This is a genomic window from Pseudoalteromonas sp. NSLLW218 (assembly GCF_015864775.1).
GTDB lineage: Bacteria > Pseudomonadota > Gammaproteobacteria > Enterobacterales > Alteromonadaceae > Pseudoalteromonas.
This window is the reverse complement of record NZ_JADYWO010000001.1, coordinates 345,087-402,757: the sequence shown is the minus strand read 5'-3', so window position 1 is coordinate 402,757 and position 57,671 is coordinate 345,087. Positions and strand designations below refer to the sequence as shown.

General features: G+C 38.6%; 53 protein-coding genes and 1 tRNA gene (2 of these 54 cut by a window edge). 24 read left to right on the top strand and 30 right to left on the bottom strand.

Annotation, left to right across the window (positions count from 1 at the left end):
• Together I6E80_RS01815 and I6E80_RS01810 are read right to left on the bottom strand one after the other, a co-directional pair.
• Positions 1-128: the start of a hypothetical protein gene (locus I6E80_RS01815; RefSeq protein WP_197101207.1), read on the bottom strand. 235 nt of this gene lie to the left of the window's left edge; the window shows 128 of its 363 coding nt (coding positions 1-128); the start codon lies at positions 126-128; the stop codon falls past the left edge of the window.
• Between the two features lie 140 nt (positions 129-268).
• Positions 269-353: transfer RNA gene (locus I6E80_RS01810), tRNA-Leu, on the bottom strand.
• A gap of 415 nt (positions 354-768) precedes the next feature.
• On the opposite strand from I6E80_RS01810, the gene I6E80_RS01805 reads away from it, so the two are divergent.
• On the top strand, positions 769-1,779 hold the full coding sequence (locus tag I6E80_RS01805; RefSeq protein WP_197184635.1) for an SMI1/KNR4 family protein: 1,011 nt from the start codon (positions 769-771) through the stop codon (positions 1,777-1,779).
• 102 nt (positions 1,780-1,881) lie between these two features.
• Here the strand turns inward: I6E80_RS01805 and I6E80_RS01800 are convergent, their stop codons facing one another.
• Positions 1,882-2,580, bottom strand: coding sequence for an NUDIX domain-containing protein (locus I6E80_RS01800; RefSeq protein WP_197101211.1), 699 nt, complete (start codon positions 2,578-2,580; stop codon positions 1,882-1,884).
• Between the two features lie 186 nt (positions 2,581-2,766).
• Here I6E80_RS01800 and prs point away from each other — a divergent pair, with 186 nt between their 5' ends.
• Together prs and I6E80_RS01790 are read left to right on the top strand one after the other, a co-directional pair.
• Positions 2,767-3,621 (top strand): ribose-phosphate diphosphokinase, encoded by an 855-nt coding sequence (gene prs, locus I6E80_RS01795; RefSeq protein ID WP_197101214.1) that lies wholly within the window; start codon positions 2,767-2,769, stop codon positions 3,619-3,621.
• 10 nt (positions 3,622-3,631) lie between these two features.
• The gene (locus I6E80_RS01790) at positions 3,632-5,227 is read left to right on the top strand and encodes a nicotinate phosphoribosyltransferase (protein ID WP_197101215.1); all 1,596 of its coding nucleotides are present in this window, start codon (positions 3,632-3,634) and stop codon (positions 5,225-5,227) included.
• A gap of 209 nt (positions 5,228-5,436) precedes the next feature.
• Here I6E80_RS01790 and I6E80_RS01785 read toward each other — a convergent pair whose 3' ends face one another.
• From I6E80_RS01785 to I6E80_RS01770, 4 genes are all read right to left on the bottom strand, one after another.
• Positions 5,437-5,910, bottom strand: coding sequence for a VOC family protein (locus I6E80_RS01785; protein WP_024598852.1), 474 nt, complete (start codon positions 5,908-5,910; stop codon positions 5,437-5,439).
• Positions 5,911-6,011: 101 nt separating this feature from the next.
• Entirely contained in the window at positions 6,012-6,482 is a 471-nt protein-coding gene (locus I6E80_RS01780) for a GFA family protein (RefSeq protein WP_197184634.1), read from the bottom strand.
• A 101-nt stretch (positions 6,483-6,583) separates the two neighbouring features.
• A complete protein-coding gene (locus I6E80_RS01775; protein WP_197184633.1) occupies positions 6,584-8,656 on the bottom strand; it encodes a catalase in 2,073 nt (690 codons plus the stop codon).
• Between the two features lie 242 nt (positions 8,657-8,898).
• Positions 8,899-9,732: a mechanosensitive ion channel family protein gene (locus I6E80_RS01770; protein WP_076923657.1), complete on the bottom strand. Its 834-nt coding sequence runs from the start codon at positions 9,730-9,732 to the stop codon at positions 8,899-8,901.
• 372 nt (positions 9,733-10,104) lie between these two features.
• Between I6E80_RS01770 and I6E80_RS01765 the strand changes: the two genes are divergently transcribed.
• From I6E80_RS01765 to I6E80_RS01735, 7 genes are all read left to right on the top strand, one after another.
• Positions 10,105-10,491, top strand: a complete 387-nt coding sequence (locus tag I6E80_RS01765) for a hypothetical protein (RefSeq protein ID WP_024598848.1) — start codon at positions 10,105-10,107, stop codon at positions 10,489-10,491.
• Positions 10,492-10,822: 331 nt separating this feature from the next.
• Positions 10,823-12,691, top strand: a complete 1,869-nt coding sequence (gss, locus tag I6E80_RS01760) for a bifunctional glutathionylspermidine amidase/synthase (protein ID WP_197184632.1) — start codon at positions 10,823-10,825, stop codon at positions 12,689-12,691.
• A 135-nt stretch (positions 12,692-12,826) separates the two neighbouring features.
• Positions 12,827-13,195 carry a DUF2237 family protein gene (locus I6E80_RS01755; protein WP_197184631.1) on the top strand — a complete coding sequence of 123 codons (369 nt, stop codon included), beginning with the start codon at positions 12,827-12,829 and terminating at the stop codon, positions 13,193-13,195.
• Positions 13,196-13,429: 234 nt separating this feature from the next.
• A complete protein-coding gene (gene dps, locus I6E80_RS01750; RefSeq protein ID WP_076923661.1) occupies positions 13,430-13,954 on the top strand; it encodes a DNA starvation/stationary phase protection protein Dps in 525 nt (174 codons plus the stop codon).
• A 624-nt stretch (positions 13,955-14,578) separates the two neighbouring features.
• Positions 14,579-17,518: a TonB-dependent receptor gene (locus tag I6E80_RS01745; RefSeq protein ID WP_197184630.1), complete on the top strand. Its 2,940-nt coding sequence runs from the start codon at positions 14,579-14,581 to the stop codon at positions 17,516-17,518.
• Between the two features lie 302 nt (positions 17,519-17,820).
• On the top strand, positions 17,821-18,612 hold the full coding sequence (locus I6E80_RS01740) for a hypothetical protein (protein WP_024598843.1): 792 nt from the start codon (positions 17,821-17,823) through the stop codon (positions 18,610-18,612).
• A gap of 266 nt (positions 18,613-18,878) precedes the next feature.
• Entirely contained in the window at positions 18,879-20,618 is a 1,740-nt protein-coding gene (locus tag I6E80_RS01735; RefSeq protein ID WP_197184629.1) for a SulP family inorganic anion transporter, read from the top strand.
• A 53-nt stretch (positions 20,619-20,671) separates the two neighbouring features.
• Here I6E80_RS01735 and I6E80_RS01730 read toward each other — a convergent pair whose 3' ends face one another.
• Positions 20,672-21,349, bottom strand: a complete 678-nt coding sequence (locus tag I6E80_RS01730; RefSeq protein WP_197184628.1) for a glutathione S-transferase family protein — start codon at positions 21,347-21,349, stop codon at positions 20,672-20,674.
• A gap of 177 nt (positions 21,350-21,526) precedes the next feature.
• Between I6E80_RS01730 and I6E80_RS01725 the strand changes: the two genes are divergently transcribed.
• The gene (locus I6E80_RS01725) at positions 21,527-22,297 is read left to right on the top strand and encodes a DUF1223 domain-containing protein (protein ID WP_197184627.1); all 771 of its coding nucleotides are present in this window, start codon (positions 21,527-21,529) and stop codon (positions 22,295-22,297) included.
• Between the two features lie 24 nt (positions 22,298-22,321).
• Here I6E80_RS01725 and I6E80_RS01720 read toward each other — a convergent pair whose 3' ends face one another.
• Positions 22,322-22,975, bottom strand: coding sequence for a hypothetical protein (locus tag I6E80_RS01720; protein WP_197184626.1), 654 nt, complete (start codon positions 22,973-22,975; stop codon positions 22,322-22,324).
• A gap of 184 nt (positions 22,976-23,159) precedes the next feature.
• Here I6E80_RS01720 and I6E80_RS01715 point away from each other — a divergent pair, with 184 nt between their 5' ends.
• Together I6E80_RS01715 and I6E80_RS01710 are read left to right on the top strand one after the other, a co-directional pair.
• Positions 23,160-24,518, top strand: coding sequence for a serine hydrolase (locus I6E80_RS01715; RefSeq protein WP_197184625.1), 1,359 nt, complete (start codon positions 23,160-23,162; stop codon positions 24,516-24,518).
• A 205-nt stretch (positions 24,519-24,723) separates the two neighbouring features.
• Positions 24,724-26,016: an alpha/beta hydrolase gene (locus tag I6E80_RS01710; protein ID WP_024599508.1), complete on the top strand. Its 1,293-nt coding sequence runs from the start codon at positions 24,724-24,726 to the stop codon at positions 26,014-26,016.
• Between the two features lie 4 nt (positions 26,017-26,020).
• Here the strand turns inward: I6E80_RS01710 and I6E80_RS01705 are convergent, their stop codons facing one another.
• Complete coding sequence (locus tag I6E80_RS01705) at positions 26,021-26,842, bottom strand: AraC family transcriptional regulator (RefSeq protein WP_197184624.1); 822 nt, start codon at positions 26,840-26,842, stop codon at positions 26,021-26,023.
• Positions 26,843-26,967: 125 nt separating this feature from the next.
• Between I6E80_RS01705 and I6E80_RS01700 the strand changes: the two genes are divergently transcribed.
• Together I6E80_RS01700 and I6E80_RS01695 are read left to right on the top strand one after the other, a co-directional pair.
• Positions 26,968-27,438, top strand: coding sequence for a YHS domain-containing (seleno)protein (locus I6E80_RS01700; protein ID WP_197184623.1), 471 nt, complete (start codon positions 26,968-26,970; stop codon positions 27,436-27,438).
• A 101-nt stretch (positions 27,439-27,539) separates the two neighbouring features.
• Complete coding sequence (locus I6E80_RS01695; RefSeq protein ID WP_197184622.1) at positions 27,540-27,974, top strand: nuclear transport factor 2 family protein; 435 nt, start codon at positions 27,540-27,542, stop codon at positions 27,972-27,974.
• 68 nt (positions 27,975-28,042) lie between these two features.
• Here the strand turns inward: I6E80_RS01695 and I6E80_RS01690 are convergent, their stop codons facing one another.
• The 7 genes from I6E80_RS01690 to I6E80_RS01660 form a co-directional block, all read right to left on the bottom strand.
• A complete protein-coding gene (locus I6E80_RS01690) occupies positions 28,043-28,384 on the bottom strand; it encodes a YajD family HNH nuclease (protein ID WP_024599512.1) in 342 nt (113 codons plus the stop codon).
• 37 nt (positions 28,385-28,421) lie between these two features.
• Positions 28,422-29,357, bottom strand: a complete 936-nt coding sequence (locus I6E80_RS01685) for a hypothetical protein (RefSeq protein WP_197184621.1) — start codon at positions 29,355-29,357, stop codon at positions 28,422-28,424.
• Between the two features lie 84 nt (positions 29,358-29,441).
• Positions 29,442-30,056: an ACP phosphodiesterase gene (locus I6E80_RS01680; protein WP_197184717.1), complete on the bottom strand. Its 615-nt coding sequence runs from the start codon at positions 30,054-30,056 to the stop codon at positions 29,442-29,444.
• Between the two features lie 233 nt (positions 30,057-30,289).
• Positions 30,290-30,523: a ChaB family protein gene (locus tag I6E80_RS01675; RefSeq protein ID WP_039485228.1), complete on the bottom strand. Its 234-nt coding sequence runs from the start codon at positions 30,521-30,523 to the stop codon at positions 30,290-30,292.
• Between the two features lie 16 nt (positions 30,524-30,539).
• Positions 30,540-31,109 (bottom strand): superoxide dismutase family protein, encoded by a 570-nt coding sequence (gene sodC, locus I6E80_RS01670; protein WP_197184620.1) that lies wholly within the window; start codon positions 31,107-31,109, stop codon positions 30,540-30,542.
• Between the two features lie 640 nt (positions 31,110-31,749).
• Complete coding sequence (locus I6E80_RS01665; RefSeq protein ID WP_024590238.1) at positions 31,750-32,244, bottom strand: hypothetical protein; 495 nt, start codon at positions 32,242-32,244, stop codon at positions 31,750-31,752.
• Positions 32,245-32,469: 225 nt separating this feature from the next.
• On the bottom strand, positions 32,470-33,702 hold the full coding sequence (locus I6E80_RS01660; RefSeq protein ID WP_197184619.1) for a cytochrome C: 1,233 nt from the start codon (positions 33,700-33,702) through the stop codon (positions 32,470-32,472).
• A 330-nt stretch (positions 33,703-34,032) separates the two neighbouring features.
• Here I6E80_RS01660 and I6E80_RS01655 point away from each other — a divergent pair, with 330 nt between their 5' ends.
• The 3 genes from I6E80_RS01655 to I6E80_RS01645 all read left to right on the top strand — a co-directional run bounded on the left by I6E80_RS01655 (position 34,033) and on the right by I6E80_RS01645 (position 36,300).
• A complete protein-coding gene (locus tag I6E80_RS01655) occupies positions 34,033-34,278 on the top strand; it encodes a DUF4235 domain-containing protein (protein ID WP_002958040.1) in 246 nt (81 codons plus the stop codon).
• A 259-nt stretch (positions 34,279-34,537) separates the two neighbouring features.
• Positions 34,538-34,846 (top strand): hypothetical protein, encoded by a 309-nt coding sequence (locus I6E80_RS01650; protein WP_024599517.1) that lies wholly within the window; start codon positions 34,538-34,540, stop codon positions 34,844-34,846.
• A 305-nt stretch (positions 34,847-35,151) separates the two neighbouring features.
• Complete coding sequence (locus I6E80_RS01645) at positions 35,152-36,300, top strand: hypothetical protein (protein WP_197184618.1); 1,149 nt, start codon at positions 35,152-35,154, stop codon at positions 36,298-36,300.
• Positions 36,301-36,432: 132 nt separating this feature from the next.
• On the opposite strand, the gene I6E80_RS01640 is transcribed toward I6E80_RS01645, so the two are convergent.
• From I6E80_RS01640 to I6E80_RS01630, 3 genes are read right to left on the bottom strand one after another with little or no spacing between them, the layout of a single operon-like run.
• A complete protein-coding gene (locus I6E80_RS01640) occupies positions 36,433-37,098 on the bottom strand; it encodes a hypothetical protein (protein ID WP_197184617.1) in 666 nt (221 codons plus the stop codon).
• 54 nt (positions 37,099-37,152) lie between these two features.
• The gene (locus I6E80_RS01635; protein ID WP_197184616.1) at positions 37,153-37,566 is read right to left on the bottom strand and encodes a hypothetical protein; all 414 of its coding nucleotides are present in this window, start codon (positions 37,564-37,566) and stop codon (positions 37,153-37,155) included.
• Positions 37,559-38,206, bottom strand: coding sequence for a hypothetical protein (locus I6E80_RS01630; RefSeq protein ID WP_197184615.1), 648 nt, complete (start codon positions 38,204-38,206; stop codon positions 37,559-37,561). The genes I6E80_RS01635 and I6E80_RS01630 overlap by 8 nt, the downstream gene beginning before the upstream one ends.
• A 447-nt stretch (positions 38,207-38,653) precedes the next feature.
• Here I6E80_RS01630 and I6E80_RS01625 point away from each other — a divergent pair, with 447 nt between their 5' ends.
• Together I6E80_RS01625 and I6E80_RS01620 are read left to right on the top strand one after the other, a co-directional pair.
• Positions 38,654-39,379 carry a hypothetical protein gene (locus tag I6E80_RS01625; RefSeq protein WP_197184614.1) on the top strand — a complete coding sequence of 242 codons (726 nt, stop codon included), beginning with the start codon at positions 38,654-38,656 and terminating at the stop codon, positions 39,377-39,379.
• Between the two features lie 2 nt (positions 39,380-39,381).
• Positions 39,382-39,927, top strand: coding sequence for an AAA family ATPase (locus I6E80_RS01620; protein ID WP_197184613.1), 546 nt, complete (start codon positions 39,382-39,384; stop codon positions 39,925-39,927).
• A 455-nt stretch (positions 39,928-40,382) separates the two neighbouring features.
• Here I6E80_RS01620 and I6E80_RS01615 read toward each other — a convergent pair whose 3' ends face one another.
• The 5 genes from I6E80_RS01615 to I6E80_RS01595 form a co-directional block, all read right to left on the bottom strand.
• Positions 40,383-40,667, bottom strand: a complete 285-nt coding sequence (locus I6E80_RS01615) for an addiction module antidote protein (protein ID WP_007579952.1) — start codon at positions 40,665-40,667, stop codon at positions 40,383-40,385.
• A gap of 337 nt (positions 40,668-41,004) precedes the next feature.
• A complete protein-coding gene (gcvP, locus tag I6E80_RS01610) occupies positions 41,005-43,896 on the bottom strand; it encodes an aminomethyl-transferring glycine dehydrogenase (protein ID WP_197184612.1) in 2,892 nt (963 codons plus the stop codon).
• A gap of 161 nt (positions 43,897-44,057) precedes the next feature.
• A complete protein-coding gene (gene gcvH / locus I6E80_RS01605) occupies positions 44,058-44,447 on the bottom strand; it encodes a glycine cleavage system protein GcvH (RefSeq protein WP_002958029.1) in 390 nt (129 codons plus the stop codon).
• Between the two features lie 73 nt (positions 44,448-44,520).
• Positions 44,521-45,603 (bottom strand): glycine cleavage system aminomethyltransferase GcvT, encoded by a 1,083-nt coding sequence (gene gcvT / locus I6E80_RS01600; RefSeq protein WP_197184611.1) that lies wholly within the window; start codon positions 45,601-45,603, stop codon positions 44,521-44,523.
• A 117-nt stretch (positions 45,604-45,720) separates the two neighbouring features.
• Positions 45,721-46,320, bottom strand: a complete 600-nt coding sequence (locus I6E80_RS01595; protein WP_024599315.1) for a hypothetical protein — start codon at positions 46,318-46,320, stop codon at positions 45,721-45,723.
• 126 nt (positions 46,321-46,446) lie between these two features.
• On the opposite strand from I6E80_RS01595, the gene I6E80_RS01590 reads away from it, so the two are divergent.
• Positions 46,447-47,298, top strand: a complete 852-nt coding sequence (locus I6E80_RS01590) for a LysR family transcriptional regulator (protein WP_024599314.1) — start codon at positions 46,447-46,449, stop codon at positions 47,296-47,298.
• A 188-nt stretch (positions 47,299-47,486) separates the two neighbouring features.
• A complete protein-coding gene (locus I6E80_RS01585) occupies positions 47,487-49,643 on the top strand; it encodes a TonB-dependent receptor (protein ID WP_170071708.1) in 2,157 nt (718 codons plus the stop codon).
• A 408-nt stretch (positions 49,644-50,051) separates the two neighbouring features.
• Here I6E80_RS01585 and rlmB read toward each other — a convergent pair whose 3' ends face one another.
• From rlmB to I6E80_RS01560, 5 genes are all read right to left on the bottom strand, one after another.
• Entirely contained in the window at positions 50,052-50,795 is a 744-nt protein-coding gene (gene rlmB / locus I6E80_RS01580) for a 23S rRNA (guanosine(2251)-2'-O)-methyltransferase RlmB (RefSeq protein ID WP_007378377.1), read from the bottom strand.
• The gene (rnr, locus tag I6E80_RS01575) at positions 50,792-53,287 is read right to left on the bottom strand and encodes a ribonuclease R (protein ID WP_121955115.1); all 2,496 of its coding nucleotides are present in this window, start codon (positions 53,285-53,287) and stop codon (positions 50,792-50,794) included. The genes rlmB and rnr overlap by 4 nt, the downstream gene beginning before the upstream one ends.
• A 394-nt stretch (positions 53,288-53,681) precedes the next feature.
• Entirely contained in the window at positions 53,682-54,419 is a 738-nt protein-coding gene (locus I6E80_RS01570; RefSeq protein WP_197184610.1) for an enoyl-CoA hydratase/isomerase family protein, read from the bottom strand.
• 100 nt (positions 54,420-54,519) lie between these two features.
• On the bottom strand, positions 54,520-55,134 hold the full coding sequence (locus tag I6E80_RS01565; RefSeq protein WP_197184609.1) for a DNA-binding response regulator: 615 nt from the start codon (positions 55,132-55,134) through the stop codon (positions 54,520-54,522).
• Positions 55,131-56,234 carry a sensor histidine kinase gene (locus tag I6E80_RS01560; RefSeq protein ID WP_197184608.1) on the bottom strand — a complete coding sequence of 368 codons (1,104 nt, stop codon included), beginning with the start codon at positions 56,232-56,234 and terminating at the stop codon, positions 55,131-55,133. The genes I6E80_RS01565 and I6E80_RS01560 overlap by 4 nt, the downstream gene beginning before the upstream one ends.
• A 324-nt stretch (positions 56,235-56,558) precedes the next feature.
• Between I6E80_RS01560 and I6E80_RS01555 the strand changes: the two genes are divergently transcribed.
• Together I6E80_RS01555 and I6E80_RS01550 are read left to right on the top strand one after the other, a co-directional pair.
• The gene (locus I6E80_RS01555) at positions 56,559-57,425 is read left to right on the top strand and encodes a DMT family transporter (protein WP_197184607.1); all 867 of its coding nucleotides are present in this window, start codon (positions 56,559-56,561) and stop codon (positions 57,423-57,425) included.
• Positions 57,422-57,671, top strand: partial view of a glycerophosphodiester phosphodiesterase family protein gene (locus I6E80_RS01550; RefSeq protein ID WP_197184606.1) — the 5' portion only. Its footprint extends 455 nt past the window's final position; only the first 250 of its 705 coding nucleotides appear in the window; its start codon is at positions 57,422-57,424; its stop codon lies off the right edge, out of view. Before I6E80_RS01555 ends, I6E80_RS01550 begins: the two co-directional genes overlap by 4 nt.

The following is a 57,671-nucleotide window of genomic DNA, read 5'->3' as shown; positions in this document are numbered from 1 at the left end:
TAATCAACTTTGTGATTGCTGTTTGTATGATTCATATTTTTTGTAGAGGCAACTGTAAAATCGCCAATACGGTGAGTACAACCAGATAAAGCCATTGCACCAACCAACAAACCAATTACTTTTTTCATTACTCTTCCTTTGCTTCATATTTACTACCCAACACTTGGGCGACTTCTAAATTTAGTAGCTTGATACCCAAAAATATAACTATGACCATTAATCTTAGGCATAAAAAAACCCTAACCAATTTGGTTAGGGTTATAAAAAGTGGTACCAGCGGCCGGACTCGAACCGGCACTCCTTTCGGAAGGGGATTTTGAATCCCCCATGTCTACCAATTTCATCACGCTGGCATAATTTTTCTTTAACCTTCTAAATACAAGAAGATAAAGAAAAACCACTTTAGAGCTAAGGATTATTTATGTGCCCTCGTCTCTATGCCAAGCATTATACAAACAATAGAGTTAGCGGCAAGCGTTTTATGACATTAGCGTGATCAACCGCTTAACAATTAGACAATTAGACAATTAGACAATTAGACAATTAGACAATTAGACAATTAGACAATTAGACAATTATTAACATTTGAAAGAATGCATAATTATTTGAAGCTCAGGACTAAATAAAGCCTAAATACAATGTTAAAATATGCGGACGTTTCAGGTAAATACCTTTACCTCTAATCACTATGCTTCACTACCTCTGTTTCATAATAAAAGATATATTATGTAGCGGTGAATATATAACCTTTAAAATGGATTTTATAAAATGAGAAACATAATAACTTACACTGAAAATTTAAAAGAAAATAAGTGGGGTGATTTTCACTTTGATTTAATAAAAATAAATACACTGCCTGAGTTTGAAAGTTTAGATGGCTTTGATGCTATGGATATTTTTAGCGAATCTATTTTTAAAGAAATATATAATCTAACAGCAAAGAGTACGTTAAAGTTACTCATTATTACTCCAGATACAACGTCTGAAAAAGCGTATGGTATTGCTTTTTTACAGGACAAAGAAATTTTAACCATGGAAGTAGAAGCAACGCCTCTATTTAATCAGTGGTTTAGCTCAATTAATGACGATGCCTCAACACCTAAAGTATATACGTTTACAAGTAATAGCAGCTCAAGTCGCTCACTTTTTAACAACGAAAAAGAGCTCACTCATAAAGGTATGGGAGAGTTTATTTGTAGCCAAGTTCCAAATAGCTTTATTGCTGAAAAGTTAACTAAAGAAAAAGCTGACTTTTTAACGCCTTTTATACAGCTCAATGCATCTGATAACTTTGAATTAATTGAACAGTATTTTAAAGCGTTGGTAAAACAAAATAACCTCAATGTTATTGAGCCCAAAAACAACGATGCTATTTATGCTGAATTTGAAAACGAAGCCGGCTTTGCATTCCCAGCTATACTAAAATCGTTTTTAACACTTCATAATGGTGTCGAAAATACAGCATTTATGGGCGTTCAACGTATTTTAAAAGAATGGCGCGACTGGCAGTCTATTTATAATGAATGGACTCAAGAAGAGTTATTCGACACCGATAATGAAAGTAATATAAAAACCGTACCTATGTACATTACTCCGTATTGGGTGCCATTTTTTAATTTGGGAGGTGGTAATTTTATAGCGCTAGATTTTGCACCAAACAGCCAAGGCACAGCTGGGCAAGTAATATCATTTGGCGCGGATGAACAAAGTGCCATTTACGAAGCTAAAACATTAAGTGAGTTTCTAAAAGGCTTTATTACTGCAGATAGCTCTGAATAATTCTAATAACTAAATAACTCTAACAACTAAAGTATTTACCTTATAGCACCTCCCCTTAAATAAACGCTCTTATAGTTACTTTAAGAGCGCTTACTTAATTTATTAAACACTTAAATTACGCTCAAAGTTTACAATATCAACGCCTGCTTTTACTTTGTATAACTGCGCTAAGCGTCCGCCCGATTTAACTTTTTCATCTAGTGTTTCAAACATATCAGCAGCTTCAATGCGCCTTATAATACTTTTACGCTGAACAGGCTTGCCTATAATGGTTTCAATTACGGACTTAAATTGCCCTACGGTAAAATGCTCTGGCAAACAATAAACCGGCGCCATTGAGTACAACGCTTTTTGTTTTAAACGCGCTTTAGCTTGTTCAATAATATACTTATGATCAAAAGCCACAGGTAAATTATTTACTTCATCTATATCTATCCACTTTGCATCCTCAACCGTTTCTATATGGGTTGATACTTGCGCCTCTGCAATTAATGCAAAGTACACCAAAGTTACACTAAACCCTCTAGGATCGCGATTAATACCAGAGTATGTTTGCAACTGCTCTAAATATTGAGGCGCTACACTGGTTTTTTCTTTAAGCTTTCTAAGCGCCGTCATACTTACACTATCGTCAATATCTACATCAACAAACCCACCTGGCAAACCCCATCGACCTACAAATGGTTCACTCGCACGCTTAACCATGAGTACTTTTAGAGCATCGTTCTTAACAGTAAATAACACACTGTCGACTGTAAATAATGGGTTTTTGTATTCAGTAATATCGTAATGGTTAATCACAGCATGCTCATATTAAGTTAAGGTCTTAGTGACACAATAAATTAAACACATCTCAATTTCAACCTACAGTAAAATTACAGACAATTTATAAGTTCAGCTAGTTAGTTTAAAAAATAACTTGATTACTATAGGAACATTTGATAATTTAATTGTGTCGCTAGGACACAAACATTTAAAGGGCAAAAAATGAAAGTATTTAGCTATGACTCAACAGGAAGTAAATCGTTAGTTGATTATGAAAATTTTACTTTTTCAGGTGGTGAAGAGCATATCAGGTTTAACGCCGCTAATTTTTCAGACTCTATAAAAATAGAGATTTTTGAACGCCTAACCAATTCATCAAAAATGGTTAGATTAATGATTGCTGTCGATGCCTTAAAAAGATTAACAAATGAAAATGCGCCTATCGAACTTGTTATTCCTTATTTTCCTTATGCACGCCAAGACCGAGTATGTGTTGAAGGAGAAGCGTTAGGCGCAGCTGTTATGGCAAATTTCATTAATAGCTTAAACTTCTCAAAAGTGACTATTTGGGATGCGCATAGCGATGTATCCCCTGCTTTAATTAATAGAGTCACCAATATTGAACAAATTTCGTTACTTGCACGCTGCGAAGAGCTAAGCCAACGCTTAGCAAAAGGCGAACTAACTCTTATTTCTCCAGATGCTGGGGCGAGTAAAAAAACCATTAAAATTTCAGAAAAATTCAATGGTGTACCTGAAGTTATTCAAGCTCAAAAAGTAAGAAACTTAAAAACAGGCGAAATAGTAAAAACAGAAATTATTGGCGATGTTAAAGGTAAAAGCGTACTTATTGCTGATGATATTTGTGACGGAGGCAGAACCTTTATCGAACTAGCCAAGGTACTAAAAAGTAATGGCGCTGTTGAAATTTCTCTTTTTATAACTCATGGCATTTTTTCAAAAGGGCTTGATGTTTTTGAAGGTCTAATTGATAAAATTTACACAACAGATTCGTTTAAACCGGCTAATGAGTTTAAAAATAGTAACAACATTAGTTTACAAATAATTGAGATGTAAGGAAAACACCATGACTATTACAGCTGCAAGTATGCAAAAAGACGTTTATAAAGAATTTCATAGCCGCGCTTATCACCCTGACGTAACAGAGGTATATGCAAATTACACCTCTCGTAGTGGCAAACTAAGTAACATAGAAAATAACGATAAAGTCGCGTTTGTTGGTCTTCAATACTTTATTAAAAGTTACCTTCAAGAAGAATGGGATGAGTTTTTTAAAGTAGATAAAGCGACGGCTGTTGCTAACCATAAACGTATTATGAGCTCAATGCTTGGCTATACTGTTGATGTAAAGTACTTAGAAGATTTACATGACTTAGGTTACTTACCATTAAAAATAAAAGCATTGCCTGAGGGGACATTGGTTCCTTACTTAGTACCGCCAGTGACTATAGTGAATACAAAAGCGGGTTTTCAATGGCTCACTAATATGATTGAAACGGTATTAAGCTGTGAAAACTGGCCAATTCAGACAAGCACTACAACGGCTGTCGCTTATTTAAAAGTATTTAAAGAATTTGCAATTAAAACTGGCTTAGATATGGATTTTGTACCATTTCAAGGTCATGACTTTAGCTTTAGAGGCATGTTTGGTAAACATGCTGCAGCAATGAGTGGCTTTGGTCACTTAGCATCGGGACTTGTTGGTACCGATGTTATTACTGCGGTTTTATTTGCTGAAAAATATTACGGTGCAAATGTAGATAACGAACTTGTTGGTTGCTCAGTAGATGCAACAGAGCACTCGGTTACGTGTTCTTGGATATTGGAAGGCGAAATTGAGTTTTTTAAATACTTAATGCAAGAGCAGTCACCTAAAGGAATTTTAAGTGTTGTATCTGATACGTGGGATTTTTGGACTCTAGTAACTGATTATTTACCGCAGTTAAAAAGCGAAATAATGGCACGTGATGGCACGCTAGTTATTCGCCCCGACTCAGGGGATCCTGTTAAAATGTTAACCGGATATAATGTTTCGCCTGTATCTGATTACAGTGAGTTATTTACAACTCAAAACGAAGCTGAAGCTGAAGTTGTTAATAAAGGCTATGAAGCGTATTACTTTAACGGTCAATATTTTGGGTTTGAAGACAACAACACTATCGAACTCATGGAATGCGAAGTTAAAGGGCTTATTGAATGTCTATGGGACATATTTGGTGGTACAACAACACCTAAAGGTTACAAGTTACTTGATGAGCATATTGGTGCTATTTACGGTGATGCAATTACTTTAACGCGCCAACGCCAAATTTTACAAAGACTTATGGATAAGGGTTTTGCATCAAAAGTGGTTTTAGGTATGGGTTCATACAGCTATCAATATGTTACACGTGATACTCACGGCTCAGCAGTAAAAGCAACTAGCATAGTAAAAAATGGTAAGCGTGTTGCTATATTTAAAGACCCAAAAACTGATTCAAAGAAAAAGTCAGCTAAAGGGCTTTTAAAGGTTGAACGCGTAAACGGCGAGTTAACTTTATTTGATGACGTAACCGAGCAAGAAGAAGCACAAGGCCTATTAGAAGTTGTTTTTGAAGATGGTAAAATAACAAAAGAAACCACGCTAAATGAAATAAGAAGCTTAATAGATCAACAAATTTAAAGCTTATTCGCTCTAAACAAAAAGCCGCTGTAGCAATACAGCGGCTTTTAGTTTGGTAATAAATTTAATGAGAATACTGGTCTATAACAGATTTTGGGTATTAACTATTTACAGCCGTGTATTTGGTTTTTAGGCAAAGCAGATCCTATTTAGTGGGGTTATTCCCCATAAATAGGCGATAAAAGGCACAAAGAGCAAACACGCGCTAATTATGCGTCTTGCTCTTGATTTGTTATATCCCCAATTCGATTATTTAACTCTTCGTCACTAACATCTTCTTTGTGTGTACCAATGATCCATATATGACCAAATGGGTCTTGTAGTGTGCCGGTCCTATCCCCATAAAACTGGTCATGTACGGGTCTTATTAGTGTTGCACCAAGCTCAATTGCTTTTTTAAATACGGTATCAACATCTTCAACATAAAGCATAAGGCTTAGCGCAGTACCACCGAGTTCTTTTGGACTTTTTAAATACTCTTCAGAACCAATATCTGAAAGCATAATATGCGAATCACCAATTATTATTTCTGCATGGGCTATTCCACCATCAGGTAAAGGCATTTGCATTACGTGTTCTGCACTAAATGCATCACAATAAAAATCTATCGCTTTTTGTGCGTCATTCATAATTAAATAAGGTGTAACTGAATGAAACCCTTTTGGTATTGCTGAGACTGCCATAATATTCTCCTTTACTTACACGGTGATTTTTAATATTTAATTAACTAAATATGTGTTTAATTGCCCCCTAAATTTAAGCTTAGCTCATACAAAAAATTGCGTTACTTTTCGAGGTTTAAACGCTTATGCCAAGCAGCAATACTTTCATCAGGGTACTCTTCAAATTGCTTGTCACCTTCATTAATGGGCGCATTTACCCAATTTGCTTTACTACCAAGCATTAAATGAGTGCGCTCTGGTGGTATGGGTAACTCACTATCTATTGCACCTGCAAAGGGGTGAATTTGCTCAGGCCAACGTGCATCGTATAACCACAAGTTAGCGCTACAATGCTTACAAAAATGACGCTCTGCGGGGCTGATTTTATCGCCTATTTTTGCATGATAAATAGTTATGTGTTCACGCCCTGTGACTTCAAGCGTGTTGTATTGCGCATTCAAGTTAATAACAAACCCGCCGCTCCCTGCGGTTTTACGACAAATAGAGCAGTAACATAAATTGTAAGGATAAGGGTGTTTTGAGTTGACCGTAAATACCACTTTGCCACAATGACAAGCGCCATTAAGCTTCATAATAAATCCAATTTTATTGCTGGCTTGAATTAATACCTTAGCTAGGTGAGCTTAAAAAAACCACAACAATTCATGCTGTGGTTTTTTTAATTATTGGCTTACTATCGTTTCCAATATCTTAAATTACGCAATATATTTATAAATTTATCGGCTGAATGTGCCTCTAAATCTATCCAACCATCATCTGCTTTTCCATCAAGACCTGCCGCTTTAAATAATGGCTTAGCCTCATTTGTAAAGCCTATAAATTTCATGTGTGCGTATGCATCACTTACAAAGTCTTTGGCTTCTGCAATGGCAGCTAGTTTTTTAGCTCCCTCTTCGGTGGTTAGTACAAGTACCGCATCATATAAAACCGATGGACCACCATTAATAACCTGGTCTGCTTTAAAGTGCTTACCTTTACTGCATTTAGCACCGCCGACTTGTGGGGCAATAATTTCAAAGTTTGCGCCTTCACTTTCAAGTGAATTAGTAACCGATTCAAAAATTTCTGCATCAAACCCGTCACTCACTAAAATTCCTAATTTGCGTCCTTTAAATGTATTTGGCGCATTTTTTAAAATACTTAACGCATCAGACACAGGTAAGTCTTTACGTGTTGGTATAGCAGCTTCTGCTGGATCTGGCATTTCTTGCAAGCCAAGTCCTTCGGCCACTTTATTTGCGAGGGTTTCGTCAATATTTAACAAGTGCGATACCAAGCGTTCTCGTATTGGTAAATGCTCAACTTTAGAAAGCTCAAACACGTACGCAGATTGAATATGCGCCTGCTCTACCTCTGTTTGACTTAAATAAAATTGACGAGCTTGACTGTAATGATCGCTGAATGTTTCTGAGCGATAACGCAGTTTATCACCGCCGCTAACTTCAGGCTCGCTTGAGCTTTTAAAGCCATGTACCGGGCATTCGCGCGGGTTGTTTTCGTCGCCGCTCCATGAGTTTGGCTCGTAATTAACACGCCCTTTTGGATTATGCATTGCCATGTGGCCATCTTGCTGAAAATGACGCATTGGGCATTTAGGCGCATTCACCGGAATATGCGTAAAGTTAGGACCACCTAAACGCTTAGTTTGAGTATCTAAGTATGAAAAGTTACGACCTTGCAGTAGCGGGTCGGGCGTAAAGTCGAGCCCTGGTACAATGTTTTGAGTACAAAATGCAACTTGCTCTGTTTCTGCAAAAAAGTTGTCGACAACACGGTCAAGCACCATACGGCCAACAATTTGTACTGGTACTTGTTCCTCTGGTATAAGCTTAGTGGCATCAAAAATATCAAATTCAAATTCATCAGCAAACTGCTGATCAAACACTTGCACACCTAACTCCCATTCAGGGAAGTCGCCGTTACCAATTGATTCCCACATGTCTCTGCGATGAAAATCAGGATCGGCGCCGTTAAGCTTAAGTGCTTCGTTCCATACTACCGATTGCATACCGCCTTTTGGTTTCCAATGAAATTTAACGAATTTTTCATCGCCTTTGGCATTAATAAATTTAAAGGTATGAACGCCAAAACCTTCCATAAAGCGTAAAGAGCGCGGAATAGCTCTATCAGACATTGCCCACATAACCATGTGCATTGACTCAGGTGACAAGCTCACAAAATCCCAAAAGTTATCGTGCGCGGTTTGCGCTTGCGGAAAACCTCGGTCAGGCTCTGCTTTAGCTGAATGAACTAAGTCTGGAAACTTCATTGCATCCTGAATAAAAAATACCGGTATATTGTTACCCACTAAATCCCAGTTTCCCTCTTGGGTATAAAACTTAACCGCAAAACCGCGTACATCACGGGCTAAATCTGGCGATCCTTTATTACCTGCAACCGTAGAGAAACGAGTAAACACTGGCGTTTTTTCACCTTTTCGCTGAAAAATATCTGCACAGGTTAAATCTTCAAGTGTGTCGTAAGTTTCAAAATATCCGTGTGCACCATAACCTCTAGCGTGCACTACTCGCTCAGGAATGCGTTCGTGATCAAAATGAAAGATCTTCTCGCGCATTATATGATCTTCTAATAATCCTGGGCCACGCTTACCTGCACGTAATGAGTTTTGATCGTCGCTTACAGGGCAGCCCTGCGCGGTGGTCATGGTAGGGTGTTCGTCCGACGCCTTTTGATGCAATTCGCCGCCATGCCCTTTATTACCTGAGTATTTAAATGATTCAGCCATGTTTAGTCCTTCATACAGTTTGATTTAATGGGTCAATAGTTTTTATGAGCTTTAAAGCTAAAAGCGACTATGCAAATGCAAAATAAAGACCAGCCATCCAACCTAGTAAGAAAGGGCTGTACAGATAACAATGTAGTATTTGAGGTGGTTTATAAAAGAAAAAGTTACACAGGTATGTAACTTTTTCAGACAAAAAAAGAGCACTTAAAAGTGCTCTTAGATTTAAATCATTTTAAATTTAGTTAATCTTTGCTTTCGTTAACTAAAATAACTTTACGATGTGGGAAAGGTATTTCGATGTTGTTTTCATCTAGTGCTTTTTTAATTAACTCTGGCACTGTGTAAAGAATATCGAAGTAATGCTCGCCCTTACAAAAAGGTCTTACTAAAAAGTCTACTGAGCTGTTGTTAAGTGTTTCTACTTCAACAAAAGGAGCTGGGTCTTTTAGTATGTGTGGATGCGCTTCAAGTACGGCATCTATAACTTTACGTACAGCCGTTGTATCTTCACCGTAAGCAACACCAAAATGCATATCCACACCACGAATTGGATGATGTGAATGGTTTATAATTTGCGCGCCCCAAATTTGACTATTTGGAATAATAACCTGTTGGTTATCGAACGTTTGTAAAATAGTAGTAAACATATCGACCTCAGTTACTTTACCAAAGCGCCCTGCTGCCTCAATAAAGTCATTCACTTTATAAGGTCTAAATATTAGCAACATAACGCCTGCTGCAAGGTTCGACATTGCACCTTGTAACGCCAAGCCTATAGCAAGTCCCGCGGCACCGAGTAAAGCAATAATAGAAGCTGTTTGTACACCAAAGCGATTTAACACAGCAATAATAACGAACGCTAATATGATGTATCGAGCCATGCTGCCTAAAAAGCGAAAAAGCGTGTCATCAAGGTGAGTGTATTTGTGGCATAAGCCAATAATTAAATTGCGTACTTTGCCTGCCAACCACAAGCCCGCAAGTAAAATTGCAATCGCCAGTAATATGTTGGTTGCCCACGTAATTGCAGCGGGTAAATATTGATTAATATCAATGTTGTTTATTATGTCTTCCATTGTTTTTCCTGTTTTAAAAACTTTTAACTAGCTTCAATCCATACTAAGCGCAACAGTTTAACAAAAAATTAACTAAAGTACGACTATAGGAGTAATTTAAAACATAAAGAAAGAGCGTTACCCTCAATACATGTTGTCGCTCACGTAAATCTTTCACCCATAATTTTGCTTTCAATCCTTGGTTTATAGCTTAAATAATTAAACTTCAACTAGTTCATAAATAAAGCTAATACCCGAGATAAATCTCGGTTAACTCTCTTAATTTTCTAATTATTACTGGCACTCATCTATAAATTTACCGATAATCTCACCTAAGCGCGCATATATTGGCGAGACAACACAATTGGATGAAATTAAAAACAAAGGATTATTATGAAAAAGTACTCAATTTTACTTACAGCGGCAGCACTTATTGTACTTGCTGGTTGTTCAACATCTGTTGCAGTAAGAGACTTTGAACAAAACCCTATTCCGCAAACATCAACAATTACCAACAGTGAAGCTGACGTAGAAAAAGGTATTCTAAAAGCATGTATTCAGCTTGGGTGGAAGTGTACGCCTATGAGTGAAGGTAAAATAAAAGGTGTACTGGATATTCGCACACACCAATTAACAATCGATATTGCGTATGACAAAACGGCATACTCAATCAACTATAAAGACTCAATTAACTTAAACTACAACGGCAAAAAAATTCACCGTCAGTATGTTAATTGGGTAACAAACCTTATACGCCATATAGACGCTGAAATGATTTAGCAGCGCGTTAATCTGCTTTAAACATTATAAAAAGCACTAAATATGAATAATAAAAATGGAGAAGCTACCTATAGCTTCTCCATTTTTTAGTTGAGTTTTAAACAGTAATAATTACGTCAAAAATATTACTAACGTTCAACTAGCTAAAAGGCAAAAAAGCACCAAACCTAACACTATTAGTAAAAGTACTCTCCCGTATTTTCACTCTATGATGAATGAGTGATTTTTTACTTATCCCCCTTCGTAAAAACATATTTTATATCTTGCTATAACGCAGCTTCGCTCATATAGTCAGCAAATTATCACACCTTTATTTTGAACACCTTTGTTTATGAAATCTTCTGCTCCTGCTAGTGATTTTGGTACCTTATTAGGTTACGCACCTGGTAATGTTGCTGTGTATTCATCTGATTATGATACGGCTGACGAAAGTATTTATCCTAATCGTAGCGCCTTTCGTAGTTACCTTGATGGCATTTACATGGGCTATAAATGGCAATGCGTTGAGTTTGCACGTCGATGGATGTATCTCAACCATAGTTATATTTTTGATGATATTGCTATGGCTTACGATATTTTTGAGCTGCGTTCTGTGCGCGATGTAAATAGTCAAAACAGACTGCCACTAAACGCGTTTAAAAACGGTGCTAAACATCATCCTCAGGTAGGTAGCTTACTTATTTGGGAAGAAGGCGGCGAGTTTGAAGAAACAGGCCATGTTGCTGTCGTTGTTGAAGTATATGAAGATAAAATACGCCTTGCTGAGCAAAATGTAGGACACCAAATATGGCCAAAAGATCAAAGCTGGTGTCGTGAACTAAAAGCAAAAGTAACTAAAGATGGCGACTATTGGATTGAGTGCTCTTACAGCGACGCCACTATTTTAGGCTGGATGACACAAACCGATGAAACGCAGTACGCTGAGCCAACAACTAAGCTAAATACTAACTTATTTACTATAGAAGCCCATAAAGCAGTAGATACAGGCCAAGCAAACAAGTCATGGTTAAATATTGCGAATGACGATGAAGCTGCCTACGTAGAAATGATGCAAGGTCATAAACTTACATCAGTAGCTGAGGATCAGCATAATTACTTTGCGATATCTCAAACGGCGCAACAAAACATTGAGCATGCTACAAATGAGCTGCATGGCTTATTTATGCACGCAACCGACTATGTACTGCAGCATCCGGAGCTATTAAAAAAGTTTAATTTACCCGATATTGTGCTTAATAAAATTCGCCAATCGTGGGATAACCGCTTAAACCAATTAATTACCAGTCGGTTTGACTTTGCTCTAACCACAGCAGGTTTAAAAGTTTACGAATACAATTGCGATTCGGCATCGTGTTATATGGAAAGCGGCAAAGTTCAGGGCAAGTGGGCAAAACACTTTGGTGTTAAAACAGGTGTAGATGCAGGCCAAAATTTATTTAAAGACTTAGTAAAAGCATGGCGTAAAAGTGAGGTGAAAGGTCTTGTTCATATTCTGCAAGATGATGAACCAGAAGAGCATTACCACGCATTATTTATGAAAGAAGCTATTGAAGCCGCAGGCTTTGAATGTAAATTAATCATAGGTTTAAGTTCACTTAGCTGGAATGAATCGGGCAACATAGTAGATGCAGATGGCGCACAACTGAGTTACGTGTGGAAAACGTGGTCGTGGGAAACCGCACTTGATCAAATTCGTGAAGAATGTGAAGCTGACCAATCATTAGGTGATAACTTTGAACCACAATTCAAAATTGGTGAAACGCCACGCTTAGTTGATGTATTACTACGTAAAAATGTCATGGTGTTTGAACCGCTGTGGACATTAATTCCTAGTAACAAAGCTATTTTGCCAATACTGTGGAGCTTATTCCCTAATCATAAATATTTACTTAATACCGCGTTTGATCTTAACGACGAGTTATTACAAACCGGATATGTAGTTAAACCAATAGTAGGACGCTGTGGCGCTAATATTCAACTTGTTGATGAACAGCAGCAAGTTATAGAAAAAACAACTGGGCACTTTGCAGAGCAAGACCAAATATATCAACAGTTATTTGCACTGCCCAAAGTAGATGATTACTTTGTACAAATATGTAGTTTTACAGCTGCCGGAAAATACTCTGGTGGTGGCGTACGCGTTGATAAAAGCATGATCATAAACGGCCATAGCGATTGTATGGCACTGCGTATTAAATAAATAATACTAAGCCCGCAATTTTGCTGCGGGCTTAAGTTTGTGTAACCCCCTTCCCTCTTTTAAGTTTTATAGCTATCTCAAGCGAGTTACTCCTGATAGAGTAAATTTATCAAACACCACAAATTAAGGTATTTCATGGCGAATCAATTTAATGTGCTTGGCACACGTTTAAAACTATGTTGCGGTAATGGTGGTTACACACGTGAAGGGTTTTGTTATGTACCAGAATCAGATCTTGGGAATCACAGTGTATGTGCAATTATGACTGATGAGTTTTTACAATTTTCAAAATCGCAAGGTAACGACTTAATAAGCCCAAACCCTCTTTACGATTTTGAAGGTTTAAAAGCCGGTGATAAATGGTGCTTATGTGCAGTAAGGTGGCTGCATGCAATTTCGGCTAATGTCGCGCCGCCAGTGGTACTTGAAGCCACAAATAAAAAAGCGCTAGAAATAGTACCGTTCGATGTTTTAAAAGCGCATGAGTATATAGCCAAAATTTAAATTCACTTAAGCGTTATTAAAATAAAGTCTGCAGATTTTACAAATGTATGCAGGCTTTTCAAAAATAAAATGCTCCCTTCATCACCTAAAACCTCAACAAAAAACATAACACCATGTTTTTAAGGTTATTTTTAAAAAACTCACTTACGGCATAGCTGTTGCTTCATTAAGTTTAAGTCACGCTCATAACGCAACATTTTATATGAGCAACACATTACTTAAGTAGGAGAAATTATGAGTAACAATAACGAATCAAACAAAACAACTAAATTTACCGCGCCAGGTATGAGTGACGAATCAGCTCAAAAAACAATAGCAAAGCTCGATAACCGCATGGTTGCATTGATAGACTTACAGCTTACTTTAAAGCACATTCACTGGAACGTAGTGGGACCAAACTTTATTGGCGTACACGAAATGATAGACCCACAGGTAGACATTGTCCGCGAAATGACAGATACCATTGCAGAGCGAATTGCGACTCTTGGTGGAGTACCTGTCGGTACGCCTAAATCTATTGTAGATCGTCGTACATGGAACGAATACTCAGTAGGTAAAGGGTTAGTAACCGAGCATTTAGCCGCACTTGATAAAGTATACAACGGCGTTAATGCCGATCATCGCAAAGCAATTGAGACTCTTTCTGAGCTAGATCCAGTGTCTGAAGATATGATCACCAGCCAATTAGCTGACCTAGAGCAATTTCAGTGGTTTATTAGAGCCCATTTAGAATCATCTACAGGCGAGCTAAAAAGCTAATATATTAAATCTAAGAAAGCCCAGCATTAATATGCTGGGCTTTTTTTTGCGTAAAAATCACTCTATTTATTATCATATATAGATATGTATCAGTAAGCTCTAATACAAAATTAATATAAAAACAATAGAAAATTGGTATTACCAAAAAAAATAACCAATAGAAAATTGAATGATTTTATACTCCTCACTATTTCGTAAATTTATAAGCCATACCCAACCTTCAATGAACATATTATCATTTTAACATCACTTAAAAAACAAACTAAATACGTATAAAAGTACGACATAAAATTTAAAAACAGTACTAAAAAATGTATTTAATAGTACAAATAATATAAAAAAACGCCTTTGGTAAACATACTTCAATAAAATTCACTCAAAATATAAAAAATAAAAATACAGCATAAGCCATTAAATTTATTAAATATAAGCAAAATAAAAGAACATTTTGTAATACACCTTGTGAATTTTTGGTAAACAAAGGTTGTAATAAAAGCTGAATTGGACTAATTTCAACCATACCACCTGTATGACACACTACAGGGAAACAGCAGTTAAATTGGTTAACCAAACCAAGTAACAACACACACAATGACGTAAGTCGTACCCAAACGGGAGAGATACATGAAACTCAATCAAATTACTTCAACATTAATTAATAAACATAAAAGAAGTAGCTCTACAACAATCAGTGCAGCAGCCCTTTTATTAATGGCTTCTTCTACTATTGCAGCGCAAGAGGCTCCGACAGCTTCAGAAACAGCAGCTGCAGATATTGAAGTTATTGAAGTAAAAGGCATGCTAGGTAGTATGAAAGCCGCCGCTATGCTTAAGCGTACTGACGGACGTATTGTAGATGCGATTGTTGCTGAAGACATTGGTAAGTTACCTGATAATAATATTGCAGAAGCACTGCAACGTATTACTGGTGTATCTATTAATACCGATTTTGGTGTGGGTGACAGTGTTTCGATTCGTGGCTTACCTCAAAACCGTGTTGAATTAAATGGTCGCTCTACTATTGGTGACTCTCGTGACGGTATTAGCTTACAAGATTACCCATCAAGTTTCTTAAAAACGGTAGAAGTCGTTAAGTCTCCTACTGCCGATATGATTGAAGGTGCATTAGGCGGAACAGTTAGTCTAAAAACGGTTCGCCCATTAGAGCTAGATAAACTAACTGGTGCTGTTTCATTAGATGGTGAGTACGCTGATAAAACAGAAAAAGTAGCGCCTATTTTTAGCGGTTCACTTGGTAACAATTGGGATTTTGATGAAATGGGTACCTTTGGTGCCATTGCTATGTTTTCGTTTCAAGATCGCGAAATTCGTCAAGATGAAACGTCTAGCCGTGTTAAACCTCAAGACATCGAAATTAATGGCCAAGAAGGTAATACATCAAGTGGCAACGCTATCGTACGAGACGAGCACAGTGTTGAACAATACGTAGAACAACGTAAACGTACTGCTGTAAATTTATCACTTCAGTGGGCACCGCAATCTGGTAATGGCATGGTGTATCTAGATTTAAGTGGCACTAAACGCTCTGGTGAGCAAAGTGGTAACTCTATATTAGGTGTTGCAGGTTCACTATCAACAGATGCAAATACAACTCAAGATGCTAACGGCGTAAATAATTACACGTTAACCAACGAATTTGGTATTCCTAAAACATACAGTGACTTTCGTGAAACCGACTCATTTTCAAATGCACTTGGCGCAGAGTGGAACCTTACTGACAGTATAAAAATCTCTGGTGAAATTGCGGTAGCATCATCAGAAAGTGTAAGACCAGATTCTGAATTTACACTTCGCCCAATCGAAAAATCAACATTTGAAGCAAGCGGCGGTGTTGATTTAGTAAACCATTTATATGATGGTGCATTTTCTCAAAACGGTAATAAATTACCAAGCATCATTCATTCAGATCCAAATGCATTTACTGACCCACAAAACTTAGCACTACGTACGTTTAAAAGTGAAGATAGAAGAACAGATAATGACGAAACAGCTATTCGTTTTGATGTTGAAATGTTTGAGCCACTCAGCAGCTTGAGCTGGGTGTCTAAAGTGAAAGCAGGTGTACGTGTTACTAACCGTGATTACGAATACGAGCAATACAAAGTAGAAATTAAAGACATTTACAAAAATGCATTTAACGACTCAGATGGTTCATTAGCTACTTTATGGGTTGATGACTACAACGCCGCTTTTTCAAATAGCTTCACAACAGTTAGCCACGACAACTCATTTGACCAATTAGGTCATTCAGGGCAAAACGACCTACTAACGTTTTTAAGCTACAACGGTTTATCTAACCCAGCAAATACTTATGCTCAACTTCAGCAGTTACTTGCAGGCACAAACCTAGCGTCAACAGGCAGTCTTTCAGATAACCAAGAGTTCCAAGAAAGCGCATACCGTAACGTAGTTGAAGATACAGCTGCCGTGTATATATCAGCGTACTTAGACTTTGATAACATTACTGCGATTGTGGGCGGTCGTTATGTGACTACAGATTTAGAATCAAGCGTGTTTCTTAACGGCGAAAAAGTAACTGGCGACAATGACTACAGCGACTTTTTACCAAGCTTAAACGTTACGTATAACTACTCAGACGAAACATTATTTCGCTTTGCTGCTGCAAAAGTTATGCGACGCGCTGACTTTAGCGAGCTAAGCCCTGCGTTTGACGTTAATAACGACATTACAGGTGCAACGCAAGGCTCTATTGATTTAGAACCATACCGCGCAACGCAATACGACTTATCTGTAGAGCATTACTTTGATGAAGGTAATGTACTTTCTTTCGCTGTATTTTATAAAGATGTTGAGTCTTTCTTAAGTAACGAGAGTAGCTGTCAAGCTGCATCAAGCACTTCAACAGGTCAAAACGTAACTCAGTGGAACCAAGTATGTCAGCTTGACGTTGCAGGTGTATCACAAGACAACCTAGTTTACTCAGATGCAACTGACTTCCCAGTAGATGCAGATGGCTTTAACCATGTTGCGGGCTTGCGTGATGCAGGACTAACGGGTATCGATACAGTTAAAAATGTAAATGGCGAAAACGGCTCAGTACAAGGTTTTGAAGTTGGTTACCAACAGTTCTTCACAAGCTTACCTGGTGCATTTTCTGGCTTAGGTATTAATGCAAACTACACGTATGCAGACAGCGAACAACCAAACGGAAACCCGTTATTAGATATTTCTAAAAATACGTACAACTTACAAGTATTTTGGGAATACGAAGGGTTCTCTACTCGTATCGCTTATAACTACCGTGACAGTTTCTTAGATACTGAAAACGAGAAACGTGTAGAAAATATTAACTCAGACGGCAGTATTTCAGCAGAAGGCACTGTTTACGGTAATAACTATCGTGACGACAGAGGCCAGTTAGATTTCTCTGCAAGCTGGGATATTAACGAAAACGTGACCTTAGTAGGTAATGCGACTAACTTAACGGGTGAGCCTTCTATCTACCTATCTGAACTAGGTGGTGCTTGGAAGTACACTGAAGCGGATCGCCGTTACAGCTTTGGTATTCGTGCTAAATTTTAATTTTCCCTAGAAACTAAAGCCTGCTTTTATGCAGGCTTTTTTACGTCTATAAAAAAATGACACTTTTGTTAAAACACAACACAATTTTTATAACTGAATATTTATTTAAAGCAATAAAATTATCATTGAATAATACTCCAAACTAAAATTTAGCTACCGTGTAAACAATATCAACCTCCTGCACATCACCTTTAGCGCACACCATAAAAATTCCACCAAAACCAAGTAACCTTGCGACTTGGTTATAAAGTGTCTAGTATTCTAAATGCCGTACTCATAATTGGTACGAAAAAGGATTAACAATGTCTCTAAAATATATAACAACAATATCAATCACATTATCATTACTATTATTAACAGCATGCGGCTCTGGGGGAAGTGAAACAAAAGTGGCTGTAAATACTGAAATAATAAAATCAACAGCAATCATTAATAACAGCCCCCTAAATGACTACAAAATAATTATCTATGGAAATAGCCATAGTTCGCAGTTAGGGGGATTATTAAATACGATTATTACAGCGCAATTACCTAACACTTCAGTTAAAACGATGACTGTCAGTGGCCGATTTTTAGATGAAATAGTCGCCGTAGATGCGAATGTCGATAAATTAAAAAGTGATAATTGGAGTCATTCTATTTTTCAAGGACAAAAGTACTCACAATCAGGTTCGACTGACTACCCTACGAGTGCAACTGAGCGATTAATCTCGAACGCAAAAGAGCATAAAATTACACCAATTTTATTTCCGGAGCATCCTCAAAAAGGGGATCCCACAGAAGCAAAGCTGGTTTACGACCTCCATTTATCAATCAGTAAAAAACAACCTAGCTGCATAGCGCCTGTTGGCTTTGTATGGAATCGAGTATTAGAAATAATGCCTAGTATAAACCTTCATAGTGCCGACGGTAATCACGCATCCTATGCAGGCAATGTCCTTACAGCGATGACCTTTTATCAAATCATTACCTCAGAATTAACAGATACAATGCCATTTATACCTGCTATAGATTTAACACAGCAAGAACAAGCCTTATTTGCACAAGTAGTAACAGAAGTACTTGAGTTATATCCGGCATGTGGAGCTAAATAATCTTAAAAAATTTAAAAACTAGATTTTAGATTTGGTTATTTCCAGAGGCGTTCGATATCAGTAGATTAATACCATGCACATAATCTGACTAAAAAGACAAACGCCTCAGGAGCATTAACTTTTATAATTAACTTTTCTGCCAAATTATAAATTTAATATCTTGATAAATAATCACCTGCAATTTATTAAAATAACCACCGTCCTAGCTATACTTATTTTGTTATTAAATTTACTATCGAAGCGTTACCACCAACAGGAAAATTGCAGTGCTGTCGCGTTTATATAATTTTATGCCGGGTTTAGATACATTGCTGCACTACGAGCGACAATGGTTTGCTGATGATGTAAGAGCGGCGCTATCGGTAGCTGCCGTAGCTTTACCTGTTGCCATTGCTTACGCACAACTAACCGGTGTTAACGCCGCCGTAGGGTTATATTCTTGCATACTGCCAATGATGCTATATGCTCTTTTTGGCACTTCCAAACAACTAATAGTTGGCCCTGATGCCGCCACCTGCGCCGTTATTGCCGCCGTAGTAACCCCTCTTGCTGCAGGTGACAGCTTTAAACATTGGCAACTTGTTGTCACCATGACCGCTATGACCGGCTTTTGGTGTTTTATAGCTAGTAAATTTAAGCTAGGCGTATTAGCCGACTTTTTATCTAAACCTATTTTAATGGGCTTATTAAATGGCGTAGCCATCACTATTATTGTTGGTCAATTTTCTAAAGTATTCGGTTTTACCTTTGACGAGCGCTACCTACTTGAACGCCTAGGTGGTGTACCAACATACCTAGCGCAAACACATGTTCCCACCTTGTTAATGGCCTTGTTCACATTGGCGGTTTACTTTGCCATGAAACGCATAAAACCCACGTGGCCGGCATCAATGTTTGCCATTGCATTTGGTGCGATTTTGGTATGGATTTTTGATTTAAAACAACTTGATATAAAAACTATTGGCACCGTAACTGGCGGACTTCCCGTTTTTAATACTCCTGTTTTTGATTTAGGAATTATTCGTGAGCTAGTGGTACCCGCACTTAACTTAGCCATCGTGAGCTTTGTAAGTATGATGCTAACTGCCCGCAGCTTTGTCGCTAAAAACGGCTACGATATAGATGCCGATAAAGAATTTAGAGCATTAGGTATTGCCAATATAGCGTCAGCTCTTTCGCAAGGTTTTGCAGTCAGTGGCGCCGACTCACGCACCGCAGTTAACGATGCAACGGGTGGTAAAACGCAGTTAGTATCAATAATAGCAGCGGCTATTATTGCGGTCATAGCCGTTTTTTTAACAGCCCCGCTTGAGTTTATTCCAAGCGCAGCGCTGGGTGTTGTACTTATTATTGCTTCTGTTCATTTACTCGATTTAAAAGCTGTTTGGCAATTAAAACGAAAAGATAAACAGGCATTTTATCTCGCCTCAGCCACCTTACTTGCGGTGTTATTTATTGGCGTTATACCAGGGATCACACTTGCTGTATTACTGGGGTTATTTCAATTTATTCGCACTGTTATGCGCCCAACCGACAATGTACTCGGCGTAGATGTTAACGGAGTAGTAAGAAGCTTAGACGCCACAGATAAAGCAAAGGCAGTCCAAGGCGTGTTTATTTATCGCTTTAATTCACCTTTAACTTACTTTAATGCCAGCTACTTTAAACGCAGATTACTTGAGCAATACGCAAGGCAAAAAGGCGACACCCAATGTGTAATAATTGACGCTGTGCCCTGCTTTACTCACTTAGATTTAAGCGTAATGGCCATGCTTGCCGACCTCGACGTTATATTTAAAAAGCGCGATATAAGGCTTGAACTTGCAGGTAGAAAACGCCAGCTGCTCTCATGGTTTGAAATTGCCGGTATGAAGTCAGGAACAGAGGGTATATACATTCACTCAGACCTATACATCGCCCTAAAAAGAAATAGCGTAAGCCAGCATACAGAGGAAGTTAATTTATTCGTGGCAGATGAAAATAAAGAGGCGCTCACACATCCATAAAATACTAAACAGCAGATCAGCTAGCTGGCTCTGCTGTTTGTATTAAGTACTTTTTATACTTTTGGGTAATTTGAAGGGAAAAACGCTTTTTTAGCGTCTTCATCAAACTCTTTTTTAAATGCTACATCAGTACCAATTACGCGTGCACGTGCAACCGCTGGGCGGCTATCAATGCTTTCAAACCAACGCTTAAGATTTGGATACGGTGCTAAACCTTCTTCACCTAATACAACCGGTGCTTTATCAATCCAGCCCCAAGCAGAAACATCAGCAATAGTGTATGTATCACCCACAATAAAGTCACGACCTTCAAGATGTGTATCAAGTACTTCGTAGTGGCGCTGCGCTTCACGTAAATAACGATTAACCGCGTAATCAAGCCCTTCTGGCGCCATATGTCTAAAGTGAACACTTTGCCCTGAATACGGGCCGAGGCCAGATGCGATAAACATTAACCACGACAGCATTTCAGCGCGGTCATCGCTCTTACCTTCTAGCTTTTTATATTTTTCAGAAAGGTACATTAAAATAGCATTCGAATCGAACACACGCGTTTCGCCATCAACAATGGCAGGTGCTTTTGCATTAGGATTAATAGCTTTAAATTCAGGTGTATGTTGCTCACCTTTTAACGTATCAAGAGGAACAAGTTCAAACGGCAAGCCTGTTTCTTCTAAAAAAAGTGCAACCTTCATTGGGTTAGGAGTATGGTGAAAATAAAATTTAATCATGTAAAGTTCCTCAATAATTGAGCAATGATTAAAGCATAGCTTGAGCGAGTGTTCAAATTAAGTTTTCAATAAGTTAAATATGGAGTTAAAACGTGATTCAATTGTGAGTATTTCGTGATACTTCATTCGTAAATATCATTTAGGCTAAAGGCAATATCAGCCTTTGCGAGAAGTAACATGCCTTTTAGAGCATTATCCCGTCCATTATTTATAGCGTTAACTGGGTTAATAATTTTTTGCTCTCAAAGCCAAGCAACAGAGCAAATAACTATTTCGAGTACCGCTAATCAAACTACCTTTTTAGAACTTTATACATCACAAGGCTGCAGTAGTTGCCCACCAGCTGAAAAGTGGATTTCAAAATTTACAGACGATGAAAAACTATGGACTGATTTAATCCCAATTAATTTTCATGTTACTTACTGGGATTATTTAGGATGGAAAGACCCGTTTGCTTCAGCTGTTTTTAGTAAAAGGCAACGTACTTATAAAGCACTCGGTAAAAGTCGTATTGTAGCAACCCCTGGATTTATAGTTAACGGCAGCGGGTGGCAAGGTTGGTTTTATAAGCAAGCTATTCCTGTAGCTAAAGCCCCTTATTTAGGTAATTTAAAAGCGACTGTAAACAACAGTAAAATTAATCTCGAATACAATACTGTTAATACCAAAGATAATACTAACCAAAACTTAATAGCCCATGTAGCTCTGTTAGGCTTTGGCATAGAAACACAAATACACAGCGGCGAAAACGCAGGCCATAAGCTAAAACACGACTTTGTGGTTATTGGTTACGAGCAAAGTAACATGCAAACTAAGCAGCAATTATCCTTAACTGACTTAACCCTGCCTCGCGCTAATAATGTATCGCCAACAAAGCAAGCCTTAGTATTTTGGGTATCTGAAAAAAGCGACCCTACCCCACTACAAGTTGCAGCAGGTTGGTTTTAATATGGATAAATAAACAGCTGAAGTTTAAAAATAGGCCACCATTACACCTTTAACTATACAGCTTGTTAGTAGTCCGCTCATACCCATATACGTAAACATAAAGCGTTGTTCAGAATCTGTTTTAAACACGAAAGCGACTAAATAAAGAGAAGTAATAATAGCTAAGCTTAGCATAAGCCCATAAATAAATGAGCCGCAATAGTGTGGTAATACAGCTAAAGCGAGTGCGATTAAATTAGTGCCAAAGAATGCTACGGGCTTTTTAATACCGCGTAAAATGGCAAATAGCGGTATAACAAAAGTAAGACAATACAGCCAAACAATATGAGTAGACCATTCGTAACTTAAGGGAGTTTTAACTTCAAAAGTAGAAAGCTTAAAATTACTCGAAAAGGTCAATCCTGTATTAATAATTACACTTACAATAAAAGCCCCAATAAACAGAGCGACTAACACCGCAATTGCACCGCCTGCGGTAGCCCCTGCTTTCTCTTTTTCTATAATTAAAATAATGACACTTAACAGCCCACTTAATTGTAACCACTGCCAATAGTCGCCCGTAAAGAGAGGGATAGCAGCTAAAACGATCGTAGTTATAATTAACTTACTTCCATCATTTGAGCGCAATAAATAAAAAGCCATAATAGCAATATAAAATAGAGCAGTTACATCAGGCATATCAACAACTTCCTTGTAAGAATTTAATAACAACCAATAAACGCAGCGATTATACCTATTACTGAGCCCCTATAAAATCCGATAATTGTGTTTACTTTTTAGCTGTGCAATATTAACTCACTATAAAACACAAGGATCGCCAAACCTATCTACAGGTTTGGTATAAAAACTAAAAGGGATGAATATGATTAAGCCATTTTACGCTAGCTGTTTGTTAGCCCTCACGCTATTAACACCCGGCCTCGTAAAAGCAAACCCAACGGCCTCGCAATATCAGCAAATTCTTAACGAAAACCTTGCTGAAAACGAGCCTGGGGTATCTGTAATTATAAGCAAAAATGGCAAAGTACTTTTCAAAGGAACGCGCGGGCTTGCCAACCTTGAACATAACATTGCACTTAACGAGCAAAGCGTTTTACGTTTAGGTTCTATTTCAAAACAATTTACTGCAGCTGCAATTATGATGTTGCAAGAGAAAGGTAAGCTAGCGGTTACCGATGATATTCATAAGTATGTTGCAAGCTTCCCTACTGAAGGCAACCTCGTCACAATCGAAAACTTATTAACCCACACCTCAGGCATCGCCAACTACACAGATGATGACGACCTATTCGATAAAGAAATACAAGTGCCCACCAGCGTTGACGATACGTTAGCGCGATTTGCCAAACACCCAATGGTGTTTAAACCCGGCGAAACAATGGCTTATTCGAACACAGGCTATTCACTGCTTGGTAAAATAATCGAGGTAGCAAGTGGCCAGTCTTATAAAGACTTTATTGAACTACACATATTTAAAAAGCTAAAAATGAACCAGAGTAGTTATGAAGGTCAAGAAATTGTTGCTCACCGTGCAGCCGGATATGAGCAAACAGAGCAAGGGTTTATCAACACCAGCTACATTAATATGGATTGGCCCTATGCCGCAGGTGCGCTTATATCTACTCCAACTGACTTAAACATTTGGTTTAGTGCACTAGCGTCTGGCAAGCTTATTAGTAAAGCAAGTTATGAGAAGATGGTCAGCCCTTTTAAACTTAACGACGGCAGCTTTTCATCCTACGGTTACGGATTAATTATTGAGCCTTTGAATGAATACACCGTAGTTAGACACACTGGCGGAATAAATGGCTTTTTAGCGCACGCACGCTATATTCCAGAGCAAAAGCTATATGTGGCAGTACTGGCTAATTCAAACCACATAAACCCTATTTTTATCAACGAAAAACTCACAGCCAGAGCACTAGGTATTGCACTTCCCGAGTTTAAAAAAGCAGATGTAACAGAGCAGCAATTAGCGCCCGTATTGGGTGATTACCAAATTGATGAAAACACCTTACGCAGCCTAATTTTTGAAAATAACGTTTTGTATTCAAAGCGCACTGGTGGCGATAAAACAAAACTTATTACGATGTCTAAAAATAGCTTTTACTACCCTAATTCAAACAATTACTTAGTAATAGAGCAAAACAGCCAAGGCCAATTGGTAATGAAGTATTTTAGTGGATTATCAACAACGCCTACTGAAGCGATTAAGATTTAACTTTATAACTCTCCCAAAAAACAATGCCCGCAGCTTTCGCTACTTATAAGCTCGGGTGTTTTTATTTTTAATCCTCGTTAACGCAACAATATATTATAAAATTAGTATGTAATGTGTGAAAGGTAATAAATATGTTACTTTCTATATGCTAATTTTATACTTGACCTCTTTAGAATAATTTATAAACCGAAAATAAGGAATAAGCATGCTTTTTCACCCTCACGGTAAATCCTATATTTTCGCGCTTTTGCTCATTATTTTGCTATCTGCCTGTACTTCAAACCCAGCTTTAATGCCTACACCCAATTTATATGTAAGTACGCCTTATTCAGAAGCCCAAGTACCTAAAAACCTGCATACTACAAGTATGGAGTTACTCTATGTTACAGACCGAGCAGTTTCTGAAAAAAAAGGGGTTATGTATAACGCAAGTCGGTCGCCATCAATTGCATACGGTGTGGCAAAAGTAAATTTTGGCGATAAATCCTTGCTGTGGGGTGAGTTATTAGAGCAAAGTAATCTTAAAAATCGCTCCGCAAATTTAACTTACGTAATGGAAAAAGCGGATGAATTAGGTCGCTTTCCTTTATCGCCTTATAAATTTAGACGGGTAAAAAATAAACTCCAAATTGACGAAGATATTTTAGAACGCAAAATTTTTCACGAAACCCAATTAAACAAAAACATTAATCAGCGTTTAAAAAGCAGTAATAATAAAGACGTTATTTTGTTCGTGCATGGTTTTAATAATACCTTTAACGAATCGGTGTTTACCCTTGCCGGTATTTGGCATTTTTTGAACCGACAAGGCGTACCTATTGTTTACTCTTGGCCAGCTGCCGCCACAGGATTAACCGGCTATTTTGAAGATAAAGAGTCTGGTCAATTTACTATTTTTCATTTAAAAGAAACCTTACGACTACTTTTTAAAAATCCTGAAATAGAAAACATTCATATTATTGCGCATAGCCGTGGCACAGATGTAGTAACCACAACTCTTAGAGAGCTTATAATTGAAAACAGAGCTAGTGGCGGAAATCCTCGAGAAGACCTGCGTATTGAAAACTTAATTTTAGCCGCCCCCGATCTCGATTTTGGTATTATTAAACAAAGGTTAATGGCTGAGCAATTTGGACCTGCATTTGGACAAATTACCATTTACACCTCTCAAGAAGATAGCGCATTGGGTATTTCACAGTGGCTAACAAACAGCTTAAGCTTTGGTCGATTAAACACAAAAGATGTAAACATAAACGAACAAGACATATTTACTTCTGTAGGTAACGTAAGCCTAATTAAAGTACCTAAATCTGGCAGCTTAATAGGTCATGATTACTTTCATAGTGATCCTGCGGTAAGCTCGGATCTTATTAATTTGATACTGCATAAGGCGTCGCCTGGTTCTAAAAAGCGACCTTTGCAAAAACTCGAAAATAATTTTTGGTCACTCGATTCAAACTACCTAATTACAACGGATGCAGCTAACTTACAAAATTAAATGTTTACTGCTTGCTCAATAACCACTCTTTTGGCGCTTGCCCTGTTTTTTTTCTAAATACACGGGCAAGTGCAGAGCCATTTTCGTACCCAACCTGATTAGCCACTAAATCCATATTTTGATTTTTTAAAATAAGCTTTTTAGCGACCGATAAGCGCCAATCAGCTAAATAATCAGCCGGTGTTTGCTCAATTACACGCTTAAACGTGTCGGCAAATTTAGAGCGTGACATGCCGCATTCCTCAGCCATAGCGCTAAGCGACCAGCTTTGCTCTGGGGTTTGATGCATTTTTATTAATACCTTAGCCAACTGAGGATGCGCAAGCCCTGCCATCATCCCGCTTTTAATTGTGCCCTCTTTCAATACCTTACGCAGCACACTAATTAAAAATACATCACATAAGCGATCTATAATTAAATCCTTACCACTGGCGTCTTTAAATGCCTCTTCAAAAATCCAAAAAGCGCTCTGCTCTAATAATCCATTACCCGTTAATTCGTAATTTAAGCAAAAAGGCAGCGCCTGCAATAAAGGGCTATGCCCTCCACTTTGATAGCTAATTTGTGCACACACTAAATCAGCACCATCGCTTTTATCCGAAAATAAACAGTGCCCTGTAGAGTGAGGAAAAAATATAACCGAAGGCGTAGATAAAACCACTTCAAAGCCACTGTTACTGCGCACTTTGAGAGTACCTGAGCGCAATAAATGTAAATGCCCAACACCTTGATCGTCACTAAAGTCGCTCGTACCGCACATGTTTCCACTAAAAAACACATTGGCGTTAAGTGAAAAGTGACTCAGTACACTCGAAAGTACGTCCATAAGCGCCTCTTTGGATTATTGGTATGAAAATATAGACTAATAGACGCATATTAACCAAACAATAACGATAAAGTACAGTTGAGTTTAAACAAACATACTAATTAAATTACCCTTTGGAGATACACATGAAATTTTCGACACTCACTAAATCAGCTTTTTTTGCAGCATCTGTACTTGCCAGTTCACTAAGCTTTGCAGCAGACATAGACGCAAATGCCGACGTTAACGATATTGCAATTAGTGGTTACGATACCGTTGCTTACTTTACCCAAAACAAAGCAGTAACAGGTAGCTCTGAATATACTGCAACACATAAAAATGCCATTTATAAATTCACCTCAGCTAAGCACCGCGACTTATTTAGAGCGAATCCAGAAAAGTACGCACCACAATTTGGTGGCTTTTGTGCGTTTGGTGTATCAATGGAGAAAAAGTTTGACGTAGATCCAGAAGCGTTCAAAATTGTTGAAAACAAACTTTATTTAAATCTTGATAAATCAGTTCAAAAGCAATGGCTAAAAGACGTACCTGGCTTTATTAATTCAGCCGACTCAAACTGGTTTGACATAAAAGACAAAACAGCAAAAGAGCTTTAATAAACAAAGTTTCATTTAAATATAATATTGTGAGGCTGCTTTAGCTTACACCAGCAGTCTTAAATTTAGTGCGTTGTTCATTATTAGCAGTAGAGAGTTTTATGTTGAAATCGTTGTTAGTTATTATAAGTGTTACCTTTTTATCGTTTAGTACATTGGCTGATCAAGCCTCTGACAAAGTAGCGATAAAAGCCGCAGTAAACGACTACTTTCAAGGTCAAGGGGAGGCGAGTAAAGCGCATTTATTTCGCGCATTTGCAGCAGAACACGCAACAATGGTGGGTGTAGTAAAAAACGACGACGGTAAAGAAGTTATTAAGTCGTATAAAGACATGACCAGTGTACTTAACCAATGGGCATCAAACAAAAATCCAGCAGGTGGAAACCTCGATGGTGAAATAATTAGCATGAACATTGTTGACGACCGTTTAGCTGTTGTTTTATTTCGCTCTACTAACCGCTTTTACGATGCACTAACATTAGCTAAACTAGATAATGAATGGAAAATAGTCGCTAAAGCTTATATTTTACAATAACTATTAAACCAATAATCGCTGTTATAAAATTTTAACCAGTTCATTTGACCATTAACGTGGCTCAACTATTACTTTGATTTATTTAACAGCGCTTTTAAATCGGCAAATGGGGAATGCGTTGCAGCCTCAACTTTTCGCTCTGTAGTCGACCCGCCATACATAATATGTTCATGGTATTTATTGTGTTCATTATCGTGGCAATAAATACACAATAGCTCCCAGTTACTGCCATCTTCAGGGTTATTACTGTGATTATGATCAACATGATGCACCGTTAACTCACGCAAATTAGAGTACTCAAACTCACGAGCACAACGCCCGCATACCCAAGGGTATAATCTTAAGGCTTTTATTCTATAACCTTCCTCTTGCTTCACATAAGCCTGAGGTACTGCGTTATTATTACTCATAGTATTCCTGGTAAATTCACTATTTCGGTGCTCAATACTAAAAAAACTTAATTACTGACAAATCACCAAAAGAAGTATCTATGTGCCGGCCTGTTTGCTCCCATGCACGAAGTACAACCATAAGTTTTTTATTGTCAGAAGTCCAAGAAATTCCACCGCCGTACGCTTCAACTTTTTCACCGCCCGAATCTTTTAACCCCAGCCCAGGGTCTGTATTTCGAATATTTCCCTTACCTATTTTGTATTCAGCAAATACGTGAACATTATGCGGTAACGAAAATGATAAAAGCGAGCCAATACTCGCTCCGTACGAATTAGAAATTAACTTAGTGACCTGTGGTGCAGACGAATTTAAAAAATCAGCCTGAAATACAATATTATCTTTATTCTCAAGGGATACATGCTTGAAAGACCACGCGCCAACAACACTTAACGACAAATCAAATTTGTTACTTAGCTTTGGCCTATTAAGAAAAAAATGCTCAAACAAAGACTCTTTATTGTTGAAGGTATAAAAATTGTGTTGGCCAGATAGCTCAAACTTGGTTGAACGTGTATTTTGCGAGAAAATTTGATCCGTTTGATTGCCGCTTAAATTGCTAGCCGTGCTTTGCAGTCCTTCAAGCGTTTGATAGTTAAAAGTGATTTTAGAATTTTTAAACTTTCTATATGAAAGCAGTATATCTTGTGTTTTTGTTTCAACATCATCTTCAAAAATATCGGCAGAGTAGCCAATTTCAATGTCGTTAATATCAAAAAACACACCCACACGTTGGTTGTTTATGGGCTCTAACGAAAACAGTGTTTTTTGATTACTCCCAGCCAAGTCGTCGTATATTAACGCGTGACTAGTGTTAGGGTTTGAAATAGTTGTTCGTACAGACTTTAAGTCAAAGTCGAAAGCCAATACAGCACCAGATTGAAATGCCGCTAAAACGGCAAAGCTCACAATAGCCAAGTAATTGCGAATCATTAAAAACACTCAAAAATTAATTTGTATTAGAGTAGCGTTTTTTTTACCTTAAATTATCACAAAAGGTTAACAATTGATGAAACTTTAAATAATGCGCTTTATGCCATTTTTTGGGGTGCTTTCAAGGTCAAACTCACTTACATGCTTAATTAGCTCCGGAAAGAACGCTAAAAACACGGCTTCTAATTCATCGTAATTCCGCGCTATATCATCAGCCGCCCCCGCAAAGTTATTAGTAAAACGGATGCGGTTAGCAATATTATCAAGTGCTACTCCTATTCCCTCAACGGTTTCGTACTCTTTAAACCAATCGTTTTTGGTCATACTTGTTACAACATGCTGCATGCGCGGCGGCATAACAGGTATGCGATTATTCAAAAGCTGATAGCTGGTGTACTTAAAATCACTTAAAGGTTGCTTGCTAAAGCGCTGCCAATGCACAATTAAAAAATGATCAAACACCACATCAATAGCCACACCAGCAAAACGTTTACGCTCAGGTGAAAAGTACTGCTTGGCTTCTTTTACTAACGGGTGAGAGTCGGTAAATTTATCGACTAAGTAATGGTTGTTTAGCCCGTTTTTAACCGTATTTGGTAAGTGATCTACATGCCTTTTACCACCAAAGTCACCTAACAAGTTTCCAAAGTGAGAATCGGCTGTGGGCTGCGCTAAATAAAGGTGAGCTAAATAATTCAAAGTGTTCTCTGGCTTGGCTAATACAAACAAATAATAACGTAAATTTAAACCAAACTCACATTCGTGTTTAAAGCAGTACTTATGGTTTTGCTTACCAATTTTACTCAAACACGCCGTAAAGTATTGTTTAACGGATAAATAGAAAAGTGATTAATCACTAGGCTCTATAAAAAAGCCACTACAATAAGCTGTAGCGGCTTTTTAATGCTTTAGCTTTGTTAGTTTGATCAAAACTAGTTACTCGACTTAACCCAATTTCCATTATCATTTTTACTGTAGCTATTTTTAACCGCAGACCAAGCCACTTTGTGCGCAGTGGTTTCGCGGTCGTCGTCGTTTTTTCTATCGCTTGGGTCCTTGTAGGTATCCCACGCACTATTAAACGCCTCTTGATATATCTCTTGAGCATGTTTAGGTAAGTTACTTTTTACCGACTCAGGTAGTTCGTCCCGGTTTTTATATGGCATAGCTTTCTCCTTATATTTACTCAATTACGCCACAAGCAACACGGCTACCACCGCCACCTAATGGCTTTGGCTCATCTGCATAGTTGTCACTTCCTTCATGAATCATCACTGCGTGTTGTTTAAGTTGTTCAAGCGTGAGCCTTGGCGCTAAAACAGGCGATTTAGCTTGGCCACTTTCATTTACATACAACGCCGGTAAATCACCTAAATGACCGTTAGCCCAAGGATAATCATGATGCTCGCTAGCTTTTGGATCGAAATGCCCACCAGCGCCACCACCAGGCACTACCTCATCGTCTTTTTTCTTGGGTTCACAACTAGCAAATTGATGAACATGAAAGCCATGCTGCCCAGGCGTTAAACCTTTTAAGTTTGGTGAAAAAACAACGCCGTGATCATTTTCTGTTAGTGTAATAGTGCCTAGTAATTGCCCCTGCCCCGACTTAGTAACTTGGTGCATTTCAACGTTTACATTAGCCATTGCACTATTTTGTAGTAAAACGCTGGTAAATAATATTGCAAAAGCAGGTTTTAAAACGCGGTTTAAACTTCTTTTAACTTTTGAATCAAACTGCAAACAATTCATCATCATCTCCTGGTTTAGTATCAAATTAATAAAACAGTAACGCTAAATTAAGCGACTATTAAATAAGTAGTTTCAATGTCTATACCAGTCCTATGTTCAAACATACATTTATGTATTTTTTAGTCGCAATTTATTGATTAAAATAACTTTAACTAAATAGCCATTTAATTAATGAGCTAACTTTTACTCAAAGATTAAGTAAAAACCGAGGCATATTTACAAAGCTCGTGAGAAAAGATTACCAACGTCCCTACCAAAAAAGACAATCCAAGTGAAAAAGACGATATTAAAGAGGCCCTTATTACTTAGGCGGTAGTCTCGAGTGTTGGTGTTGGTTGAATGGCCGTACGTTATAAAATAAAGAAGCGCCAATCTAAATAAGTCTTTTACAGAGACTCTTCACGCATTATATTTATAAGGGGTATTTATTAATCAAAGCATGTTTTAAAAAAATCCGCTTATATATGGGTCCATTTAATGACAAAAAATTACGTTATTTAGTTGTTTTATATCATAATTTTTAACGCAGTTAGCGTAAGATTTAATCCCGCAAATTAATTAAGTATTATTGCTCCGCACTAAAAATCGAGCACAAAAAAAGGTGAAACCAAGTTTCACCTTTTTAATTAATTAGCTAGCATTACGCTGTAGATACGTTACTTGCGCCTGCATTGTTAAGTATTTCTTCAATAGCGTTTTTGTTGTCACTATCGTACTTAATACCAATTAATATAGAGCCTTTTTCAATGGCATCTTCATAATACTTAATTTCGTGCTCGGGGATAAACGCACCAATTGCGGCACCTAAAGTACCACCTACTGCGGCGCCTGCGCCACCAGCAGCAAATGCAGCGACTAATGGTCCAGCAACTAATAAACCAGTACCACCTGTTGCTACAGTCCCTACGGCAGTGAAACCACCAATAATTGCAGCAAGAATACCACCCGAAGCCGCGCCAATAAGGCCGCCTTCAGAAGCTTTAGTACCTTCGTCTACAGCAAAATCTTCCTTTGCGTATGAGTCGTTGGCTACAATACTAATATCAGCTTCATTAATACCTAAAGCTTCTAATCTATAAATTGCGAGTGTTGCTTGTGATGCACTTTCGAATAACCCAGTAATAACGGTACTCATAATAACTCCTTTATTTATTTAAGAAAATACACTTACTACCAAGCAAAACCCGAACCAAGTAAATTATTATTTAAAATCAATAACATAAAACAAAGCCCCGTGCTAACACTCTTATTATTAGAGTAAAAACTGCCAAATTTTGTAAAAAACTCCTACCCACATAAACAAACTTAATAACAAGCGATAGCAGTTTTAATATAAATATATTTACAAAAGGAAAATTTATTACTCAGACCATGTAATTTCGGCTAATTGGTTAGTCGCTGTTTGGTGAATAATCAGCCCGTTATTCCCCATGCGCATATGCCTAATTAATCCTGAGTAAACCCCCTCTTTACTCGGAATTTGCCAGCTCTGCATGGTTTCGGTATTAAGGTCGAACCTTACTAAGGTTTCAGGGCGTTTGGCTGACTCGTTAAACCAAATGGCGTTATCGGCATATTCAATTGCATACGGGTGACTGTTTTCACCACTGGGATTATCCCACTGCGTTATTTTACCGTTTTTAGGGTTATAGCGGCCAAGTTTACCCATACCAGAGTTAACATAAAAAACCATATCGTCAGGCGTAATGGCAAGCCGCCTTGCATGCGTTTTGGCGCCAGGGAGTTTAATTTCGCTAAGCTCCATGGTCTTTTTATCAACTTTAACCAAACAGTTACTACCATTACACGAAACCCAGGGCGTGCCGTTTGAATCAAGCTTAATACCATATGGCCGTGAGCCTTTAGTGGGTAAAGTAGCGAGTTTAATATCGCCAGTTGTAGGGTCTAGCTTGCCAATCATATTACTGTGCTGGAGGGTAAACCAAAATATACCTGCCTCGTCAAATACACCAGTATGCGGGTCGCGGGCATTTTTATCGGGCATTTTATACACTTTAAATTTTTCGGTTTTTAAATCTAAATATCCAACCGTGCCATTTTTATTACCTAAAAACCAAGGGGTTTGGTTTTTATCAAGCGACACACTGTGCGCATAGGTACCACTTGGCAGTGTGTACTCTTTCATATCGCCGGTTTTAGGGTCTAACCTGCCTAAAATATTACCCCACTGGCCAACCCACCAAATAAGTCCGTTTTTACCTTGTACCGGATCGCGAGCGCGCTGCCCAAGCGTAGGCACTTGCCAGTACTTAAAGCTAAGCTTTAAATCGCCCGTAACAACCTTAGATTCGCGCTTGGTATTAACAGGATAATGATCAGCTAAGTAAGCGCTTATATCTTTACTAAGCGCAGTACCCTCGCCCGTATCAACCATATAGCTTATTAATGTTTGCCAGTCCTGCTGACTATAACCCGCGCTACTCTCAAGGTTATTTAAACTATGGCAACTAGCACAAAGCTGCTCAACTAGCGGCCCTTGCTCGTTACTAAGCACAGTTACCGGTGCAGCCAAAGTGCCCGACACAGCCATTACCGCAACGTATTTATTAAATAAAAATCGATTTTTACTCATAACGCCCTCCCTTGTTTTTTAATATTAAAGCATAGGGCGATGGTGTTTACTATATGTACAGACAAGCCGACTAGAAGGTAAGTTAATTTGCAGAGTAAATGCCTGAAAAATAGACCTGAGCACAGTGGTACAGGCTTTACGTTAGTTACTTAGCTGATGCTTAAGTGTGATTTAAAACGACTAAATTGCACAAAGAGAATAATAACCGCTTAAAAAAACCTGATTTAAAGTCTTCAGAGTCTATCGGTATGTAAATTGCTGGTACTACTGTTCTTACTTAAAGAGTTACATATTAATAACTCACGCTACAACTAAATAATCGAGGGTAATATGAGTAATAAACAGCTAATTACGACGATAGGTATAGGTCTGGCCGCTGCATCTGCAGGTATGTTAACAAGGAAAACTTTACAAAAATCGTGGGAAAAGGTTACCAACGAACCAGCCCCAAAAGATAGACCAAGCGAAGAAACCGATCTCAAAGAGGCCGTTACATGGGCGGTAGTTTCGGGTATTGGTGCGGGTGTTGCAAGAATGGCCGTACGTTATGTACTAGACAAGCGCCGATCCAAATAAACCGACCCAATTAATACCTCTTATAAGTATTAAGCGCGTAATGCGATGAGGTTCTAAAAGCGGCTTGCGACAACCACTCCCTAGTTGTTGCAAGCAACTTGGCAAAACCCTAGGGCGCCTTCCGACATCCCCTCCAGATTTTAAGCTGATACACTCTATTAAACATTAACTCCCTTTCAAAGTTGTTGCCTGCCTACAAGCTTGCGTATAATGCCCGCATTCCGGCTGCATTTTTTAGCCGCTAACTTGGATTTTATTAATGAAAAAACTCTCTGCAGTGCAAATAAAGCAGCAAACACTTGTGCTTAATACAGCTGAAAAATTAGAAGAACAAGGCCGCGCTGAGCTCCCAGGTATGCTGCAATGCTGGTTTGATGTGGAATATCACTTATTTCCAAGTTCACTCCTGCTGTGCTTTCAGTTTGAAAACGAGCAAGCCTTAGCCGCCGCAGAGCCAGATTTATTAAAGTGGCAAAAGCGTTTAAGCGGCGCAATGCTTAAAAAAGGCGTTATTTTAAAAGATATGCGTAAACATTTAGTGTTTACCTTAAAAGGGCCTGACGATTAAAGAGAAAGGTTTAAAACTATATTGTGGCTTACGCTCGTGTCGCCACAAGCGCATAAAAGCATCATGAAAAGCCGCTGCATTACTGCACCGGCTTTTTACTTTTGATTAAAACTTAAAGTAACATCCACAAAGATCAATTTTGACTCGGGGGTTTTTATTAGCCGATGATGCCAATTGGCCATTAAAAAATACGAATGCACTGCAAAAGCAAATTTTAGTCGATTCAACGTTAATAGGTTGCTCTAAGTTAGCAATCGTAGGATAGTAAATTACACATAAAACAATCGCTTTATCTTAGGAGTATCATGATCAAAGTATTACTAGCGACTAGCTTAATTGCCTCTTCATTCGCTGTTTTAAGTAACCCTTTAACTGTTGAAGAACAGCGTATCAACAAAGCCCAAACAGCTATGCCAAATGTTTTAAAAGCATTTACCCCAGAAGTATCAAGTTTTGAGCAGCAATTTAAAGAGCTTAACGACTTTAAAAGTGCAAAAATATTAGTACAAAGCTTTAGCTTTGAACTGTGGGAAAACGCCAAGCAACGCATAGTAAAAACCAATAATTACGACGACCGAGAGCTCTACTGGGCACGCCTGCTTTCAAGTAAAGTAATACGCACAACATCACCTAAATTTTCAATTACGCAGGCCCAACTAAATACTTTACTAACCCTACTTGAGGAAGGCAGCAGAGGACGTACCGACCTTGCTTTTTCATCAGGCAGCACTAAAAAAATATTACTTACAGGCTTTGACCCTTTTTTACTCGATAAAAACATAAACCAAAGTAACCCCTCAGGTGTTGCGGCGTTATTACTCGACGGCCAAGTTATTAATTACAACGGCGTGAGCGCAGAAATAAACACCGTTATGGTGCCTGTACGCTACGAAGACTTCGATCAAGGTATAATAGAGTCACTACTTGCCCCCTACTACGCACTTAATAATGTAGACATGGTAGTAACCGTAAGTATGGGCAGAACAGAGTTTGATTTAGAGCACTTTCCGGGTAAACGTCGCAGTGTAACTGCCCCCGATAATGCCAACATTGTGTATGGTGGCACGCAAACAAGCCCAGTAATACCAAAACTTAATGGACGACCACTCCCGGGCAACGAGTTTGTAAAATTTAGCTTGCCTGTAAATTACATGCAACAAGCTAAAGGCCCTTATAAGGTTATCGACAATCACGAAGTCACCACGCTTGAAAAAACCTATAAAGCGGGTTCGTACGGCGAGCTTAAAAATAGTATTGCGGTAAATGGCGGCGGCGGTGGTTACCTGTCTAACGAAATATCGTACCGAAGTATTCGCCTGCGCGATGCGCTTAATTCAAGTATACCTACAGGGCATATTCATACCCCACGTATACAACAATTCGAACCTGAAACAGAAGCTAAAATAGTAAAACAAATAAAGGCAATGCTAGAGCAAAGCTTAGTAGCGCTATAGTTTATAACAACTAGTTTAAGCGCATAATAAAGGGCAATAACATTGCCCTTTATTATAGCTCACTCTAAAACATTAGCTTTTTGGATAGTTAGGTTTGAAAATACTTTTATAATAAAATATATACAAAAATAATTATTTTATTAAGTTATGAATACTTTTATATACTTCTTCAGAAATATCTTCAATACTTTTGATAGAACCACCTTTAAGGCAATTAATTATTTTCCAATTTTTGGAGTTCGATGCAAGGGAGTTGTAAACTGTTGCCACCTTTTCTAAATAGCTAGAATCTTCTTCATGAAGGTCTTTAGCTTTATCAGTATAATCTCTGGTGTTCTTCAGTAGCACAAGTTTTGATGAGCTCGCAGCATCTAAATTTAATAAAATATTAATATCAGCTTTTGGAAGACCATATACGTTATATTCTAGATTTTCTATCCATAGTTGGAGCTCTAATCTTTCAGAGCCAGATATTTTAGCTGATTGATGCGCAATGTTTGATGAAACATAACGATCTATAATCACTACTTTACCTGCAGATGAAGCTTCAAGTATTGAAGCTTTTTTCTCGAAACGATCTCCAGCATATAGCATCGATGCAAGCTTGGGAGGTACAACATCTAACCCACCAAACTCTCCGTTCAAATAACAACCAACTTCTTTACCAAAAAATGTTTCCGAATAGCACGGAAATCCCATTAAAGTAACATCAATTCCTGATTTCGATAATCTATCCGCAAGTAACTTAGCCTGTGTATTTTTCCCGCTACCATCAATACCTTCAATTGCTATAATCATTTAAATTTTATTCTCTATGAAATTATTAGTAATAAACTTTTTTAATACTTTGAATTAAAGAACCAAACGCATTCTTAATTCTTTTAGGAATGAAGGGTCAATATTATTCTTTTTCAAGATTTCAAGATGCTTTAACTTTCTCATTTCTGGTGAATAATAATCTGAAATATCTGACTCTTTTTTTATGTCTTTCAAAGTATTAAAAACAGTATTAGCTACATCAAGCAACTTCCCTTCTAATTTTCCATTTTCTATTTTAAGTTTTTGGTCTAAGTCGCCAGTGAACATACCAGCATTAAACACTGTTAAATTAGGCTGCTCATGCTCTATTTCTATGTGGTTGTAACCAACTAAGTAAATTAAATTTGAAATTATAAGTTCACTATTGGGTGCATTCAGAATTTCATCGAATTCTAAATTAAGAAAGTTTTCAGAATCAAAAAAATCATTTATTTGCATATTACCCATTATTTCTCCAAAATTGAACTGCTGTTAAACTTTCTTCATAAGTATCAGTCACGAGAGAAAAAGCTTTAACAATTTGATCTATATCGCTATTATCTTCACTATATTTCAATTCACCACTACCTATCGGTGCTAGGTTAATTTTATTTGTGATGATACTTGATTTTACAAATTTTCTGCCTACAACTACACCAGTTACATTATACTTTTTAACGACATCTAAGTAAGCCTTGAGGTCTTTTATAGTTACATTTTTGATAACAGGCTTGATATAGAGGTACAGAGGAACGTTAAATTTTTCTATCAACTCAAAACTTCTGAACCTAGACTCTGGTGAAGCTGTACCGCGTTCAATAGTATTCCAATGGCTAATTGTTGTCGAGGAAATGAATATCGATAGCTGTCCAATATATGTAATATGAGGTATTAATCTCTCTACATCATCTGAAGAAACGAATTGTTTAGTGGCAAATTGTATCAAATTATTTTTTTTTAAAAAATACTGAATTACTTCAACAGTAATACTCTTATTAACTTGGTCCCAACACTCGGAGTAGCAGCCCAAAGATATTATGGTACCATTTTTCCCTGGTATAAATTGGCTGTGACTTTCAATTTTTTTTATTAGTTCTTGGCTGCTCAAGGCTAATAACTTGTCTGCATTAATCTTATAATTTAGAGATGGGAGGTAACAGTAGGAACAACGAGATTTACACCCTAATGTCGAGTTCACAAATAACCTATCACTTGTTCCATATACATACATTACACAGTCCTTTTTATAGTAACGCTAAACCTTACTTGATAGAACACTCGGTCGCTATTGAAAAACTAATTATTATAACCTTTAAATCAACTAATTATTAGGACTTTTTACTTGTTAAGTTTCGATGATTTATTATATTCAATGATATAAATTTAAATGCCTAACCCGACACTAAAATATGAGTAGTGCAAACCCACTACGCTACACCTTAATAATAGAGATCTTGAACTCAAGAATACCTTATAATAAATACTTACCTTGACTTAAAGCGCTTCTTCTATATAAATCAAGTAAATAATAGTCACATCCAACCATAGGTACACAATGAAAAGGCAAAACATCGTCCAAGTTTTAATCCTTTTATTAGGTCTAATCTTAATGCTTTCAGCATTTATTGTAGAAAATAGTAATACCAACACAATCCTACTAAGTATTGGTTGTTCGATAATATCCGTCGTCATTATTAACTTTGTGGATTATCACATAACATTACCCGAGAAAAAAACAACTGAGATAGTGAATAATTGGAAGTTAATTTCAATATTTGAAACTAAACAAAGCATGAATAAAGAAGCTAATATTTGCCTTGAAAAAGCTAAAAAATTAGACATTGCAGCTTTAGGCTGCAAAGGACTCCTTAATTATTGCGGAGATACAATTAAAGAGAGATTAAATGATGGGTTGGAGATAAGGTTTTTAATCCCTAAAAAACATTCTGCGTATATACATCAGAGAGAAAAGGATGAAGGGGCTTCAAAAGATGAGATAAATAATAATCTTGAATTTCTAGTTAGCTGGTCCACAAAAACTATTAAAGATTTAGATTTAAATCCAAGTCAAATAGTCATTAAAGAGTACGATCATTTACCAATAGAGTCTATTATGAAAGTAGATAAAAATTTATTTACAGGTCCATTTATGGTGGATAAAGTTAGTCAATTGACGATGGCATACCAATATCGAAAGGGCGGCATTGGTTATGAATATTATGAAAAATATTTCGATTCCATATGGAGTAAAAGTACGTCAATAAATTTGGTAACTAATTAAAAATGAAAAGAATACTTATCACGGGTGTGTTTGCGTCAGGCAAAAGTACTTTAATCCAAATGATAAAAATTGAACTGGAAAAGTTGGGGAAAAAAGTTTTCGTTTTTAATGAAGTAGCTAGAGAATGCCCACTGAACTTAAACTATGAACAAAATCTATTAACTACATCATGGCTTGTCATGAGACAAATGGAAAATGAAATAAGTAAACTTAATAAAGAATATGATTTTGTTATTTTTGATAGAGGGCTACCTGATATAGTTGCTCATACTAGAGTAATTATTAGTAGCAAAAATGAAGATTCTATATTTTATGAAAAATTAAAAGAGCTAGGTGAGGCAAGTCTTAAAAGCTTTGATTATGTATTTTTATCTTTGATGTCTGAAAAATTTCAAATTCAGACTGATGGATTAAGAGTTAATGACCCTTGCTACCAGCATCGATTGGAGTCTATCCATACTGATTATCTGCGGGATACTAGATGTAAATTTGAAACACTACTCGAAGTAAATAATGAGCGTTTGATACAAGTATTATCAATAATATAAAGAGTAGTTTAAAAGGAAGAGCTAACGTGGCAAACCGATGTAACTTCACACCAATTATGCTTTGAAAGATTGAGCGTGATGCTCGGGTGCGCTGAGAGGTGACGAATAACCGAAGCGCAGCTTCGCAGTATGAGGAAGTGAAGGCATGGATGCCGACAGTAACCCAGCTTCAAGGATGAATTACTAGCAGCAGAGTTAAGTTTGAAAATCTATAGCCCCTCTTTGGCTGCTGTCGCCAGCGCGACAAAACCTTGAATAAGGTTTCTAATTTCTAGAAGTGCCCAACGTATTCGCGTTATCTGTAATAGTAATCTCAAACACCTATTCAAATACTTATTCGGGCTATCGCCCGCGCGTCAGCAAGCTAAACGCCTACAACAAATAACACATACTCTTGGCTTTTAAGCGAGTAAGTATAGTTGGGATTTGTTGGGTTTCGTTTCACTCTACCCAGCTTATGCAACTTGTGTTGTAAGGCGAAAGTTAAGTGCTTTCATCACTTTAAAAATAGTTTCCCAACGTGGCTTGGTTTTACCGTTAACGGCTTTATATAAGCTTTCACGGTTTAACCCCGTTGCTTTAGCAATATCACTGACGCCATGTTTTTTAACTAATAAGCCAAGTGCTTCAATAAAGGTATTTGGATCATCATCAGCTAAACACTCTTCTAAAAATGTATTAATTTCTTGCTGTGTTTCCATATAGTCAAACGGGTTAAAATCTGATGTTTGTAGCGCCATAATAATTACTCTAATTTATTCAACTTGCTAAATAAATGTAGCCTAAAAGCTACAAGCGCACAATGTTATTTATAACTTTAAGGCTGCCGCCAGCGCGCCAGCAAGCTTTACGCCTGCAATAAATAACACATACTCTTGGCTTTTGAGCGAGTAAGTATATTTGTGATTCGTTGGGTTTCGTTTCACTCTTCCCAACCTACGTTCATATAATTTATGGCGAATTACTATGCACAAAAAAGCCGTTGCATTGCTGCAACGGCTTTTTTAATTTTTGATAAATTCCCAAACTATAATGGAGCTTACTATCCATTAAAGGTCAAAAAATTAGTCTCTGCTCTTAGTCGCGATAAGTCTCTACCGCTGGGCATGAACATACTAAGTTACGGTCGCCGTATACGTCATCAATACGTGTAACGGTTGGCCAGAACTTGTTTTTGGCCACTGCAGGCACTGGGAATGCAGCGTAAAAACGGTCGTATGCGCGGTCCCATTCGTTACCTAACACGTCGCCTTGTGTATGCGGTGCAAACACTAGCGGGTTGTTTTCGATTGACCATTCACCAGAAATTACTTTTTCAATTTCGCCTTTAATCGACACCATTGCTTCGATAAAGCGGTCAATCTCACCTTTTGATTCAGACTCAGTTGGCTCAATCATTAATGTGCCAGCTACTGGGAACGACATAGTGGGTGAATGAAAGCCGTAATCTTGCAAGCGCTTAGCTACGTCCATTTCAGTAATGCCTGATAGCTCTTTAAGCGGGCGCAGGTCAACAATACATTCGTGAGCAACACGGTTGTTACGACCACGGTATAAAATTGGGAAGTGCTTGCTTAGTTCATGCGTTAAGTAGTTAGCATTAACGATAGCCATTTCAGTGGCTTGTTTTAAGCCCTCTGACCCCATCATGGTGATGTAAGCCCATGAAATAGGTAAAATAGCCGCTGAGCCGTAAGGCGCTGCTGATACCGCACCGTTACCAATGTTAGTACCTGGTACGTTAATTACGCTGTGGTTTGGCATAAACGGAGCAAGGTGCGATTTCACACCAATTGGGCCAACACCTGGACCACCGCCACCGTGTGGAATACAAAACGTTTTATGCAAGTTTAAGTGCGATACGTCTGAGCCAATAAAGCCTGGGCTTGTTACGCCAACTTGCGCGTTCATGTTTGCGCCGTCCATGTAAACTTGGCCGCCGTGCTCATGAATAATGTCACAAATCTCGCGAATTGTTTCTTCGTATACGCCGTGCGTAGACGGATATGTGATCATGATACACGATAGGTTTTCAGACACTTCCTCAGCTTTCGCTTTAAGGTCGGCCATGTCTACGTTACCGTTTTTGTCGCAGTTAACTACCACAATTTTCATGCTCGCCATTTGCGCTGATGCAGGGTTAGTACCGTGCGCAGAGCTTGGGATTAAACATACATTGCGGTGTGCATCACCGCGTGACTCGTGGTATTTACGAATCGCGATTAAGCCTGCATATTCACCTTGTGCACCAGAGTTTGGCTGAAGTGATACTGCATCGTAACCGGTAATGTTTATTAGCCAGTCGTGTAACTCGCCAATCATTATTTGGTAACCCTCTGCTTGATCCAGCGGGCAGAATGGGTGAAGGTTTGCAAACTCAGGCCACGTAATTGGGATCATCTCTGCGGTCGCGTTTAGTTTCATAGTACATGAGCCTAACGAGATCATTGAGTGATTAAGCGATAAGTCTTTGCTTTCTAGTCGCTTAATGTAGCGAAGCATGTCTGTTTCGCTGTGGTAACTGTTAAAGTTTGGATGCGTTAGTACTTCGTCGTCACGTACTAAACTTGCCGGAATTGACTCGCTGCCATTTGCCTCAACGTCGGCTGCAATAGCGTCAACACTTAGGCCATGGCCTTCGCCTAAAATAATATCGAATAACTCAGCTACATCGGCACGTGTTGTAGTCTCTGATACCGAAATTGAGTATTCGCCGTCGTGGTTTGTTGCAAAGTTTACGCCTTTTGCAATTGCACGTGCTGTTACGTCGTTTTTGCTGTCGCTTACTACTGTTAGCGTATCAAACCATGTGCTGTGCTTAAGTGCGATGCCTTTAGCTTTAAGACCACTTGCTAAAATATCAGCAAAGCGATGTATACGCTGCGCGATAGTTTTTAAGCCTTGTGGGCCATGGTACACCGCGTAAAACGCTGCCATGTTGGCAAGTAATACTTGCGCTGTACATATGTTTGAGTTGGCTTTGTCGCGGCGAATGTGTTGTTCGCGCGTTTGCATTGCCATACGTAGTGCGTCGTTACCTAAACGGTCTTTAGATACACCAATAATACGACCTGGTAATGAACGTTTGTATGCGTCACGTGTTGCAAAAAATGCAGCATGAGGACCGCCGTAACCCATTGGTACGCCAAAACGTTGAGCCGAACCAAGCACTACGTCTGCGCCTAGTTTACCCGGTGCTTTTAGTAGTAATAAACTCATAATGTCGGCAGCAACACAGGCAATGGCCTTTTTGCTTTGTACGCCGGCAATTAGGTCCGTTATGTCTACCACTTCGCCTGATGTAGTTGGGTATTGGAACAATGCGCCAAAAATGTCGTGGTTTACGGCATCTTCTGCTTTACCTACAATTATTTCAAAACCAAACTGCTCTGCACGCGTTGTTACTACGTCGATTGTTTGTGTGTGTACGTCGTCTGCGATAAAAAAGGCATTGGCTTTTTTAGCTTTTGATACGCGTTTTGCAAGGCCCATAGCCTCTGCAGCGGCTGTTGATTCGTCAAGTAATGACGCGCTTGCTAAATCAAGACCGGTTAAATCTAGGGTCATAGTTTGGAAGTTTAATAATGATTCTAAACGCCCTTGTGCAATCTCTGGCTGATACGGTGTGTACGCTGTATACCAACCTGGATTTTCTAGTACGTTACGTAAAATTACGTGCGGTACGTTAGTTGGGTGGTAGCCTTGGCCAATGTACGATTTGAAAACTTTATTTTTGCTTGCTACTGATTTTAGGTAGCTTAGTGTTTCAACTTCAGTACGGCTTTCGCCAACTGTTAATGGCTGCTCTAAGCGAATGCTAGCCGGTACAGTTTGGTCAATGAGCTCTTGCACACTCGATACTTCTAAAGCACTTAGCATATCGCTTACTTGTGCTGGGCTTGGCCCAATATGGCGGCGAATAAAATCTTGCTTTTGCTCTAGTTCTTCAAGAGATTTGGCGTTTGACATGAATCCAGATTCCTATGATCCTAAATGCTAATGGGTAACTAGCATTAATTAAAATATTTGACGATTTAACAGCTCACTCAGTATGGGGTTGTGCGCTGTAAAATCATAAAAGCCCCATTTTTATACATTAAACGGGGCTTTTAGTTATCTTCAAAAAATTATTATTCTTCGTCGATAGTGTGCGAGTAACCTTCAGCGTCTAATAAGTTGTCTAGCTCAGACTCGTCAGATGCTTTAATACGGAATAACCAACCGTCGCCGTAAGCGTCGTTGTTTACTGTTTCAGGTGAATCTTCAAGCTCTTCGTTAATAGCAACAATTTCGCCACTGATAGGTGCGTAAATGTCTGATGCTGCTTTAACCGACTCTGCTACTGCACAGTCTTCGCCAGCGTCTACTTCGTCGCCAACTTCTGGTAATTCAACAAATACCATGTCGCCAAGAAGTTCTTGTGCATGCTCAGAAATACCAACAGTAAATGTACCGTCACCTTCGTTGCGAACCCACTCGTGTGAAGGTGCGTATTTTAACTCGCTAGGAATGTTGCTCATTTTATTTGTCCTTTGGTTTATATTGGGAGGATACCAATCGCAATAATTATTGTGATTGGTATAACCAAATTATTTAAATTATTGATTTACCGTTACGTACAAAGCTAGGCTTTACTACTTTAACGTTTACTAATTTTTTACGCATTTCTACTTGAGCTTTATCCCCTGTTGAACGTGGTACACGTGCAAGGGCTACACTAAAACCAAGTGTTGGTGAGAAAGTACCTGAGGTAATAACACCCTCCCCACCGTCAACAATTACTTTAGAACCGCTACGCAACACGCCTTTTTCTTCAAACACTAAGCCAACTAGTTTGTCAGTGCTTTTTTCTGCGCGTTGCTTAACAAGTACGTCACGACCAATAAAGTCGCGATCTTCTGGTTCCCATGCAATGGTCCATGCCATGTTAGCGGCAAGTGGTGATACGCTTTCGTCCATATCTAGGCCGTAAAGGTTCATACCTGCTTCTAAACGTAGCGTGTCGCGTGCACCTAAACCAGCAGGCTTAACACCTGCGTCTAGCAGTTGTTGCCATAAATCGGCTGCTTGGTCGTTCGGTACTACTATTTCGTAACCGTCTTCGCCAGTATAACCCGTTGTGGCAATAAATAAATCACCTACTTGAACACCAAAAAACGGCTTCATACCTTCAACCGCTGCTTGTTGCTCGGCATTTAAAAGAGTGGCTGTTTTTGCTTTAGCGTTAGGGCCTTGTACTGCAATCATTGCAAACTCTGGGCGCTCTGTAACAGTTACGTCAAAGTCGCTCGATACGTTAGCTAAATGCGCTAGGTCTTTTTCGCGTGTTGCTGAGTTAACAACTAGGCGGTAAAACGTTTCGCTAAAATAATAAATAATTAAGTCGTCTATTACACCGCCTTGCTCGTTAAGCATGCCTGTGTAAAGCGCTTTGCCTGGTACGGTTAATTTTGCAACGTCGTTAGCTACTAGCTTACGTAAAAATGCTTGTGCTTGAGGCCCTTCAATATCAACAATGGTCATGTGTGATACGTCAAACATGCCTGCGTCGGTACGCACGCTATTGTGTTCTTCTATTTGTGAGCCGTAGTTGATTGGCATTTCCCAGCCATGAAAATCAACCATTTTTGCGCCCGCTTCTAGGTGCTTAGCATGTAGTACAGTTTTAGAAGTCATAACATTCCTTCACGTTTAAATTAACCCTGTTTAGGGCGTGGCTTAAATAGACTTTAATTGCTTAATCGCAATTAAAAACAGGTAAACATTATTATGTTTACCTGTTGTTTGTATTCGTTATGCGGCTTCACTATGCATAAGTGCAAAACCTTGCGCTTGCATGTAGCTTTGCCATTTTTGTAATTCTTGTTGTTTAGCTACTAATACAAAGTGTTGTTCGTCGTTTTTATCAATGGCGGTAATAAATACATCACCACTTTGCGCACCGTAGCATAGTTGCGCATTTGATAAGCGCAAACCTGGTGTTAATTTAAAAGCATTAACTAGAGTATCAAACGCATTGTCGCCACTTAAAATAAAACTTGCTAGGTCGGTGCGTACTACATAATCAATATCAAAACGTAGTTGTTGCTCGTTTATAAGTGCTTGTAGTTGAAGGCTTGCGTTGTGTGGCAGTACGAATCTAAAAGCGGTTTCGCTAAAGTAATAAACAGCAAAACTGTAGTCAGAATTATAGTCGCCATCTAGTGTGCCTTTTAAGCCTAAACCGCTGGCGGTAAGCATTGTTAAATCAAGGCCTAAAATGGTACTTAAAAATACACTGGTTTCGGTGCCGCTAAAATCCATTACAACGTGATTGTTGTTAGTTTGCAAAGCGTTAGTAACCGCACTACTTGCGTTGCTGTGGCGGGCAAACATTATTGGGTTAAAAGTCATAACAAATACCTGTGTATTTTCGATTATAAAAGTATATTGCCCACGCCTACCAACAACAAATTGTAATTTTTTATCAATTGATAAATAATACTTATATATATAGCTATATAAATTGTAATTTTAAATATGAAAAACATATCAACCGATGCTTTACGTACCTTTGTAATGGTAGTTGAAATAGGTGGTTTTGCTAAAGCTGGCGATTTACTTGGCCTATCGCAACCAGCTGTTAGTTTGCAAATAAAGCGCCTAGAAGACGTGCTCGGATATAAACTATTTAAAAAACAAGGACAGCGCCAAGTATTAAACCAGTACGGCGAGCTATTATTGCCTATGGCAAAACAAATGATGCAACACAACGATGCTATTTTGCAGCAGTTCACATCAGAAAATATCGCGGGTAAAGTGCGCTTAGGTATTCCGAGCGAATTTGCAGCGCGTATTTTACCCTCAATTATTGGCGACTTTGTGGCGCTCTACCCTGAGGTATCGTTAGAGGTTAAATCGCGTTTAAGTAAACATTTACTTTCGGCCTCAAGGCAAGATCAATTCGATTTAGTACTTGCGCTCAATGAGCGACTTAACTCTGATAAGTTTCCTATTTTTATGCAAGACGAACTGGTGTGGGTGGGCGACCTGTCACTTGCGCAAAACGACGTGGTTACGCTAGTTACTGCCCCAGAGGGGTGTATTTATCGTCGCCGTGCAATTGATGCATTAAAAAATGCGGGCATAAAATACCGTATTGTCTATAGCAACGCAGATTTAACCGGCCTTATTGCTGCATTAAAAGAAGGCTTAGGTATTACCGTACTTGCTAAAAGCACAGTACCGAGTGAGCTTAACTATCAAGTTCAAACCAAACATTTACCGGCTCTTGGCAATATTGGTATTAGTTTAATTAAAAGTTCGGGTGAATCTGATCATGCCGTAGATAAGCTCGCGGAGTTTATAGCGCTACGTTTGGGTTATAGCTAATCAAAACTTTATAATTAGTTTATGAGTTGTGAAGTAATACAAAAGAAACAATTTAGTTAACTAAGTTGCATAAGTAGGTGTTTTTAGTTCTATTAAACTGAATAATTAAATAGTTAATAACATTGATTCGTATTCGTTAACGTGTTCAAATTACGCCAATTAAGATAATTGACATGATTAGGAACACAATGAACCCTAAGTTTTTAGTATCTACTTTGGCAACTGCGGTTGCTTTGTCTTTTAGTGCTACTGCAATAGCAAAAGACACCAGCGATAAAGAACAACGCTTTGAACAAATTACTGTTATTGGCTCAGAACAAGCAATTAACGACATTCCTGGTTCGGCTACGTTTATTTCTGATGAAGAACTTCAAAAATTCAAATTTACTGATATTTCTCGCGTTTTAGCGTCTGTTCCGGGCGTTTACGTGCAAGAAGAAGACGGCTACGGCCTTCGCCCTAATATTGGTATGCGCGGCACAGGTACTGGCCGTAACGATAAAATATCAGTAATGGAAGACGGTGTATTGGTTGCACCAGCACCATACTCTGCACCTTCTGCTTACTACTTCCCTACTATGGGTCGTATGGAGTCTATTGAAGTATTAAAAGGCGCGGCATCAGTTAAGTATGGCCCGCGTACTACGGGTGGTGTTTTAAACTTACTTTCGCGCAGCTTACCTACTGAGCCAAATAGCTCAAAAGGTATGGTAGATGCAGCCCTTGGTGGTGATGGTTACTACAAAGGTCACGCTTACTTCGGTAAAGAAAAAAACAACACAGCAGGCTTAATTGAAGTATTTACTTACGGCGCAGACGGTTTTAAAGAGCTGCCAGTAGGCAATGACAACACCGGCTTTGAAAAAACAGATTTACTATTAAAATTTGGCCATACGTTTGGTCAAAACGATGCGCATAATCTTGAGCTAAAAATTAAGTACTCTGATGAAACATCAGACGAAACATACATGGGCTTAACAGACGAAGACTACCAAAAAAGCCCTTACCGTCGTTATGCTGCATCGCAAAACGATGAAATGAATACTCGCCACAACGCATACCAACTTAACTACGCGTACCGTTTTGGTGATGGCTATGAATTTTTAGCTACGGCTTACTTAAACGATTTTCATCGTAACTGGTATAAAGCCAGCAGCGTAGGTTTAAGTACTCTTGAGCAGTACAGCGATTTTGAAGCAAACCCAACAAGCGAAGGCATTGAAGGTATTGGTGTTAAAGCTAATAACCGCGATTACCAAGCTAAAGGTATTCAGTCTGAATTACATATTCCTGCAGGCGATCACTATGTGACTGTTGGCGTACGTTACCACGAAGACGAAATGGATCGTTTTCAGTGGCAAGATACCTACACTCTTAATCAAGACTTGAGCTTAACGCTTACAGAGCAAGGCGTTCCGGGCTCAGACAGCAACCGTGTAGATAGCGCAGAAGCAAGCACCTTGTTTATTCAAGACGAGTGGACAATTGATGCATTAGTAGTAAGTGCAGGTCTTCGTTATGAAGACATTACCATTACGCGTGAAGAGTGGTCTAAATCAGATCCAACACGCAGCAACGGTTTAACTAAAGATGTGTCGAACGACACCGAAATTTTAGTTCCGTCGCTAGGTGCTACTTACACCCTTAACGAAAATGTAACGCTACTGGCGGGCATTCAAAAAGGTTATGCACCAGCAGCACCAGGTAATGCAGACCAAGAAGAAGAAGAAAGTGTAAACATTGAGTTTGGCTCTCGCTTTAATATGGATGGCTTTAGCGGTGAAGTAATTGCCTTTTACTCAGACTACGACAACATGCACGGTAACTGTACTGCAGCGGTTGGTTGTAGCGACGACAACATTGGCGACCAATACAACTACGGTGAAGTAGAAGTAGCAGGCTTTGAATTTAGTGCAGCACGTACGTTTGCAACTGATACAGCTATGTTCCCAGTTAAATTAACGTATACCTACACAGACTCTGAGTTTAAAAACGATTTTGATTCAGAAATTTGGGGCGCGGTAGAAAAAGGTGATGCAATGCCTTACGTACCAGAAAACCAAGTAGCGCTATCGTTAGGTGCTGAGTTTTCTGCGTTTGTAGTTAACAGCCAAATACGTTACGTATCTGATGCGCATGCTAATTTGACTGAGTCGGGCTTAAACGCAATTGATAGCCGCGTAGTATGGGATTTAGCTGCTAAATACTTAATCGATGAGAATCAAAAAGTATACCTAAGCGTTGATAACTTGTTTGATAAAACATACGTTGCTAACCGTTCAAACGGTGGCATTCAGCCAGGTAAGCCACGTACAGTACAGATGGGCTACACTTATAGCTTTTAAGCTTAAAGCTGGTTAAACGGTTCACTAACAGCGTTAATAATTTTTTATGTAAAAGCACTACACATCTAAATTATTGCCTTGTTATTAAACCGTTTACCTGCGCTTTGTATAGGATAAATGGTTCTCTAGCTGCGTTAATAATTTTTTATGTAAAAGCACTACACATCTAAATGATTGCCTTGTTATTAAACCGTTTACCTGCGCTTTGTATAGGATAAATGGTTCACTAACAGCGTTAATAATTTTTTATGTAAGAACACTACACATCTAAATTATTGCCTTGTTATTAAACCGTTTATCAAAGCTTACAAAGTTAAAGCGTAAATTACAGACACAAAAAAGCCGAGATTGAATTTCAATCTCGGCTTTTTTAATACTTAATTTAAATTAGGTATTATTTATTAGGTATTAGTTATTTGCGTTACGTTGGCGTAATACTTCAAACAAACAAATACCCGTAGCTACCGATACGTTTAAGCTTGAAACAGTACCCGCCATTGGGATTTTAACGAGCATATCGCAATGCTCACGCGTTAAGCGTCGCATGCCCTCGCCTTCTGCGCCCATAACAATAGCCATTGGGCCTGTTAAGCTTGCATCAAATACGTGGTTATCAGTTTCGCCAGCAGTGCCTACAACCCATACGCCTGCATCTTTAATTTCGCGAAGCGTGCGTGCAAGGTTAGTAACTTGAATAAGCGGTACTGTTTCGGCTGCGCCACAAGCTACTTTGCGTGCTGTGCCGTTAAGTTTTGCAGAGCGATCTTTAGGTACAATTATAGCGTGAACACCTGCCGCGTCTGCACTACGTAGGCATGCGCCTAAGTTATGCGGATCGGTAATACCATCAAGTACAAGTAAAAACGGTGTGTCTTCACGAGCGATTATCGCATCAAGATCTTTTTCATTAAATGTAGGAGCAGCTTTTACGTTGGCAATAATACCTTGATGCTGCTCACCTTTTGATTTGCTATCAAGAGCTTTACGCTGCATAAACTGTACTGAAATGCCAAATTTACGTGCTTCATCAATAATCGGAGTTGAGCGTTTGTCGTCACGACCTTTAAGGGCGTAAATTTCTACAAAGCGCTCTGGCTCGCTTTCTAAAATTGCTTCAACAGAGTGAAAGCCAAAAATTAATTCATTACTCACGTATTATCTGCTCCTGGACTAGTACTTTTGCGGGCATTTTTGCCAGCTCTTTTAGGCTTTCTAACTGCCTTCTTCTTCGGTTTTTTCTTTACGGCAGTGTCTGCTGCTTTTTTATCTGCGGGTTTTGTTGCAGACTTATTTGCAGGCTTGCCTTTATCTTTATTTGCTGGCTTTTTTTTGCCCTTTGGTTTGTCATCGCTGTGCGACTTTTTACCCGGTACTTTGCCTGCTTTTAATTGCGAGCGAACACTTGCTGGCGCATGCTCAGATTTACCTGAACCTTTTTTTGGCGCACGGCGACGTGAGTATCTGTCTTGTGCAACATCGCCTTTAAGCGTTAAGTTTATACGGCGATCGTCTAAACTAACCGATGCAACGTTTACTGTTACTTTATCGCCAAGGCGATAAACTTTGTGAGAGTGCTCACCTATTAGGGTGTGTTTTGCTGCATCATGCGCAAAAAACTCGTCGCCTAAATTAGTAACGTGAACAAGCCCATCAATTTGTAAATCGTCTAAACGAATAAACAAACCAAAGTTAGTGACCGATGAAATAACACCGTTAAATTCAGTGCCTACATGATCTTGCATAAACTCACATTTAAGCCAATCGGCTACTTCGCGAGTTGCATCGTCAGCGCGGCGCTCTGTGGTAGAACACTGCTCACCTAGTTGATCAACTTCGTCGTCGGTATAAGCATATTCGCCAGACGTTTGCTGACCCTGTGCTTTTATGACTGCTTTAATAGCACGATGTACTACTAAATCTGGGTAACGACGTATTGGCGATGTAAAGTGCGCATAAGCCGATAACGCTAAACCAAAGTGACCAATGTTATCTGGCTGATATACAGCTTGTTTCATTGAACGCAGTAGCATAGTTTGAATTAGTTCAGCTTCTGGGCGGTCACCTAGTCGCGCTAATACTTGGGTTATTTCTTTTGGTGTTGGCTCGTCGCTTAATGTGCTTTCGATACCTAACTCGCCTAAAAACTTAGTAAAGTTACCTAGTTTTTCGCCATCTGGTTCGTCATGCACACGATAAAGCGCGCTTGCTTCATGCTTTTCAAGAATTTTAGCCGCCGATACATTGGCTAAAATCATACATTCTTCAATTAGTTTGTGCGCGTCGTTACGAATAACTGGCACTATTGATTCTATTTTACGCTGAGCGTTAAATACAAAACGTGTTTCTAGGGTTTCAAACTCAATGGCACCACGGTCTTGGCGTGCTGCTTTAAGTGCCATATACATTTGCTGTAAGTCAGTTAAATGTGGCACTACGGCTGAGTATTCTTCGCGTAGTTTTTCGTCGTTTTGTAAAATGGCATTTACTTTGGTGTAAGTTAAACGTGCATGCGAGTTCATTATCGCTTCGTAAAACTTATAGCCCGAAAGTTTGCCCGCGCTCGATACGGTCATTTCGGCAACCATACATAAACGATCTACTTTTGGATTAAGCGAACATAGTCCATTAGAAAGCACTTTTGGTAGCATCGGAATTACTTGCTCAGGGAAATACACTGAGTTACCACGCAAAATTGCTTCTTTGTTAAGCGGCGTGTTCATTCCTACATAATGCGATACGTCGGCAATGGCAACCCATAAGCGCCAGCCACCCGATTTTTTTGGTTCACAGTATACGGCATCATCAAAGTCGCGCGCGTCTTCGCCATCAATAGTTACAAGTGGTATGTCACGTAAATCTACGCGACCTTGTTTGTCAGCTTCGTCAACAAATTCACCTAGGTGGGCAACTTGTGCTTCAACTTCTTCTGGCCATACATGTGGAATATCGTGATTGCGCAGTGCGACTTCAATTTCCATACCTGGGGCTAAATGCTCACCAAGTACGTCTATAATTTTACCTACCGCGTTCATGTTACGGCTTGGATTTTGTGTAATTTTAACCTGCACCATTTGGTTATGGCGGGCACCGTTTTCGTTGCCTGGTAAAATCATTATATCTTGCGTGATGCGCGGATCTTCAGCGACTACAACAGCAACACCATGCTCTACAAAGTAGCGGCCAACAATTGGCGCGCGCTCGTTAGTAAGCACTTTTATAATACGTGCATCGCATTTTGAGCCAGAGCCACGTTTAGTGCCTTTAGCTAGTACAATGTCGCCGTGTAACACCATGTTCATTTGGTGTTTAGCAATAAACCAATCTTTACTCTCGCCTTCAACTTCTAAAAAGCCAAAACCGTCTCTGTGGCCTATTACTTTGCCTTTGGTTAAACCGGCTTCGTCAATTAGGGCATAGCATTTAAATTTATTAAAATACAGCTGTCCGTCACGCTCCATAGCGCGAAGGCGGCGTTTAAATGCTATTTGGCGTTCGTCATCGTTTACTGCTAATTCTTCACATAATTGTGCGTAGTTAGCAGGCTTTGAACGCTCTTGAAGGTGAGTAAGTATAAACTCACGACTAGGGACTGGGTTTTCGTACTTTTCTTGTTCTCGACTGAGATTTGGATCTTGGTTTGACATTCACTATCTTGTTAGTTGGTTATGTAGGTATTTTAACCCATATAGTTATAATGAGACAGGTAAAAGCTATTAAACTTTTAAGAAAGCGCTTTTACCTTAGCTGTATAGCCTAAAAATCTAGCGCAATGGGGCTTAACGACCCCTTAACTGCAAAGTGTTTAGTCATCTCGTTGCAATGCTAAAACCCTTTCGCGCTATTATAACCTGAGCTCTGGATAACAAATCTATCTCGAGCAGCTATTTTCAGCGCTAACAGCGTTGAATATACTTGCAATAGGCCAGCTATTGGCGCGTAAATTCGTCTTGTTTTCACTAAAAATCTCTGGCTAGAGAAAATAAATTTAAATATCACCATGATTCAATACGTTAGTAAATCTCTTAACCAGAGTTCAGGTTATTTATTTTTTTGTAGGTTTTTCCAGAGCAGTTTGCTTATATTATCAATAAAGCTTGGGTCTTCTTCTTTCATTGTAAGCAAAATTTGCTTATTCATTTGTGTTTTATTTTGAGCGTAAATCCAGCGGTTTTTATTAAACTGCTGGGCAAACTCAAGTACACCTGCTTGTAGTTCGTCGTTATTAATAAATGTAGCTTCAACCACTTTATTGTCTAGCAACTGCTCTGCACCAACACGCTCTCCTGACATAGCTAAACGATTAAAGAATGTTTGCGAAATTGCTTTATTAATTATAGGAAACATCGACGGTACAAACGGCACCATTACATCCACTTCAGGAAAACAAAAGAAGCCTCTGTCTGACTTCATAAATCTAAAATCGCACGCACATGCAAGCACAGAACCATTACCGTAAGTATGGCCGTTTAACGCCGCAATAATAGGCATAGGAAAAGTAACTATGCGCTTAAACAAGTCGCTTATTTGAATCATAAAATCAGAAATTGCTGCTGGTAAAATACTTGGATTAGACATCCACTGGAGGTCGATACCTAGTGACCAGTTTTTAGCGCTCGAAGACGTTAAAATAACTGACTTTATATTTTGATCTGCTTCGATGTGGTCAAGGTGTAAATTAAACTCAGCCAAAAACGCTGGATTGTGACGGTTTTCAGCGGTATTCATGGTGAGTATAGCGGTGTTATTTTTAGTTGTTAGTTCTATTAGATTTGCCATTAAACCCTCTTTTAGCGCTTTTTAAGCTAACTTTAAGCGCCGTTCGTTACTTTTATAAGTAACATAGTAATACTTTGCTTATAATTTATAAACCCACTATTTATAACCACCCTTTTTGTTTAGCTATACGCGCAGCATCTATGCGGTTAGTGGCGTTTAGCTTAGCTATAGCGTCTGATAAATAATTACGTGTGGTACCTTCGCTTATAAATAACTGCTTGGCTATATCGCTTGTTTTAAGGCCGTCGCTTGCAAGTTTAAGCGCTTTTCGCTCTTTATCGGTAAGCGGGTCGGAGTCGTCTAGTGCATTAATAGCAAGCTCTGGGTCAATTACTTTTTGCCCCTGCATTACTTTTTTAAGCGCATTTATTAGCTCTTCACTGGGTGCTTCTTTTAAAATAAAACCTTTAACACCTGCCGTAAGCGCTCGCCTAATATAACCCGCACGAGAAAATGTGGTCATAATAACCATTTTTATAGCGGGGAACTTAGCGGCTATTTTTTCACTCAGCTCTATACCATTCATGGTTGGCATTTCTATATCGGTTAAAATTATATCGGGATGTAAATCACTATCAAGCGCCTCAATTGCATTAAGTGCATCTTGCCCATTACTTGCTTGCCCCATTATCTCAATATTAAAATCGAGACTTAATAGTGCTGCGATTGCGTCGCGAACAAGCGCTTGATCTTCCACTAAATAAACTTTAATCATTGTAAATCCTTATCTGTGATTGGTAGCATTACATTTAAAGTAAAAGTATCACCACACGTAAACTTAGCACTGCCCTTTAATTGCTCTGCTCGCTCTGTAATACCATTTAGACCATTACCTGCTTTTAATGTATTGCATGGCGCGTAATCAATCACTGTAATGAGAAGCTGCTGCACTGTTTGATCTATATTTATTGCGCAATTCTTTGTGCTGCTATGGCGTAATAAATTAGTCACAGCCTCTTTAATTATTAACCCAGCGAACCCTTCAACCTTAGCGGGTAAAGTACTTAAATTTGCATTAACCTTTACGCTAAAGCCTTGCTCTATTAACCTTTGCTCTAGCTGTGCTATTTGACTGACGAGGTTGAGCTGTTTTAAATCACTTACTGCGTTTCTTACATCGCTAAGTAACTGTCTTGCAAGATCTGCCACTTGCGCTATTTCGTTGTTGGCTTGAGCGTAGCGCTCTCCTTGGTTTAATTTATTAGCAAGCTCAGCCTTTAGAGCAATAGATGACAGTGAGTGGCCTAAAATATCGTGCAAGTCGCGAGCTATTCGTTCTCGCTCAGCAATTGCTGCTAATTGCTCTAATTGGTTAGCGCTTTCTTGTTCGCGCTTTTTGTGTAAACGCTCTTTTTGACCTGCTATACCAAAGGCAAATAAAGCCCCACATAATATTAAAGATCCGGCAAAAAAGTACTTAACGTTATGTACATCAGCAGCATATGCAGCCCCTATAACACTTACAATAACCGCTAGTGCTGCAAAAATCCGCTGCTTGTAGCTGTATGATGACCCCGCTATATAAGCAATAAATCCAAATAACGTTGAAGTGCCTGACGTATAAAATGTGGCACTAAAGCACACCAATAACATCACTACAAATAACTTGGTAACATTAGAGTTTTCGCAGTCCATCGCCTTGACGTAAAGCAGTATAAAAACAATGTAAAATGCGAACGTCATAACAATGTTATTTGCGCTTAAGTTAGAAACATTAAAAATGGTGGGCAGTAAATAAAAACCGGTGAAAATTAGCGGTGCATAATCCCAAAACTTTTTCCCTGACGTTTTTTTAGCTGTACTTAATGTGTCCATATTGGAGCCTCTGACTTATTCTTTTTATTTATAGCACTGTTTTTATTAATAAATATAAATAACATAAAAATGCTCATGAGTATAAAGCAATCATTTATTGAAACTGTAAAGCCCAGCCCATCAACAAATTCACTAATAGACAGGCTTATTAAAATTAAAGTATTCATAGCAACCTCCAGTTGAGTACATTAACTATGCCTGTGTAATAAAATAATAAGAGTGTGAAGTGTCATTAACTTTAATGACTTTTGTCATATTGGGAAAATTTCATCTTGTAAAAGTAACCTCAATGATAAGATATTAAAAAAAGGAGATAGCGTTTTAATGCAACCACAACAGCAAAGCCTGATTTACTTACACATAGCCGTTTTACTTTTTGGCGGAACCGCTCTATTTGCCAAGCTTATTGGTTTAAATGCTTTAGATATTACCGCTTATAGAACTGCAATTGCAGGAATGGCTATTTTAGCTATGCTGTATTTTCAAAAAAAACAAATTAAACTAAACAAGCCTAAAGACTACCTTATTGCATTATTTTTAGGAGTTGCGGTGGGTATTCACTGGGTAACCTATTTTGCTGGTATGCAAATGGCCGGTATAACAATTGGGATGCTGGCGTTTTTTAGCTACCCTGTAATGACAGTGTTTTTAGAGCCCTTATTTAATAAAAGCAGGCCAAAAGCAAAAGATATAATAAGTGCGGTGGTAGTTGTTTTAGGTATTTACCTATTAGTCCCAAATGCAAACTTAGGCGACGATGTAACCCTAGGTATAATGACAGGTGTAATATCGGCATTGTTTTTTTCAATCAGAAACATTACTCATAAGCGCTACTTTAGCCAATATGGCGGGCCGCAAACGATGTTTTATCAAACCTTAGTGGCAAGTATTATGCTGTGCGCATTTATTGAAGTGCCTGTGTATGAGGTTAGTGATCATGATCTGATTTTAATTGCTATAGCGGGTATTATTTTTACGGCTACACCTCACTCATTATTTGCAGCAAGTTTAAAGCATTTATCAGCGGCAACCGCTGGGTTAATTTCTTGCTTACAACCACTTTATGGCACCATACTGGCTATAGTAATTATTCATGAACGTCCTACTGTTATGACGTTAGTTGGTGGAGCACTTATTGTTAGTGCCGCTTGTTTTGAAACGTGGTCAATCACTAAAAAGGCTCGACAATGAAAGTATTTGCACACCGTGGTGCCAGTGGGGATTTTCCTGAAAACACCGAAAGCGCTATTTTAGAAGCGTTAAAAGTAGGTGTTGATGGTATTGAAGTAGATATTCAAAGTTCCTTAGATGATTACATGGTAATACACGACTCATGGCTCGATAGAACCACCAGCGGTAAAGGTAGGGTGAGTAACTTTACGGCACATGAACTCTCTAAACTTGATGCTGGAAATGGCGAAAAAATTCCTACTCTTC

Coding starts and splice junctions, on each gene's coding strand:
- I6E80_RS01595 (WP_024599315.1), bottom strand. CDS start 46,320: ATGACTTTTAACCCAATAATGTTTGCCCGCCACAGCAACGCAAGTAGT.
- I6E80_RS01780 (WP_197184634.1), bottom strand. CDS start 6,482: ATGAAGCTTAATGGCGCTTGTCATTGTGGCAAAGTGGTATTTACGGTC.
- I6E80_RS01660 (WP_197184619.1), bottom strand. CDS start 33,702: ATGAGTAAAAATCGATTTTTATTTAATAAATACGTTGCGGTAATGGCT.
- I6E80_RS01635 (WP_197184616.1), bottom strand. CDS start 37,566: ATGGGTAATATGCAAATAAATGATTTTTTTGATTCTGAAAACTTTCTT.
- rnr (WP_121955115.1), bottom strand. CDS start 53,287: ATGTCAAACCAAGATCCAAATCTCAGTCGAGAACAAGAAAAGTACGAA.
- I6E80_RS01665 (WP_024590238.1), bottom strand. CDS start 32,244: ATGAGTACCGTTATTACTGGGTTATTCGAAAGTGCATCACAAGCAACA.
- gcvP (WP_197184612.1), bottom strand. CDS start 43,896: ATGTCAAACGCCAAATCTCTTGAAGAACTAGAGCAAAAGCAAGATTTT.
- I6E80_RS01790 (WP_197101215.1), top strand. CDS start 3,632: ATGACTATTACAGCTGCAAGTATGCAAAAAGACGTTTATAAAGAATTT.
- prs (WP_197101214.1), top strand. CDS start 2,767: ATGAAAGTATTTAGCTATGACTCAACAGGAAGTAAATCGTTAGTTGAT.
- gss (WP_197184632.1), top strand. CDS start 10,823: ATGAAATCTTCTGCTCCTGCTAGTGATTTTGGTACCTTATTAGGTTAC.
- I6E80_RS01570 (WP_197184610.1), bottom strand. CDS start 54,419: ATGGCAAATCTAATAGAACTAACAACTAAAAATAACACCGCTATACTC.
- I6E80_RS01745 (WP_197184630.1), top strand. CDS start 14,579: ATGAAACTCAATCAAATTACTTCAACATTAATTAATAAACATAAAAGA.
- I6E80_RS01710 (WP_024599508.1), top strand. CDS start 24,724: ATGCTTTTTCACCCTCACGGTAAATCCTATATTTTCGCGCTTTTGCTC.
- I6E80_RS01560 (WP_197184608.1), bottom strand. CDS start 56,234: ATGGACACATTAAGTACAGCTAAAAAAACGTCAGGGAAAAAGTTTTGG.
- I6E80_RS01765 (WP_024598848.1), top strand. CDS start 10,105: ATGAAAAAGTACTCAATTTTACTTACAGCGGCAGCACTTATTGTACTT.
- I6E80_RS01590 (WP_024599314.1), top strand. CDS start 46,447: ATGAAAAACATATCAACCGATGCTTTACGTACCTTTGTAATGGTAGTT.
- I6E80_RS01585 (WP_170071708.1), top strand. CDS start 47,487: ATGAACCCTAAGTTTTTAGTATCTACTTTGGCAACTGCGGTTGCTTTG.
- gcvH (WP_002958029.1), bottom strand. CDS start 44,447: ATGAGCAACATTCCTAGCGAGTTAAAATACGCACCTTCACACGAGTGG.
- I6E80_RS01725 (WP_197184627.1), top strand. CDS start 21,527: ATGCCTTTTAGAGCATTATCCCGTCCATTATTTATAGCGTTAACTGGG.
- I6E80_RS01805 (WP_197184635.1), top strand. CDS start 769: ATGAGAAACATAATAACTTACACTGAAAATTTAAAAGAAAATAAGTGG.
- I6E80_RS01645 (WP_197184618.1), top strand. CDS start 35,152: ATGATCAAAGTATTACTAGCGACTAGCTTAATTGCCTCTTCATTCGCT.
- I6E80_RS01655 (WP_002958040.1), top strand. CDS start 34,033: ATGAGTAATAAACAGCTAATTACGACGATAGGTATAGGTCTGGCCGCT.
- I6E80_RS01720 (WP_197184626.1), bottom strand. CDS start 22,975: ATGCCTGATGTAACTGCTCTATTTTATATTGCTATTATGGCTTTTTAT.
- I6E80_RS01705 (WP_197184624.1), bottom strand. CDS start 26,842: ATGGACGTACTTTCGAGTGTACTGAGTCACTTTTCACTTAACGCCAAT.
- I6E80_RS01740 (WP_024598843.1), top strand. CDS start 17,821: ATGTCTCTAAAATATATAACAACAATATCAATCACATTATCATTACTA.
- I6E80_RS01685 (WP_197184621.1), bottom strand. CDS start 29,357: ATGATTCGCAATTACTTGGCTATTGTGAGCTTTGCCGTTTTAGCGGCA.
- gcvT (WP_197184611.1), bottom strand. CDS start 45,603: ATGACTTCTAAAACTGTACTACATGCTAAGCACCTAGAAGCGGGCGCA.
- I6E80_RS01620 (WP_197184613.1), top strand. CDS start 39,382: ATGAAAAGAATACTTATCACGGGTGTGTTTGCGTCAGGCAAAAGTACT.
- I6E80_RS01690 (WP_024599512.1), bottom strand. CDS start 28,384: ATGAGTAATAATAACGCAGTACCTCAGGCTTATGTGAAGCAAGAGGAA.
- dps (WP_076923661.1), top strand. CDS start 13,430: ATGAGTAACAATAACGAATCAAACAAAACAACTAAATTTACCGCGCCA.
- I6E80_RS01675 (WP_039485228.1), bottom strand. CDS start 30,523: ATGCCATATAAAAACCGGGACGAACTACCTGAGTCGGTAAAAAGTAAC.
- I6E80_RS01650 (WP_024599517.1), top strand. CDS start 34,538: ATGAAAAAACTCTCTGCAGTGCAAATAAAGCAGCAAACACTTGTGCTT.
- I6E80_RS01695 (WP_197184622.1), top strand. CDS start 27,540: ATGTTGAAATCGTTGTTAGTTATTATAAGTGTTACCTTTTTATCGTTT.
- I6E80_RS01715 (WP_197184625.1), top strand. CDS start 23,160: ATGATTAAGCCATTTTACGCTAGCTGTTTGTTAGCCCTCACGCTATTA.
- I6E80_RS01700 (WP_197184623.1), top strand. CDS start 26,968: ATGAAATTTTCGACACTCACTAAATCAGCTTTTTTTGCAGCATCTGTA.
- I6E80_RS01565 (WP_197184609.1), bottom strand. CDS start 55,134: ATGATTAAAGTTTATTTAGTGGAAGATCAAGCGCTTGTTCGCGACGCA.
- I6E80_RS01775 (WP_197184633.1), bottom strand. CDS start 8,656: ATGGCTGAATCATTTAAATACTCAGGTAATAAAGGGCATGGCGGCGAA.
- I6E80_RS01615 (WP_007579952.1), bottom strand. CDS start 40,667: ATGGCGCTACAAACATCAGATTTTAACCCGTTTGACTATATGGAAACA.
- I6E80_RS01755 (WP_197184631.1), top strand. CDS start 12,827: ATGGCGAATCAATTTAATGTGCTTGGCACACGTTTAAAACTATGTTGC.
- I6E80_RS01640 (WP_197184617.1), bottom strand. CDS start 37,098: ATGATTATAGCAATTGAAGGTATTGATGGTAGCGGGAAAAATACACAG.
- I6E80_RS01555 (WP_197184607.1), top strand. CDS start 56,559: ATGCAACCACAACAGCAAAGCCTGATTTACTTACACATAGCCGTTTTA.
- sodC (WP_197184620.1), bottom strand. CDS start 31,109: ATGAATTGTTTGCAGTTTGATTCAAAAGTTAAAAGAAGTTTAAACCGC.
- I6E80_RS01770 (WP_076923657.1), bottom strand. CDS start 9,732: ATGGAAGACATAATAAACAACATTGATATTAATCAATATTTACCCGCT.
- I6E80_RS01625 (WP_197184614.1), top strand. CDS start 38,654: ATGAAAAGGCAAAACATCGTCCAAGTTTTAATCCTTTTATTAGGTCTA.
- I6E80_RS01730 (WP_197184628.1), bottom strand. CDS start 21,349: ATGATTAAATTTTATTTTCACCATACTCCTAACCCAATGAAGGTTGCA.
- I6E80_RS01785 (WP_024598852.1), bottom strand. CDS start 5,910: ATGGCAGTCTCAGCAATACCAAAAGGGTTTCATTCAGTTACACCTTAT.